Source organism: Bordetella genomosp. 6 (assembly GCF_002119705.1).
Classification (GTDB): Bacteria; Pseudomonadota; Gammaproteobacteria; order Burkholderiales; family Burkholderiaceae_B; genus Bordetella; species Bordetella bronchiseptica_F.
Genome location: NZ_CP021107.1, coordinates 1012762 through 1066980, shown reverse-complemented (window position 1 = coordinate 1066980; position 54219 = coordinate 1012762). Strand labels below are relative to the sequence as shown.

The 54219-nt window shown below is 68.7% G+C and carries 56 protein-coding genes, 2 tRNA genes and 1 riboswitch (2 of these 59 cut by a window edge); of the genes, 37 read left to right on the top strand and 21 right to left on the bottom strand.

From position 1 onward, the window contains the following. From CAL11_RS05110 to CAL11_RS05060, 11 genes are all read left to right on the top strand, one after another. Positions 1-740, top strand: the 3' portion of a protein-coding gene (locus CAL11_RS05110; RefSeq protein ID WP_086092333.1) for a sulfite exporter TauE/SafE family protein. Its footprint begins 7 nt before the window's first position; the window shows 740 of its 747 coding nt (coding positions 8-747); its start codon lies off the left edge, out of view; the stop codon is at positions 738-740. 86 nt (positions 741-826) lie between these two features. Then, positions 827-1642 (top strand): MerR family transcriptional regulator, encoded by an 816-nt coding sequence (locus CAL11_RS05105; protein ID WP_068926967.1) that lies wholly within the window; start codon positions 827-829, stop codon positions 1640-1642. 132 nt (positions 1643-1774) lie between these two features. Continuing rightward, positions 1775-3214 carry an FAD-dependent oxidoreductase gene (locus CAL11_RS05100; RefSeq protein WP_086092332.1) on the top strand — a complete coding sequence of 480 codons (1440 nt, stop codon included), beginning with the start codon at positions 1775-1777 and terminating at the stop codon, positions 3212-3214. A 13-nt stretch (positions 3215-3227) separates the two neighbouring features. Then, positions 3228-3569 carry a cupin domain-containing protein gene (locus tag CAL11_RS05095; RefSeq protein WP_086092331.1) on the top strand — a complete coding sequence of 114 codons (342 nt, stop codon included), beginning with the start codon at positions 3228-3230 and terminating at the stop codon, positions 3567-3569. Between the two features lie 53 nt (positions 3570-3622). Further along, the gene (locus CAL11_RS05090) at positions 3623-5380 is read left to right on the top strand and encodes a gamma-glutamyltransferase family protein (protein WP_086092330.1); all 1758 of its coding nucleotides are present in this window, start codon (positions 3623-3625) and stop codon (positions 5378-5380) included. A gap of 51 nt (positions 5381-5431) precedes the next feature. Next, positions 5432-6442, top strand: a complete 1011-nt coding sequence (locus CAL11_RS05085) for a tripartite tricarboxylate transporter substrate binding protein (RefSeq protein ID WP_086092329.1) — start codon at positions 5432-5434, stop codon at positions 6440-6442. Positions 6443-6517: 75 nt separating this feature from the next. Further along, positions 6518-7126, top strand: a complete 609-nt coding sequence (locus tag CAL11_RS05080; protein WP_068926971.1) for a LysE family translocator — start codon at positions 6518-6520, stop codon at positions 7124-7126. 118 nt (positions 7127-7244) lie between these two features. Continuing rightward, positions 7245-7320 (top strand) — tRNA-Gly (locus CAL11_RS05075). Positions 7321-7380: 60 nt separating this feature from the next. After that, positions 7381-7454, top strand: a tRNA-Cys gene (locus CAL11_RS05070). A 119-nt stretch (positions 7455-7573) separates the two neighbouring features. Beyond that, the gene (locus CAL11_RS05065) at positions 7574-7957 is read left to right on the top strand and encodes a hypothetical protein (RefSeq protein ID WP_086092328.1); all 384 of its coding nucleotides are present in this window, start codon (positions 7574-7576) and stop codon (positions 7955-7957) included. 57 nt (positions 7958-8014) lie between these two features. Further along, positions 8015-8617, top strand: coding sequence for a DUF2946 family protein (locus CAL11_RS05060; protein WP_086092327.1), 603 nt, complete (start codon positions 8015-8017; stop codon positions 8615-8617). 18 nt (positions 8618-8635) lie between these two features. Here CAL11_RS05060 and CAL11_RS05055 read toward each other — a convergent pair whose 3' ends face one another. Continuing rightward, positions 8636-9037, bottom strand: a complete 402-nt coding sequence (locus CAL11_RS05055; RefSeq protein ID WP_033461181.1) for a DoxX family protein — start codon at positions 9035-9037, stop codon at positions 8636-8638. A 115-nt stretch (positions 9038-9152) separates the two neighbouring features. Between CAL11_RS05055 and CAL11_RS05050 the strand changes: the two genes are divergently transcribed. The 5 genes from CAL11_RS05050 to CAL11_RS05030 are packed head-to-tail and all read left to right on the top strand — an operon-like array spanning position 9153 to position 13275. Beyond that, entirely contained in the window at positions 9153-10064 is a 912-nt protein-coding gene (locus tag CAL11_RS05050) for a LysR family transcriptional regulator (RefSeq protein WP_033461183.1), read from the top strand. Further along, positions 10061-10642 carry an NUDIX hydrolase gene (locus CAL11_RS05045; protein WP_033461186.1) on the top strand — a complete coding sequence of 194 codons (582 nt, stop codon included), beginning with the start codon at positions 10061-10063 and terminating at the stop codon, positions 10640-10642. The genes CAL11_RS05050 and CAL11_RS05045 overlap by 4 nt, the downstream gene beginning before the upstream one ends. A 4-nt stretch (positions 10643-10646) precedes the next feature. After that, positions 10647-11423 carry a leucyl/phenylalanyl-tRNA--protein transferase gene (aat, locus tag CAL11_RS05040; RefSeq protein WP_033461189.1) on the top strand — a complete coding sequence of 259 codons (777 nt, stop codon included), beginning with the start codon at positions 10647-10649 and terminating at the stop codon, positions 11421-11423. Between the two features lie 27 nt (positions 11424-11450). Then, entirely contained in the window at positions 11451-12185 is a 735-nt protein-coding gene (locus CAL11_RS05035) for an arginyltransferase (protein ID WP_080699651.1), read from the top strand. A gap of 40 nt (positions 12186-12225) precedes the next feature. Further along, entirely contained in the window at positions 12226-13275 is a 1050-nt protein-coding gene (locus tag CAL11_RS05030) for a quinone-dependent dihydroorotate dehydrogenase (protein ID WP_086092326.1), read from the top strand. Between the two features lie 193 nt (positions 13276-13468). Here CAL11_RS05030 and phaP read toward each other — a convergent pair whose 3' ends face one another. Beyond that, complete coding sequence (gene phaP, locus CAL11_RS05025) at positions 13469-14047, bottom strand: TIGR01841 family phasin (protein WP_086092325.1); 579 nt, start codon at positions 14045-14047, stop codon at positions 13469-13471. Between the two features lie 384 nt (positions 14048-14431). Between phaP and CAL11_RS05020 the strand changes: the two genes are divergently transcribed. After that, positions 14432-15409, top strand: a complete 978-nt coding sequence (locus CAL11_RS05020; protein ID WP_003814174.1) for a tripartite tricarboxylate transporter substrate binding protein BugD — start codon at positions 14432-14434, stop codon at positions 15407-15409. A gap of 63 nt (positions 15410-15472) precedes the next feature. Here CAL11_RS05020 and CAL11_RS05015 read toward each other — a convergent pair whose 3' ends face one another. The 3 genes from CAL11_RS05015 to CAL11_RS05005 form a co-directional block, all read right to left on the bottom strand. Continuing rightward, complete coding sequence (locus CAL11_RS05015) at positions 15473-16321, bottom strand: IclR family transcriptional regulator (protein WP_086092324.1); 849 nt, start codon at positions 16319-16321, stop codon at positions 15473-15475. A gap of 158 nt (positions 16322-16479) precedes the next feature. Then, positions 16480-17292, bottom strand: a complete 813-nt coding sequence (locus tag CAL11_RS05010; RefSeq protein ID WP_033461204.1) for a competence/damage-inducible protein A — start codon at positions 17290-17292, stop codon at positions 16480-16482. 52 nt (positions 17293-17344) lie between these two features. Continuing rightward, positions 17345-18145, bottom strand: coding sequence for an EI24 domain-containing protein (locus tag CAL11_RS05005; protein WP_033461207.1), 801 nt, complete (start codon positions 18143-18145; stop codon positions 17345-17347). 61 nt (positions 18146-18206) lie between these two features. Here CAL11_RS05005 and CAL11_RS05000 point away from each other — a divergent pair, with 61 nt between their 5' ends. Beyond that, entirely contained in the window at positions 18207-18590 is a 384-nt protein-coding gene (locus tag CAL11_RS05000) for a thioredoxin family protein (protein WP_033461210.1), read from the top strand. 10 nt (positions 18591-18600) lie between these two features. Here the strand turns inward: CAL11_RS05000 and CAL11_RS04995 are convergent, their stop codons facing one another. The 3 genes from CAL11_RS04995 to CAL11_RS04985 form a co-directional block, all read right to left on the bottom strand. Then, complete coding sequence (locus CAL11_RS04995) at positions 18601-20034, bottom strand: DEAD/DEAH box helicase (protein WP_086092323.1); 1434 nt, start codon at positions 20032-20034, stop codon at positions 18601-18603. Positions 20035-20388: 354 nt separating this feature from the next. After that, positions 20389-20718, bottom strand: coding sequence for an AzlD domain-containing protein (locus tag CAL11_RS04990; protein ID WP_033461214.1), 330 nt, complete (start codon positions 20716-20718; stop codon positions 20389-20391). A 2-nt stretch (positions 20719-20720) separates the two neighbouring features. After that, positions 20721-21470, bottom strand: a complete 750-nt coding sequence (locus CAL11_RS04985) for an AzlC family ABC transporter permease (protein ID WP_033461216.1) — start codon at positions 21468-21470, stop codon at positions 20721-20723. Positions 21471-21652: 182 nt separating this feature from the next. Here CAL11_RS04985 and CAL11_RS04980 point away from each other — a divergent pair, with 182 nt between their 5' ends. The 4 genes from CAL11_RS04980 to CAL11_RS04965 are packed head-to-tail and all read left to right on the top strand — an operon-like array spanning position 21653 to position 24394. Continuing rightward, a complete protein-coding gene (locus tag CAL11_RS04980; RefSeq protein WP_033461217.1) occupies positions 21653-22573 on the top strand; it encodes a branched-chain amino acid transaminase in 921 nt (306 codons plus the stop codon). A 46-nt stretch (positions 22574-22619) separates the two neighbouring features. Then, entirely contained in the window at positions 22620-22832 is a 213-nt protein-coding gene (locus CAL11_RS04975; protein WP_086092322.1) for a zinc-finger domain-containing protein, read from the top strand. Between the two features lie 22 nt (positions 22833-22854). Then, complete coding sequence (locus tag CAL11_RS04970; RefSeq protein ID WP_033461218.1) at positions 22855-23277, top strand: YybH family protein; 423 nt, start codon at positions 22855-22857, stop codon at positions 23275-23277. Between the two features lie 16 nt (positions 23278-23293). Beyond that, positions 23294-24394, top strand: coding sequence for a YheT family hydrolase (locus CAL11_RS04965; protein ID WP_086092321.1), 1101 nt, complete (start codon positions 23294-23296; stop codon positions 24392-24394). A gap of 10 nt (positions 24395-24404) precedes the next feature. On the opposite strand, the gene CAL11_RS04960 is transcribed toward CAL11_RS04965, so the two are convergent. Together CAL11_RS04960 and CAL11_RS04955 are read right to left on the bottom strand one after the other, a co-directional pair. Continuing rightward, on the bottom strand, positions 24405-24968 hold the full coding sequence (locus CAL11_RS04960) for a GNAT family N-acetyltransferase (protein ID WP_086092320.1): 564 nt from the start codon (positions 24966-24968) through the stop codon (positions 24405-24407). 11 nt (positions 24969-24979) lie between these two features. Beyond that, positions 24980-26497: a M48 family metalloprotease gene (locus CAL11_RS04955; RefSeq protein ID WP_086092319.1), complete on the bottom strand. Its 1518-nt coding sequence runs from the start codon at positions 26495-26497 to the stop codon at positions 24980-24982. A gap of 77 nt (positions 26498-26574) precedes the next feature. Between CAL11_RS04955 and galU the strand changes: the two genes are divergently transcribed. Then, positions 26575-27414 carry a UTP--glucose-1-phosphate uridylyltransferase GalU gene (gene galU, locus CAL11_RS04950; protein ID WP_003814203.1) on the top strand — a complete coding sequence of 280 codons (840 nt, stop codon included), beginning with the start codon at positions 26575-26577 and terminating at the stop codon, positions 27412-27414. Between the two features lie 21 nt (positions 27415-27435). Here the strand turns inward: galU and CAL11_RS04945 are convergent, their stop codons facing one another. The 4 genes from CAL11_RS04945 to CAL11_RS04930 form a co-directional block, all read right to left on the bottom strand. Then, positions 27436-28317: a cytochrome c oxidase assembly protein gene (locus CAL11_RS04945; protein WP_086092318.1), complete on the bottom strand. Its 882-nt coding sequence runs from the start codon at positions 28315-28317 to the stop codon at positions 27436-27438. Between the two features lie 81 nt (positions 28318-28398). Next, positions 28399-29493 carry a porin gene (locus CAL11_RS04940; RefSeq protein WP_086092317.1) on the bottom strand — a complete coding sequence of 365 codons (1095 nt, stop codon included), beginning with the start codon at positions 29491-29493 and terminating at the stop codon, positions 28399-28401. A gap of 242 nt (positions 29494-29735) precedes the next feature. Further along, a complete protein-coding gene (locus CAL11_RS04935; protein WP_033461223.1) occupies positions 29736-30095 on the bottom strand; it encodes a hypothetical protein in 360 nt (119 codons plus the stop codon). 381 nt (positions 30096-30476) lie between these two features. Then, on the bottom strand, positions 30477-31484 hold the full coding sequence (locus CAL11_RS04930) for a sodium:calcium antiporter (RefSeq protein ID WP_033461224.1): 1008 nt from the start codon (positions 31482-31484) through the stop codon (positions 30477-30479). A gap of 87 nt (positions 31485-31571) precedes the next feature. Continuing rightward, positions 31572-31723, bottom strand: a riboswitch (yybP-ykoY riboswitch). Positions 31724-31802: 79 nt separating this feature from the next. Here CAL11_RS04930 and CAL11_RS04925 point away from each other — a divergent pair. Then, positions 31803-33143, top strand: coding sequence for an aminopeptidase P N-terminal domain-containing protein (locus CAL11_RS04925; RefSeq protein ID WP_086092316.1), 1341 nt, complete (start codon positions 31803-31805; stop codon positions 33141-33143). A gap of 9 nt (positions 33144-33152) precedes the next feature. On the opposite strand, the gene CAL11_RS04920 is transcribed toward CAL11_RS04925, so the two are convergent. Further along, positions 33153-33605, bottom strand: coding sequence for a TM2 domain-containing protein (locus tag CAL11_RS04920; protein ID WP_033461228.1), 453 nt, complete (start codon positions 33603-33605; stop codon positions 33153-33155). Positions 33606-33701: 96 nt separating this feature from the next. Between CAL11_RS04920 and CAL11_RS04915 the strand changes: the two genes are divergently transcribed. The 6 genes from CAL11_RS04915 to ruvA all read left to right on the top strand — a co-directional run bounded on the left by CAL11_RS04915 (position 33702) and on the right by ruvA (position 39114). Next, a complete protein-coding gene (locus CAL11_RS04915) occupies positions 33702-34883 on the top strand; it encodes a UbiH/UbiF/VisC/COQ6 family ubiquinone biosynthesis hydroxylase (protein ID WP_086092315.1) in 1182 nt (393 codons plus the stop codon). A gap of 65 nt (positions 34884-34948) precedes the next feature. After that, complete coding sequence (gene dusB, locus CAL11_RS04910) at positions 34949-35974, top strand: tRNA dihydrouridine synthase DusB (RefSeq protein WP_033461230.1); 1026 nt, start codon at positions 34949-34951, stop codon at positions 35972-35974. A 40-nt stretch (positions 35975-36014) separates the two neighbouring features. After that, complete coding sequence (locus CAL11_RS04905; RefSeq protein ID WP_003814221.1) at positions 36015-36254, top strand: helix-turn-helix domain-containing protein; 240 nt, start codon at positions 36015-36017, stop codon at positions 36252-36254. A 69-nt stretch (positions 36255-36323) separates the two neighbouring features. Continuing rightward, the gene (gene purH, locus CAL11_RS04900; RefSeq protein ID WP_086092314.1) at positions 36324-37913 is read left to right on the top strand and encodes a bifunctional phosphoribosylaminoimidazolecarboxamide formyltransferase/IMP cyclohydrolase; all 1590 of its coding nucleotides are present in this window, start codon (positions 36324-36326) and stop codon (positions 37911-37913) included. Then, positions 37913-38461: a crossover junction endodeoxyribonuclease RuvC gene (gene ruvC, locus CAL11_RS04895; protein WP_086092313.1), complete on the top strand. Its 549-nt coding sequence runs from the start codon at positions 37913-37915 to the stop codon at positions 38459-38461. Before purH ends, ruvC begins: the two co-directional genes overlap by 1 nt. An 80-nt stretch (positions 38462-38541) precedes the next feature. After that, positions 38542-39114 carry a Holliday junction branch migration protein RuvA gene (gene ruvA, locus CAL11_RS04890; RefSeq protein WP_086092312.1) on the top strand — a complete coding sequence of 191 codons (573 nt, stop codon included), beginning with the start codon at positions 38542-38544 and terminating at the stop codon, positions 39112-39114. Between the two features lie 18 nt (positions 39115-39132). Here ruvA and CAL11_RS04885 read toward each other — a convergent pair whose 3' ends face one another. Together CAL11_RS04885 and CAL11_RS04880 are read right to left on the bottom strand one after the other, a co-directional pair. Continuing rightward, positions 39133-40044, bottom strand: a complete 912-nt coding sequence (locus tag CAL11_RS04885) for a complex I NDUFA9 subunit family protein (RefSeq protein ID WP_086092311.1) — start codon at positions 40042-40044, stop codon at positions 39133-39135. A 75-nt stretch (positions 40045-40119) separates the two neighbouring features. Continuing rightward, positions 40120-41088: a threo-3-hydroxy-L-aspartate ammonia-lyase gene (locus CAL11_RS04880; RefSeq protein ID WP_068927828.1), complete on the bottom strand. Its 969-nt coding sequence runs from the start codon at positions 41086-41088 to the stop codon at positions 40120-40122. A gap of 121 nt (positions 41089-41209) precedes the next feature. Between CAL11_RS04880 and ruvB the strand changes: the two genes are divergently transcribed. After that, positions 41210-42283, top strand: a complete 1074-nt coding sequence (gene ruvB, locus CAL11_RS04875) for a Holliday junction branch migration DNA helicase RuvB (protein ID WP_033461247.1) — start codon at positions 41210-41212, stop codon at positions 42281-42283. A 6-nt stretch (positions 42284-42289) separates the two neighbouring features. Here ruvB and recQ read toward each other — a convergent pair whose 3' ends face one another. Together recQ and CAL11_RS04865 are read right to left on the bottom strand one after the other, a co-directional pair. Then, the gene (gene recQ, locus CAL11_RS04870) at positions 42290-44110 is read right to left on the bottom strand and encodes a DNA helicase RecQ (RefSeq protein ID WP_033461249.1); all 1821 of its coding nucleotides are present in this window, start codon (positions 44108-44110) and stop codon (positions 42290-42292) included. 75 nt (positions 44111-44185) lie between these two features. Further along, positions 44186-45631 carry a fimbrial protein gene (locus CAL11_RS04865; RefSeq protein ID WP_086092310.1) on the bottom strand — a complete coding sequence of 482 codons (1446 nt, stop codon included), beginning with the start codon at positions 45629-45631 and terminating at the stop codon, positions 44186-44188. 157 nt (positions 45632-45788) lie between these two features. On the opposite strand from CAL11_RS04865, the gene CAL11_RS04860 reads away from it, so the two are divergent. Together CAL11_RS04860 and CAL11_RS04855 are read left to right on the top strand one after the other, a co-directional pair. After that, positions 45789-46490: a response regulator gene (locus CAL11_RS04860; RefSeq protein ID WP_003814239.1), complete on the top strand. Its 702-nt coding sequence runs from the start codon at positions 45789-45791 to the stop codon at positions 46488-46490. Further along, positions 46490-47914: a sensor histidine kinase gene (locus tag CAL11_RS04855; RefSeq protein ID WP_033461258.1), complete on the top strand. Its 1425-nt coding sequence runs from the start codon at positions 46490-46492 to the stop codon at positions 47912-47914. The genes CAL11_RS04860 and CAL11_RS04855 overlap by 1 nt, the downstream gene beginning before the upstream one ends. 21 nt (positions 47915-47935) lie before the next feature. On the opposite strand, the gene CAL11_RS04850 is transcribed toward CAL11_RS04855, so the two are convergent. Further along, positions 47936-48991, bottom strand: a complete 1056-nt coding sequence (locus CAL11_RS04850; RefSeq protein ID WP_003814243.1) for a cytochrome d ubiquinol oxidase subunit II — start codon at positions 48989-48991, stop codon at positions 47936-47938. After that, a complete protein-coding gene (locus CAL11_RS04845; RefSeq protein ID WP_086092309.1) occupies positions 48988-50328 on the bottom strand; it encodes a cytochrome ubiquinol oxidase subunit I in 1341 nt (446 codons plus the stop codon). Before CAL11_RS04845 ends, CAL11_RS04850 begins: the two co-directional genes overlap by 4 nt. A 115-nt stretch (positions 50329-50443) precedes the next feature. Here CAL11_RS04845 and CAL11_RS04840 point away from each other — a divergent pair, with 115 nt between their 5' ends. The 4 genes from CAL11_RS04840 to minE all read left to right on the top strand — a co-directional run. After that, the gene (locus CAL11_RS04840) at positions 50444-52207 is read left to right on the top strand and encodes a glutamine--tRNA ligase/YqeY domain fusion protein (protein WP_086092308.1); all 1764 of its coding nucleotides are present in this window, start codon (positions 50444-50446) and stop codon (positions 52205-52207) included. A gap of 112 nt (positions 52208-52319) precedes the next feature. Further along, positions 52320-53198: a septum site-determining protein MinC gene (gene minC / locus CAL11_RS04835; protein ID WP_033461263.1), complete on the top strand. Its 879-nt coding sequence runs from the start codon at positions 52320-52322 to the stop codon at positions 53196-53198. 111 nt (positions 53199-53309) lie between these two features. Continuing rightward, the gene (gene minD, locus CAL11_RS04830; protein WP_003814250.1) at positions 53310-54125 is read left to right on the top strand and encodes a septum site-determining protein MinD; all 816 of its coding nucleotides are present in this window, start codon (positions 53310-53312) and stop codon (positions 54123-54125) included. A 3-nt stretch (positions 54126-54128) separates the two neighbouring features. Beyond that, positions 54129-54219: the start of a cell division topological specificity factor MinE gene (gene minE, locus CAL11_RS04825; RefSeq protein WP_003814252.1), read on the top strand. 161 nt of this gene lie beyond the right edge of the window; the window shows 91 of its 252 coding nt (coding positions 1-91); it begins with the start codon at positions 54129-54131; the stop codon falls past the right edge of the window.

Below are 54219 nucleotides of genomic sequence, written 5' to 3'. Positions count from 1 at the left end.
TGGCATTGGTCTTGGGCGCGGCATTCTTTGCCGGCATCCTCAATGCGGCGGCGGGAGGCGGCAGCTTCCTGACGCTGCCGGCCCTGGTGGCGGTGGGCGTGCCGCCCGTCATGGCCAATGCAACCGGCACGCTGGCCCTGTTGCCTGGCTATTTCGCCGGGGCCTGGGCCATGCGGCGCGATCTCTTCATCGAGCCGCATCGCGTGCCGCTGTGGCGCACCACGCTGATCGCCGCGGTCGGCGGCGCCGTCGGCGCGCTGCTGCTGCTCTGGATCGACCAGAAAGCCTTCCGCCACCTGGTGCCCTGGCTGCTGCTGGCCGCCACGCTGATTTTCTGGTGCGCGCCCGCCATGCTCAAGCGCACGCAGCGGGCCGGCGCAGCGGCCGGCAATTGGCGCGGCCAGGCCGGGCTGGCGGCGGTCAGCGTCTATGGCGGCTTCTTCAATGGCGGCATCGGCATCATGCTGCTCGCGTTGTTCAGCGCCTCGGGCTATCAAAGCCTGAACACCATGAACGCGCTGAAGAACCTGCTTTCGGGCGTGCTGACCTGCATCGCCGTCGTCGTCTATGTGGCCGGCGCCTTGATCGACTGGCAATACGCCCTGCTGATGCTGGGCGCGGCGCTCGCCGGCGGCTACGTCGGCGGCAGGCTGGCGCGCCGCATCCCGCGCGGCGCCCTGCGCGCGGGCATTATCGCGATCGGGCTGGCCATGACCGCTTTCATGTTCATGCGCGCCTGACCGGCGCGGCGGGCCGGCGTCCCCGGTCGATTACAATTTCCCGCGCCGCGTCGCCGGGCGCCGTGCACAACCCATCCCGTAGCAACATGCCGGAATTCGGAATCACCCAAGCCGCGCAACTGACCGGCACCAACCCCTCCACGCTGCGCCTGTGGGAACAGCACGGGCTGCTGTCGCCGCTGCGCAGCCCGACCGGGCAGCGCATCTACGGCGAACACGATCTGGGCCTGATCCGCACCGTCCTGCGCCTGCGCAAGGTCGAAGGCCTGAACATCTCGGCCATCAAGCGCGCGCTGGCCGGCACCACGCCGGCGCAACAGGACCCGGCGCGGCCGAAGCGTTCGGCCAACACCCAACAGCTGGGCCGGCAGTTTCGGGTGGCCCGGCAGAAACACGGCATGTCGCTCCAGGAGGCGGCCGACGCCACCGGACTGCCGGTCTCGTTCATCTCGACCTTCGAGCGCACCGGCCAGGGAGCCGCGGTCGCCAGCCTGCAACGCCTGGCGGCCTGCTATGGCACCACCGTCACCGAACTCTCGGCGCCGCCGGCCAGGTCCGCCGACAGCAGCGCCCACGTCGTGCGCGACGGCAAGGCGCGGCAAGCGCCCAGCTTCGGCGCCGGCATCCAGATCTTCCAGCTGGCCGAGACCCTGGAATCGCTGGACTGCCAGCGCTGGGTACTGCAACCGGGCGCCCAGAGCGACGGCGCCTATGCGCATGACGGCGAAGAATTCATCCATGTGCTGCATGGCCGCTTCCATATCAGCGTGCAAGGGCTGAAGACCTGGGAGCTGGTCGCCGGCGACAGCATTTCCTTCGACAGCCGCCTGCTGCACTCCTGGTCCGCCGCCGGCGACGAGCCGACCGTCCTGCTCTGGGTGAACACGCCACGCAGCTTCTGAGCCGCGGCGCGCGGCCTTTGGCGGCGGAAAATCCGCCTTACCTACAGAAAATATATATGCCTACAGAAAACATATAGGTATAATTCGGCCATTCCCGCTGCCACCCCGGCAGCCCGCATTCAGAGAGAGGCCATGCGCGCGTCAACGAATCAGACCTTGCAGCTAGACCGGCGCGCCGCCCTGCCCGCATTGGCGCGCAGCTACTGGTTCAGGCAAGCGATGCCGCAGGAGCCCCGTCCGCAAGGCCTGCTTGGCCGCCACAGCGCGGACATCGCGATCATCGGCGGCGGATTCGTCGGCCTGTGGACGGCCCTGGCGGCCAAGGCCTTGCAGCCATCGGCCCGCATCATGGTGCTGGAGCGCGATCTGTGCGGCGGCGGCGCGTCCGGGCGCAACGGCGGCTTCGCCATGTCGTGGTGGCCCAAGCTGTCCACCCTGCTGTCCATGGCTGGCCGCGACGAGGCGCTGCGGCTGGCGCTGGCCTCCGAGCGCGCGATCGGCGAACTCGAGCGGTTCTGCCTGGCGCGCGGAGTCGATGCGCATTTCGTGCGGGGCGGCTGGTTCTGGACAGCCACCACCGAGGCCCAGCGCGGGGCCTGGGCCAGCACCCTGCAAGCCTGCCAGCGCGTCGGGCGCCAGCCTTTCACGGCCGTGGCGCCGGACGAACTGGCACGCCGCACCGGCTCGCCGGTACACCTGGAAGGCATCTTCGATACGGCCACGGCCACCGTCCAGCCCGCCCTGCTGGCGCGCGGCCTGCGGCAGGCTGCGCTGGACGAAGGCATCGAGGTGTACGAGGGCAGCGCGGTGCGTACGCTGCACACCGGCGCTCCCGCCGTGCTCGGCCTGGACGAGGCCGAAGTGCGGGCCGACACGGTCGTGCTGGCCAACAACGTGTGGGCGGCCGCGGTGCCCGAGCTGGCGCCCCTGATCACGCCCGTCAACAGCGCGCTGGTGGTCACCGAACCCATCGGCGAGCGCCTGGAGGGCCTGGGCTGGCGCGGCAACGAAGCCATCACGGATTCGCAGTTGCTGGTGGGGTACTACCGCAAGACGCGCGACGGACGTCTGGTCTTCGGCAAAGGCACCGGCGCGCTCTCGAGCGGCGGGCGCATCGGCCAGGTATTCAGCCGCGACCCCGCCACCGAGGCCCTGACCGAAGCGGATTTCCGGCGCACCTATCCCGAACTGCGCGATGTCGCGATCGCGCAGGCCTGGGCCGGCCCCATCGACCGCACCTACGACAGCCTGCCGGTGCTCGGCCGCCTGCGCGGCGCCGACCACATCTGCTACGGCATCGGCTGGAGCGGCAACGGCGTGGCGCCGAGCTGGGTGGGCGGACAGATCCTGGCCTCGCTGGCACTGGGCCGCAGGAACGAATGGAGCGAGTCCGCCCTGGTCGGGCGGGAATGCAGGAAGTTCCCGCCCGAGCCCATACGCTTCATGGGCGGTACGCTGGTACGCAACGCGGTATTGCGCAAGGAGCGCGACGAAGCGCTCGGGCGCAAGCCCGCGTGGCTGGACACCCGCCTCGCCACCCTGGCGCCGGCGGGCCTGGAAGACAAATCCTGATAGAGGCCATGACATGAAAAAACCCGTCGTCATCAATGCCGCGCCGTCGGGCGCCTTCACCCCCAAGACGGAGGTGCCGGGCAAGCCGGTCGCCGCCGACCGCAGCACCGATGTCGGGCTGGCGCAGCAGGAAGGGGTGACCGCCGGCATCTGGGAATGCCAGCCGGGCCATTTCCGCCGCACCATCATGCAGCGCGAGTTCTCGCACTTCATCGCCGGGCATTGCTACTTCACCCCTGACGGCGGCGAACCCGTCGAAATCCGCGCCGGCGACGCCGTGTATTTCCCGGCCGACTGCCATGGCGTCTGGGACGTGCGCGAGACGCTGCGCAAGAGCTACCTGATCATCGACTAAGCCGAACCAGGGCCCGCCCCGCCGGGGCGGCCCGCATTCCGGAGGAGACCACCATGTCCGTCGACGCGTTCGCTACCGGCCAATCCGCCACCAGCACCTATACCGCGCACCGGCCCGTCATCGCGGCGAATCGTCATGCGGTGTCCAGCGGCCACTACCTCGCCTCGCACGCCGCGTTCCAGATTCTCGAATCGGGCGGCAACGCCGTGGACGCCGGCGTGGCGGCCGGCCTGGTGCTGGGCGTGGTGCACAGCGACCAGGTCAACATCGCGGGCGTCGCGCCCATGATGATCTACCTGGCCGCGGAAGACCGGGTCATCACCATCGACGGACTCGGCAGCTGGCCGGCCGCGGCCTCGTGCGAACGGTTCGAACGCGAATTCGGCGGCGTGGTGCCGGAAGGCCTGCTGCGCACGGTCATTCCGGCCGCGCCCGGGGCCTGGATCACCGCCCTGCAGCGCTACGGCACGCGCAGTTTCGCCGAGGTCGCGCAATACGCGATCCGCTTCGCGCGCGAAGGCTTCATCATGTATCCGTTCCTGGCGGACCGCCTGCAGGAAGCCGAGGCCAAGTACCGCCGCTGGCCGTCCAACGCCGCCATCTACCTGCCGGGCGGACGGCCCCCGCGCGTGGGCGAGCGCTTCGTGCAAAGCGATCTGGCCGCCAGCCTGCAGTACATGGCGGACCAGGAGACCGCGACCGCCGGCTCGCGCATACGCAAGCTGCAGGCCGCCCGAGATGCGTTCTACCAGGGCGACATCGCCGGCAAGATCGTCGCGTTCCACCAGGAGAACGGCGGCCTGCTCACGGCCGCCGACCTGGCCGGCTACGCGCCGACCATCGAGGCCCCGCTCAGCACGCGCTACGGCGACATGGACGTCTATGCGTGCAATTTCTGGTGCCAGGGCCCGGCCCTGCTGCAGGCCCTGAACATCCTGAAGTCGTTCGACCTCAAGGAAATGGGCCACAACAGCACGCGCTATATCCATCACGTGGCCGAAGCGCTGAAGCTGACTTTCGCCGATCGCGAGCACTATTACGCCGATCCGCGCTTCATCGACGTGCCCGCGCAAACGCTGCTGTCGGACGCCTACGCGCGGCAGCGCGCGCAACTGGTGCGCGCCGATCGTGCCTGGCCCGAAATGCCGCCGTGCGGCGAGATCGCGGGCTACGAAACGCTGCGCGCCATCCACGGCAATATTTCGCGCGAGATCGATCCCCCGCTCGATACCTCGTACGTGTGCGTGGTCGACCGCCACGGCAACGCCTTCTCGGCCACGCCCAGCGATGTGTCGAGCGACACGATCGTGATACCCGGCACCGGGCTGTGCCCATCCTCGCGCGGGTCCCAGTCGCGCGCCGACTCCAGCCATCCGGCCAGCCTGGCCCCCGGCAAACGTCCGCGGCTCACGCCCAACCCCGCCATGGCCATCCAGCGCGGCAAGCGCATCCTGCCGCTGGGCAGCCCCGGCGGCGACAGCCAGGTGCAGGCCATGCTGCAGGTGCTGCTGAACATCACGCTGTTCGACATGGACCCGCAAACGGCGATCGAGGCGCCGCGTTTCATTTCCTATAGCCATCCCGACTCGTTCGCGCCGCACGCCTACTACCCCGGCCGCCTGAGCGTGGAAGGACGCATCCCCGCGCAGACCGAGCAAACCCTGGCCGCGCTCGGACACGACATGCAGCGCTGGCCCGATTGGCTGTGGCGCGCCGGTGGCGTCTGCGCCATCGACGCCGATCTCGAACAAGGCATCTACCAGGCCGGCGCCGACCCGCGGCGCGCCGCCGCCTACGCGCTGGGCTGGTAGGCGCCGCTCCCGTCACAAGACACCCCTCGCATACAACGATAAGGAGACTCCATGACTATCATTTCCCGCTGCCTGCTCGGCGCGCTCGGCCGCAAAGCCCGCCTGGCCTGCGCCTCGGCCATGCTCGGGGCGGCCCTGCTGCCCGCCGGCGCCGCCAGCGCCGACACCTATCCGTCCAAGCCGGTGCGGCTGATCGTGCCCTACACGCCGGGCGGCGCGACCGACATGGTGGCGCGCATCGTCGCCCAGCACCTGGGAACGCGCCTGGGCCAATCGGTGATCGTCGAGAACAAGCCCGGCGCGGGCGGCAACATCGGCTCGCAGATGGTCGCCTCGGCGGCTCCCGATGGCTATACGCTGCTGTTCTCGACCACCGCCAACGCCATCAACGAGAGCCTGTACAAGGACTTGCCGTTCGACTTCAAGCAAGCCTTCGAGCCGGTGACCCAGCTGGTGGAACTGCCCAACGTCGTCATCACCGGCCCGGACGTGCCGGTCGACTCGATCGCCGAGGTCATCGCGCTGGCGAAGAAAGACCCCAAGGCGCTGACCTACGCCTCGGCGGGCACGGGCACCTCCACCCACCTGGCCACCGAACTGTTCAAGACCATGGCGGGCGTCAACATCCTGCACGTTCCCTACAAGGGCAGCGCGCCTGCGATGACCGACCTGCGCGGCGGCCGCGTGCAACTGATGTTCGACAACATCCCCTCGGCCCTGCCGCAGGTGCAGGGCGGCGCGGTGCGCGCGCTGGCCGTCACCAGCAGCCGCCGCAGCCCGGTGCTGCCGGACGTGCCGACCGTGGCCGAGGCCGGCGTGCCCGGCTACGAGGCGGTGGCGTGGCACGGCATTTCGGTGCCGGCCCGCACGCCCGCCCCCGTCGTGGAACGGCTCAGCACCGAGATCGCCCAAGTCCTCAAGCAGCCCGAGGTCGTCAAGCAGCTGACCGCCATCGGCGCCACGCCGGTGGGCAGCACGCCGGCGCAGTTCCAGGCGCACATCGACAAGGAACTCGCCAAATGGCAGAAAGTCGTCGCTGAATCGGGAGCAACGCTCAACTAGGCCCGGCGCGCGGGCGGCAGGGCTACACTGTGAACGGCCGATACCCGGCCTGTTCACCTGCCGCCGCCTCCACCCATGTCACTGCATACCTGGCTGCTTTACCTGATCGCCGTCACCGGGCTGTCCCTGACGCCCGGCCCCAACACGCTGCTGGCCCTCACGCACGGCGCCATGCACGGCCACCGCAAGGCGCTTTGCACCATTACCGGCGGCGCGTTCGGCTTCACGCTCGTGATCGGCCTGTCCATGCTGGGCATCAGCGCCCTGCTCAAGGCCTGGTCGCCCGCGCTGATCCTGCTGAAATGGGCAGGCGGCGCCTACCTCGTCTACCTCGGCATTCAATTGTGGCGCGCACCGGCCGTGCAATTGCTGCCGCCGGCCGGATCGCCGTCGGCGCGCGGCGCGCGGCTGTTCGGCCAGGGCCTGCTGGCCGCCATCTCCAATCCCAAGGCCCTGCTTTTCTTCGGCGCGTTCCTGCCGCAGTTCATCGACCCGGCGCGCAGCCTGGCCACCCAGTTCGCCGTCATGGCCGCCACCTTCGCCGCCATGGAGTTCGTGGTCGAGTACGGCCTGGCGCGCGCGGCCCACAAGGTCCGCCCCTTCCTGCAGCGGGCCGGCCGGCGTTTCAACAAGGCCTGCGGCGGGATGTTCGCGGCCATGGGCATCGCCCTGCCCGGAACGTGACCGCCCGCGACTTGAACCCGACAGCCTAAATCGTGTATAATTTTTTTCTTCGTTGAGCAGCTTGTGGGAATTTTCCAGACAGGATCTTTCCACCTTGCTTGACCCAAGCAGTACCCATGCGGGAATAGCTCAGTTGGTAGAGCGCAACCTTGCCAAGGTTGAGGTCGCGAGTTCGAGACTCGTTTCCCGCTCCAAACACCAAAAAGGGAAGCTAGCGGTTACCTGCCGTGCTTCCTTTTTTCTTGTAGTCTGCCGGCGCAATGGCAGAGTGGTTATGCAGCGGATTGCAAATCCGTGTACGTCGGTTCGATTCCGGCTTGCGCCTCCAAACACTTCAAGGCCCGCCGCGCTGCGGGCCTTTTTGTTTCAGGACGCGCGGCGGGGCCTTGCGTCCTGCGCATCTGGTTACCCTTCCCTACCTCTACGTACCCCAGGCGTGCGCGCGCATTGCTAACGTGTGGCCGTCGCAATTACGTCCGCACGACTATGGCCACCCTTCACTTCCCCCGTCCGTCGGCGCGCCACGGCGCGCGCCTGCTGCTGGCGCTGATTGCGCTGACCCTGGCCTGCGCGCCCATGATGGCGCGCGCCGACGACGATGACGACGATGACGATTACCGCCCGCGCCGCGAATACAAGGAAAAATACTGGGACGGCGCGTGCAAGGTCGAACGCAAGTGGAAACGCAACGGCGAGTACCGCGAAAAGCGCAAATGCCCGGGCTACCGGTCCGGCTATGACTATGGCTATGCGCAACCGGCCATGGTGCCGGTGATTCCCGCCAACCCTGCCATCATCATCAGCGCGCCGCCTATCGTGATCCGGCCGTAACGCGGCCCGGCGCGCGCGCTTGCCTATAATGGCGGCCGGAATCTGTTGCGTGGCGCCATGGATCAACTGGTAAAAGACGCTTTGGCCCGCTGGCCCGACGTGCCGGCGGTATATGGCTGGCTGTCGCTGGATGCGCGCGGCCGCTGGCACCTGCATCCGCAAGGCGACGCGGCGCGCGGCGCCGCGGGCGAGTCCATCACCAGCCCGCAGATCCTGGCCTTCATCGGCCGCAACTACGAAAGCGATGCGCAGGGCAACTGGTTTTTCCAGAACGGCCCGCAGCGGGTCTATGTGCGCCTGGACGCGGCGCCGCTGATCCTGCGCCGCGCCGACGAGCTCCCCGGCCTGCAGACCCATACCGGCCAGGCCGTCACCGCCGTGCGGCAGTGGTGGCTCGATGACGAGGGACGCCTGTACGCATCCACGGCAGCGGGCCCCGGGCTGGTCGAAGACCGCGAACTGGCGCCGCTGCTGGCGCAGTTGCACGTGGACGGCCAGGCGCTGGCCGACGTGCTGGAATCAGGCTGGCCCGAACCGGGCCAGCCGCCCCTCCTGGTGTCGCACCCTGCCTGGCCCGAGGCCGCGCCGCTGCATGGCGTGGCCAGCGGCGATGTCGCGCGCCGCCTGGGTTTCGTGGCCAACCCGGGCAAGCCGGCCTAGGATCCGCCGCGCGCGCCCTCAGGCGCGCCCACGCGGCACGAGCGCCGCCTTGCCGTTGCCCAGCAGCGCCAGCGCGGCGGCCGCGACCGCCAGGAAAACCGGATACTCCCAGCCCCCGCCCGGATTGCCGAACGCCCAGCCGTTGCCCGCATGCACCGTGGCGGCAGCCAGCAATTGCACGGCGGCGACGGCCGCGACCCAGCGCGGGTAGATGCCCAGGATCAGCAGCACCCCGCCGATGATCTCGAAATACGTCACGGGATAGGCCAGCCAGCCGGCAAACCCTGCCTTGGCGAAGAATTGGGCGGTGCCGGGCAGCGTGAACACGAGCAGCTTGGTCAGGCCGTGGGCCAGGTACATCACACCCAGCGCCAGCCTCAGCAACAGGGCGGCATAGGGAGCCGTGCGGGAATCGATCATGTTTTCTCCAATGGGCGCGCCGGAGGGTGCGCCAGGTCCGGGCATTGTCTCGATTCCCCAATTGAAGATAAACATGCAGAATGGCAAATTATTGTTGTCAAAACAGGAACAATAAATGGACACGCACACCGCCATGCAGACCTTCGCCCGGGTGGTGGAGCTCGGCTCGTTCGCCGCGGCCGCCGACAAGACGGACCAGGCACGCTCGGTCGTGACGCGCCAGATCGCCTTCCTCGAGCAGAAGTACGGCGTGCGGCTGCTCAACCGCACCACGCGCAAACTGAGCCTGACCGACGCAGGGCGGGCGTTCTACGACCGCATCCGGCCGGTGCTGGCCGAATTGGCCGAGCTCGACCTGGCCTTGCAGGCCCAGGGCAGCCAGCCTGCCGGACGGCTGCGCATCAGCGCGCCGGTATCGTTCGGGGTACTGCACCTGGGTCCGGCCATCGCCGACTATCTGCTGCGCTACCCCGAAGTGGTCATCGACCTGGATCTCAACGACCGGGTCGTCGACCTGGTGGAGGAAGGCTACGACGTGGCGGTGCGCATCGGCCCGCTGGTCGACTCCTCGCTGGTGGCCCGGCCGCTGGCGCCGCAGCAGCTGGTGGCCTGCGCCGCCCCCGCCTATCTCGAACGGTACGGGGCGCCTGCGCACCCCGAGGATCTGCGCCGCCATCGCTGCCTGCACTATGCCTACGCCAGCACCGGCAACGACTGGCACTTCGAAAAGGACGGCCAGACCCATGTGGTGCGCGTCAACGCCACCTTCCGCGCCAATAACGGCGATGTGCTGCGCACCGCCGCGCTGGCCGGCCACGGCATCATCCTGCAGCCCGAGTTCCTGGTAGGCGAAGACCTGCGCGCCGGCCGCCTGACGGCGCTGCTGACCGACTATCGCCATTCGCTCATCACGATGATGGCCGTCTACCCCCATCGGCGTTTCCTGTCGCCCAAGGTGCGCTCGTTCGTCGAGCATCTGGAAAAGCGCTTCGGCGGCGCGCGCCAACCGTTAGAATCGCGTTCATGAGCGCCCAACAGTCCCTCCAGTATTTTCCTGCGCCGCGCCGCGCGCGCTTTTGCAGCCAATGCGGTTCGCCGGTCGCCCACCGCGTGCCGGAGGGCGACAACCGCGCCCGCGACATCTGCGACCATTGCGGCGCCATTCATTACCAGAACCCCCGCATGGTGGTGGGCACCGTGCCGGTCTGGGAGAACCGCATCCTGCTGTGCCGGCGCGCCATCGAGCCGCGCTACGACACCTGGACGCTGCCGGCGGGGTTCATGGAGCTGGGCGAAAGCACCGCCCAGGGCGCCGAACGCGAAACCCTCGAGGAATCGGGCGCCCGCATCCGGCTGGGCCAGCTGTACACGGTGATCGACGTGCCGCAGGTCGAGCAGGTGCACTTCTTCTACCTGGCCGAGGCGCTCGGACCGGGCCTGGACCCCGGGCCGGAAAGCCTGGAAGCGCGCTATTTCGACGAGGCGGAAATCCCCTGGGACGATCTGTCGTTCCGCACCGTGGTCACCACGCTCAGGCGCTACCTGGAAGACCGGCGCAAGGGCGAATTCCCCACCCACCACTACAGCCTCGAATCGCACCGCTGAGCCCGTGAAACTGCCCTGGCTGGCCGCCGACACGCCGTTTCCCCCGGTTGAACACGCGCTGCGCGATCCCGACGGATTGCTGGCGGCGGGCGCCGACCTGTCGCCCGAACGGCTGGCCCAGGCCTATGCGCACGGCATTTTCCCCTGGTACGCGGAGGGCGAGCCCATCCTGTGGTGGAGCCCGGATCCGCGCATGGTGCTGGCGTGCGCCGACTTCGCGCCCTCGCACTCGCTGCGCAAGCGCCTGCGCGCGCTGGCCCGCACCGAGCACGACCCCGCCGCGCGCCTGCAGGTGCGCGTCGACACGGCCTTCGCCAGGGTCCTGCACGAGTGCGCCGCGCCGCGCCACGGCCAGCCCGGCACCTGGATCAGCCCGGCCGTCCAGCAAGCCTATCGCAGCTGGCATGCGTCGGGATTCGTCCACAGCATCGAAACCTGGATCGACGGAGAGCTGGCCGGCGGCCTGTACGGCGTCAGCCTGGGGCGCATGTTCTATGGCGAATCGATGTTCGCGCGCGCCACCGACGCCTCCAAGATCGCCCTGGCGCACCTGGTGGCCTTCCTGCGCCGCCACCAGGTGGCCTGGATCGATTGCCAGCAGCAAACCGGCCACCTGGCGCGCCTGGGCGCGCGCCCGGTGCCGCGCGCGCGCTTTGTCGAACACATCGCCCATGCCGTCGCGCAACCCGGCCTGCCCTGGCGCAGCGGCCGGCTCGACAGCGCCGGCACGCTGCATCCGCTGCCCGCGGTCGCGCCGCCGGCCAACGGCGTTATGATGTAAGCCACATGCCGGCGACCAGACGCCGGCCTGCCCGACATGAGCCAGCTAAAAGAACTCCCCTTCTCCACGCTGCAGTTTTATGCCACTGCTCCCTACCCCTGCAGCTACCTGCCAGGCAGGCAGGCGCGTTCGCAGGTGGCGGCGCCCGGGCACCTGATCAACGCGGGCACGTACTCGCAACTGGTGGAACAGGGCTTTCGCCGCAGCGGCCTGTTCACCTACCGGCCCCACTGCGACAATTGCCATGCCTGTGTACCGGTGCGCATCGATGCGGCACGCTTCGAGCCCAACCGCACGCAACGCCGCGCCTGGCGCAGCCACCAGGCGCTGCGCGCCTTCGTGGCCGAACTGGCCTGGTCGCCCGAGCACTACGATCTGTACACCCGCTACCAGCAAGGCCGCCATCCCGGCGGCGGCATGGACGAAGACAGCCGCACCCAATATGCGCAGTTCCTGCTGACCACGCGCGTCAATACGCGCCTGGTGGAGTTCCGCACGCCGCAGGGCCAGTTGGCCATGATCTCCATCATCGACGTGCTCGACGACGGCCTGTCGTCGGTCTACACCTTCTACGATCCCGACATGGCGGGCAGCCTGGGCACCTACAGCATCCTGTGGCAGATCGACCAGTGCCGCACGCTGGACCTGCCCTGGCTGTACCTGGGCTACTGGATCGCCGACAGCCGCAAGATGGCCTACAAGGCCAATTTCCGGCCGCTGCAAATGCACGTGGACGGCGCCTGGCGCGAAACGCCGGCCTGAGCACGCGCGGGGCGGCAAAGTCGATCTACAATTCCGCCCCATGTCTATCCTCTTCCACGCCTACCCCCTGGCCCGCCCGGCGCTGTTCGCCATGGACGCGGAAACCGCGCACGAAGTCACGCTTGCCCAGCTGCAGCGCGCCTACGACTGCGGCCTGACCCGCAAGCTGCTGCACGCCCAGCCCGAGGCGCCCGCCACGCTGATGGGCCTGCCGCTGCGCAACCCGGTGGGGCTGGCGGCCGGCCTGGACAAGAACGGCGCCCACATCGATGCGCTGGGCAACCTGGGATTCGGCTTCGTGGAAGTGGGCACCGTCACGCCGCGCGCCCAACCCGGCAATCCCAAGCCGCGCATGTTCCGGCTGCCGCGCGCCAACGCGCTGATCAACCGCCTCGGCTTCAACAACCAGGGGCTGGACGCCTTCATCGCCAACGTGCAGCGCAGCCAGTGGCGCTCGCAAGGCGGAATCCTGGGCCTGAACATCGGCAAGAATGCCGATACGCCGATCGAACGCGCGGCCGACGACTACCTGATCGGCCTGGCCGGCGTCTACCCGCACGCCGACTACGTGACGGTGAACATCTCGTCCCCCAATACCAAGAACCTGCGCGCGCTGCAGGGCGGCGACGAACTGTCGGCGCTGCTGGGGCAATTGCAGGAGCGGCGTCTAGCGCTGGCCGACCAGCACCAGCGCCACGTGCCGCTGGCGGTCAAGATCGCCCCCGACCTGAGCGACGACCAGGTCGACGCCATCGCCGAGATCCTGCCGCGCCATGGCATCGATGGCGTCATCGCCACCAACACCACGCTGGCGCGCGATGCCGTGCAAGGCCTGCCGCACGCCGAGGAAGCCGGCGGCGTCTCGGGCGCACCGGTGCATGAACTGTCGCTGCGCGTCATCGAGCGGCTGCGCAGCCGCCTGGGCGACGCGGTGGCCATCATCGGTGTGGGAGGCATTCTCTCGGGCCGCCAGGCCAGCGAGAAAATGGCCGCCGGCGCCCAGGCGGTGCAGCTGTATACGGGCCTGATCTACCGCGGGCCGGCGCTGGTCGGCGAATGCGTGCGGGCCGTGGCCCAGGGCAGCCGCTAAGGCGGCATCCGGCCCGGCAAGGGCAAAGGCGAGACAGGAACACAGGGCTGGAAAACCCGCGCCGCGGGCGCTTCTTGCCTTGGAAGGGCCCGAGGCAAAAAAAGAGGCCACCCGAAGGTGGCCCGAATTCCAGCTCTGCTCTGTCACTCAACAGTACTACAGTATGGGCTGTCGCAACAGCCCCCTGGCACGATCAGGCAGCGCGGCGATTGCGGCCGGCGGCCTTGGTCGCGACCTCGGCGGCGTCGCTGGCAGCCTTGAAAGAGGCATTGGCGGCGGCGGTCAGGTTGCTTTCGGCGACCTCGGCGGCCTGCTTGGCGGCCTTGGTCAGCGAGTCGTAGGCGCTGTTGGCGGTCGCCAGCGACGACTTGATCAGGGCCACGGCGCTTTCCGAGCCGGTGGGCGCGTTCTTGGAGAACTGCTCGACCGCTTCGGTCAGTTGCTGTTGGCCTTCGGCGATCTGGGCTTCGGCCAGTTGGGCCAGTTCGGCTTGCACGCCGGCCACGATGTCGTACACATGCTTGCCATAGGCCAGCGCCTTTTCGGCGCCCGGCTGCACCAGGCCGCTGGTGAACGAGGCAACTTCTTGCGGGTCTTTCAGTTCAGCGGCTTGCTGCGACTTCTGGGCCACTTCGTCCAGCGTGGCGCGCACGACCTTCAGGTTCAGGTCGACCAGCTTTTCGAAACCGGCGAACATGGCCGATTGCGCGGCGACCAGCGAGTTGACGGTGGCTTTCTGGCGAGCCAGAACTTGTTGGGGGATGGCGCTCATAGGTATCTCCTGTCAGGGTCCGGCCGGGCCGGAAAATTTCACGACGGTCTGTGACGACAAAACGTGCGCGGATCTGGTAGGAAAATTCACCGCCGGCGCGTTTGCTGCATTGCACAATTGCCATTCTACGGACCTAAAAAGTCTTGTCAAGCACTTTTTGTGCGTCGCAACAATTGCTTGCCGGATCCCCCGGGCGCTGTCCGCGTCCCTGTTTTCCGCGGCCAGGATTAATACCGTTGGGGGATACCCGGAATGACGTTGTTTCGATTGTTTTCTACACTGCTGGCAGCCTGATGGCATTACCCGGATCGACCATCAGACATAACAAGAAAGGCCAACCCGGCCCGAATCAACCGCAGCCATACCAACTGCATTGGAGACCTCATGCCCCCCATTTCCCGTAAGCTCTCGGCCCTGTTCGCCGCCGTCGCCCTGACCGGCGCGGGCACTGCCCTGGCGGAGTACCCCGAGCGCCCCGTGAACATGGTCGTGCCGTTCGCGGCAGGCGGTCCTACCGACAACGTGGCCCGCTCATTGGCCGAATCCATGCGGCCGACCCTGGGCGAAACCGTCGTGGTCGAGAACAAGGGCGGCGCCGGCGGCACCATCGGCACCACCCAGGTGGCGCGCGCCCAGCCCGACGGCTACTCGATCCTGCTCATGCACGCCGGCTTCTCGACCGCGCCCTCGCTGTACAAGAACCCCGGCTACGAGCCCTACACCAGCTTCGAGCCCATCGGCCTGGTGGTGGACGTGCCAATGACCATCATCGCCCGCGGCGATTTCCCGCCCAACAACATCAAGGAACTGGCCGAGTACGTCAAGAAGAACGCCGACAAGATTTCGCTGGCCAATGCCGGCATCGGCGCCGCCAGCCACCTGTGCGGCACCATGCTCGTCGAGGCGCTGGGCGTCAACCTGCTGACCATTCCCTACAAGGGCACGGCGCCGGCCATGAACGACCTGCTGGGCAAACAGGTCGACCTGATGTGCGACCAGACCACCAATACCACGCAGCAGATCACCAGCGGCAAGGTGAAGGCCTACGCGGTCACCAGCCTCAAGCGCGTGCCTACCCTGCCCGACCTGCCCACCATGGACGAGTCCGGCTACAAGGGTTTCGAAGTGGGTATCTGGCACGGCATGTGGGCCCCCAAGGGCACGCCCAAGCCGGTGGTCGACAAGCTGGTCAAGAGCCTGCAGGCCGGCCTGGCCGATCCCAAGTTCCAGGAGCGCATGAAGCAGCTGGGCGCCGAGGTGCTGACCAACGAGGCCAACCCCGAGGCGCTGCAAGCCAAGGTCAAGCAGCAGGTGCCGCAATGGGCCGAGCTGTTCAAGAAAGCGGGCGTGGAAAAGCAATAACCCCCGCCTGAACCGCCACGCAAAAGCGCCCCGTCCGGGGCGCTTTTGCTATTCGCCGGCCGGTCAGGCAGCCGCCGGCGCGTGCATCCCGTTGACGCCGGGCTCGTAGCCGAGCGCCTCGGAAATGCTGGCGGCGGCATCGACCAGCAGGCGTATCCATTCGTCCTGCAGGCGCTCGGCCGGCGCCGATATGGACAGGCCCGCGACCAGCTTGCCGGTGTCGTCGTAGATGCCGGCGGCGATGCAGCGCACGCCCAGTTCCAGCTCTTCGTTGTCGCGCGCGTAGCCGTGCCGGCGCACCAGGGCCAGTTCGCGCTCGAGGCGGTCGAGCTCGGTCAGGCTGTTGCGGGTGTGCCCGGCCAGGCCGGTACGCAGCGCGTAGGCGCGCACCAGCCGGGTATCGTAGGTGGACAGGAACAGCTTGCCGGTGGAGGTCAGGTGCAGGGGCGCCCGCCCGCCGATGGCGCGCACCACCTGCATGCCGGAGCGCTCGCTCCAGGCCCGGTCGATATAGACGATTTCGTCGCCTTGCTGGACCGACAGGTTGATCGTCTGCCCGGTCTGCTTGTGCAGCGAACGCATGGCGCCAATGGCCGCCTCGCGCACGTTCAGCCGCCCCTTCACCAGCGAGCCGAGCTCCAGCAGGCGCATGCCCAGTTGGTACAGGCCGTTGTCGACCCGTTCGACATAGCGCCCCACCACCAGGTCATTGAGAATGCGGTGCGCGGTCGAGGCATGCAGGCCGGTGGTGGCCGACAGCTCCTTGAGCGTGACGGGTTCGGGCTGGGCCGCGAGCGCATCGAGCAGGCGCATGGCGCGGTCTATCACCTGGATAGCGATGGGATGCTGGCCGGCGCCGTCGTTGGAGTGAGACCCCGGCCCCCTGGCTGTAGCATTCGGAATACGGGACATAGTGGTTACGGATAGGTTCCGCCCCGGGGCGGCGCCGATGCGGCACCGCAACAAGAGACGAATTTATCGTATTGTGAAATCTATAAAGCCGTTTGGCAACCGCTATTTTTCCCGCTCCCTATTTTTCAGGGCAATGTCAGCTGAAAGTCAACCTATCGTCAGTTTTGGGCTGGCGGGGCCAGCTTTCCCCCCAGGCGCAACACCTCGGCGCGCAGAAAGGCCAAGGCTTGCGCCGCCGCCTCCGGCTCGCCCTTGACGCCCAGGTCGATATGCGAAGGCCCGCCCGTCTCGCCCACGCTGGGCAGGCTGAAAGCGCGCACGCCCGGCCAGCGCTGCTCGATTTCCACCATGGCCGGCGTGATGCGCGACTCTGGCATGTTGAACACCAGGAACGAATGCTCGGCATGCTGGACCTGGTGGTGCAACGCGCGGTAGCGGGTGTCCAGGGTCCATTCCAGCATGGGCCAGGCCATCACGGGAAAGCCTGGCACGAAGGTGTGGTCGCGCACGAAGAAGCCAGGAATGCGGTTGTAGGGGTTGGGCACGATCTCGCAGCCTTGCGGAAACATCCCCATCTGCAGGCGTTGCTGGTTTTCCGGCGTGCCCATGTCGGCCGTACCCTGCCCCTTGGCGGCCATTTCGGCCGCGCGCAGCGCGATCGCCTGTTCGGCCTCCGGATGCAGGGCCAGCGGCAGGCCCAGCGCTTCGGCCGCCGCCTGGCGCGTGTGGTCGTCGGGCGTGCCGCCGATGCCGCCACACGAGAAGACGATATCGCCGCTGGCGAAGCTGCGCCGCAAGGCGGCCGCCAGCGTGGCGCGATCATCCGGCAGCAGTTCGGCCCAGGACAGTTTCAGGCCGCGCGCGCCCAGCAGTTCGACGACCTTGGAAAAATGCTTGTCCTGGCGACGGCCGGAGAGGATTTCGTCGCCTACGATGATGAGCCCGATGCGGCGGGCGGATTCGGCAGCCATGTCTGGTTTCCGGAAAAAGTGAAGACCCCGGGGGGGCATGCGGAGCAATGCGCTAGACGTCGATCGTGCGTTCCTGGCGCAGCCGCTGCAAGGCGTCAAGGCCATAGTGCGCATACACCAGCCCCGAAAAGACGGGCAGGATGATCCAGGCTGGCGGCAACAGGTTGAGCAGCGAACAGATCAGGCCGATCAGCCAGAACCCGCTGTTGTGGCGCTTGATCAGGATGGCGCGTTCGGCCGGGCTGGCGTGCTCGACGATGGCGTCCAGGCGCAGCATGCGCGTGAAGGCGAACGCCCACCAGAACACCGACAGGATTACCGCCATGGGCGGGATCAGCCAGAATGGCAGCGTCAGCAACCAACCGGCGCCGAACGCCAGGCTGACCCACAACGCGTTCCAGACGCTGACCGCCGTGGCGTTCCTGCCCTGGCGGGCCAGGCCGGCATATTCCCGGCCGCCGACATGCCGCAGCACCAGCGGCATGACGAACACCGCCGCGATGGCCAGGCCCAGGATGCCGGAAATCGGCAGCAGGATCGCCGCCGCGATGACGGGCACCAGGTAGATCTTGAGCGAGAACAACCCCGCCGCGACCATCCAGTCGTCGACCTGGTTGATGGTCTGCCATTGCGATGCCTCGAAGCGCAGCCATTCGTTCAGGGGCGTCCAGAACAGCCACAGCAACAGAATGGCGCCGAGCAGCGCGATCAGGAACGGCAGCAGGACCGCGAACAGCATGTTGGGATGGCACTGCGACACCAGCGCCCGCTTGAAGGCCCGCGCAATGCCGGCGGCGCCCGTGGCGGCATTGCCGGCGGGCGGGATGATCGATTCGGGACGGGGTACAGTCATGGCGCGGCCGGAGAACGGATATGCCGGCTATGATAGTCAAACACGCTGCGATTTGCCCACAATGCCGCTACACGTACCTGGTTCCGATATCCCCGCCCTGCGCGCCGCCCTGGCGCGCTCCGACGCCTGGCTGGTTGCCTGCTTCTGCGCCGCCTGGTGCGATACCTGCCAGCAGTACCGGCCCAAGCTGCTGGAGCTGGCGCGGGCCCGGCCGGGGCATACATTTGCGTGGATCGACATCGAGGACCACCCGGACCTGCTGGGCGAGGAAGACGTCGAGAACTTCCCGACGCTGCTGGTGCAGGCGCATGGCAAGGTGCTGTTCTACGGCCCCATGCTGCCGCATATCGGCCATCTGGAGCGCCTGCTCGACAGCCTGGATCCGCAAGGCAGGCCCGTGGCAACCGGCCTGCCCGACGTGGCGCGGCTGCTGGCCGCGGCCTGACGCGCGCCGCTCAGCCCTTGCGGCTGCCGCCCAGCAGCACTGCCAGCTGGCGCTTGGGCGCGCTGCCGCGCCCTTCCTGCGTGGGCGCCTCGGGCGCCGCCGCCTGGCCGTTTGTCGGCTCGTAAGGCTTGTAGAAGAAATCGTCGACCGGCTGGCGCGGCGCAGCCGCGCCCGAAGTGCGGCGCTCGCCGCGATGGCGGTCGGCGCCGCGCTCGCGCGGGGCGTCGCGATCGCGGCCATGGCTGCGCGCGACCAGGTCGGCCGGCAGCTCCAGCTTGCCGCGCGGCACCTGGCGCTTGATCAGCTTCTCGATGTCGTGCAGATAGCGTTCTTCGTCGGCGGTGAACAGGGCGATCGCCTCGCCCGACGCGCCGGCCCGGCCGGTACGGCCGATCCGGTGGACATAGTCTTCGGCGTTGTACGGCAGGTCGTAGTTGATGACGCAGGGTACGCCAGCCACGTCCAGGCCGCGCGCCGCGACGTCGGTGGCCACCAGCACCTCCAGATCGCCGGCCTTGAACGCCTCGAGCGCCTTCATGCGGTCGGCCTGGGTCTTGTCGCCGTGGATCGACTCGGCCTTCACGCCGTCGCGCTCGAGCTGGCGCGCCAGCCTCGCGGTGCCGATCTTGGTGTTGGAGAACACGATGACCTGCTTCAGGCCGCGCGACTTGACCAGGTGCACCACCGCCGCCCGCTTGGTATCGCCGTGCATCTGGTAGGCGATCTGGGTAACGGTGTCGGCCGTGGCGTTGCGCGCGGCGACTTCGATCTCCACCGGGTGGTTCAGGTACGAACGGCCCAGCTTGCGGATTTCATTGCTGAAGGTGGCCGAGAACAGCAGCCCCTGGCGCTGCGCCGGCAACAGGCGGATGATGCGTTCGAGATCCGGCAGAAAGCCCATGTCGAGCATGCGGTCGGCCTCGTCGAGCACCAGGATGCCGACCTGGCTGAGGTTGACGTTCTTCTGCTCGACGTGATCGAGCAGGCGTCCCGGCGTGGCCACCAGGATTTCGCAACCGCGCCGCAGGGCTTCTTTCTGCGGGCCGATGTCCACGCCGCCGAACACCACTGCGCTGCGCAGCGGTGTATGCAGACTGTAGCGCTTGACGCTTTCGTAGACCTGGTCGGCCAGTTCCCGCGTAGGCGTGAGGATGAGGGCCCGCACCGGGTGGCGCGCCGGCGACGCGCTGGTGTTGGCCAGCGGCATCAGGCGGTGCAGGATCGGCAGCGTGAATGCCGCGGTCTTGCCCGTGCCGGTCTGGGCGGCGCCCATCACATCGCGGCCTTCCACCACGACCGGAATCGCCTGCGCCTGGATCGGCGTGGGATTCGTATAGCCTGTGTCGGCGATCGACTTGAGCAGTAGCGGATGCAGGCCGAAGTCTGCGAAAGTGCGCGTAGGCGCGTCGGTAACAGGCGCGTCGGAGGAGGTAGATTCAGTCATTAAAATGGGCAGATGCCGGGGGCTGCAAAAAGAACAAGAACGGACGTACGGCCAGGCCCGGATTGCTTGTGGATAACTTATTTTAGCGCACCAGCGGCCCGGGGCGTCCACGCCCGCTTTTTTGCCGCCGGGCCGCCCCAAAGCAAAAGCCCCCTCGGGGGGCAGCAAGCCCGCGCAGCGGGCGCAGCGTGGGGGCCCCTTTTGCCGCCGGGCCGCCCCAAGGCAAAAGGCCCCCTCGGGGGGCAGCAAGCCCGCACAGCGGGCGCAGCGTGGGGGCCCCTTTTACCGCCGGGCCGCCCCACCCAAAAGCCCCCTCGGGGGGCAGCAAGCCCGCGCAGCGTGGGTTTTTTTCCCTCAGCCGGCCAGCCAGCGCAGGCCCCACAGGGCCACCATCCCGACCACGATGACCAGCACCGCGCTGCGCGTGCGCAGGAACGCCATGATGGCAAGGACGCCGGCCACCAGCTTGTAGTCGAACGCCGGCCCAAGGCCGGCCTTCCAGGGCAACAGGTCCGGCACGATGATAGCCGTCAAGGCCGCCGCCGGCGCGTAGCGCAAGGCCCGCCGGACGCCGTCGGGCAAGGGGATGTAGTCGCCGAACAGCATGAAGCCGGCCCGCGTCAGCACGCTGCACAGCGTCAGCAGCAGGATGGCGCCGTAGACGTAGAGGTCTCTGTCCGACATGATCAAGCGCGCCCCTTGAAGAAGCGTTCGGCCCAGATGCCGGCCACGATGCCCGCCACCACGGCCGCCGCCAGGCCCAGCCGCAATGGCAGCAGCTGGCCCACCCAGGCCACCATGCCCGCCGCCAGCATCGACACCAGCATGGGCTTGGAATTGGCCAGGGGCACCGTAATGGCGAGCAAGGCCAGCACCGCGGCGAAATCGAGCGACCAGGCTTCCGGCACCAGCGTCCCCAGGTAGATGCCGATGATCGAGGTCACCTGCCAGACCAGCCAGCCGGGCGCCACCGTGCCCATGAAGAACCACAGCTGCTCGCGGGTGCCGCGCTCGGCGGCGTCGCCAAAGCGCGGCATGAACAGCACGAAGCCCATGTCGGTGGTGAAATAGCCCAGCCCCAGACGCCGTGGCCAGGACATGTGGCGAAAATACGGGTGCAAGGCCGCGCCGAAGATGAGAAAGCGCAGATTGACGACGAAGCCGGCGGCGAAAACCAGCCACAGCGGCGCGCCGGTGGCGATCAGCGGCAGCGAGGTCAGCTGCGCCGACCCGGCGTACATCAGCAGCGTCATGGCCAGCGCCATGGATTCGGTCAGCCCGGACTTGACCATGGCCACGCCCGTGACCATGCCCCAGGTGCCGGTGGCGATCAGGGCGGGGGTAATGGCGCGTACGCCGGCGCGAAAGGCGTCCACGCGTTCCTGCCGGGCCTGGCGGGCGTCTTCGAGCGCGGAAGCGGCAGGATCAGAAGCCAAGGCGCAGCCCCTGGCGATACGGACAGGACGACATGGGACTCACAGGAGAAACGAAACGCGCGACCGGCCGGGCAGACGCCAGGCGGCGCGCAAACCGCGCGACGGGCGGCCAGGCCGCCAGCACGACATCATTGTAACCTCGCTGCTTGATACAATACGCGCCTCTATAGAGGGAGAACATCATGTCGATGTCGGACCGCGACGGCTTCATCTGGTATGACGGCAAGCTGGTGCCTTGGCGCGAGGCCACCACGCACGTGCTGACCCACTCCCTCCACTACGGTCTGTCCGTCTTCGAAGGCGTGCGCGCCTACGAAACCGCGGCTGGCACCGCCATCTTCCGGCTGCAGGACCACACCAACCGCCTGTTCAATTCGGCCCACATCTACCAGATCCCGCTGCCGTACGACCGCGACACCCTCAACGAGGCCCAGCGCGAAGTGGTGCGCGCCAACGGCCTGGCATCGTGCTACCTGCGCCCGCTGGCCTTCTATGGCTCGGAAAAAATGGGGGTCTCGCCCAAGGGCGCCCAGGTGCATGTGGCCATCGCCGCCTGGCCCTGGGGCGCCTATCTGGGCGAGACCGCCCTGGCGCAGGGTATCCGCGTCAAGGTGTCCTCGTTCGCGCGCCAGCACGTCAATGTCACCATGCCGCGCGCCAAGGTGGCCACCACGTACGCCAATTCCATCATCGCCAACGCCGAAGCGCTGCAGGATGGCTATGACGAGGCCCTGCTGCTCGATACCGAGGGCTTCGTGGCCGAAGGCGCCGGCGAGAACATTTTCATCGTCAAGGACGGCGTGCTGTGCGAGCCCGAGATCGCCTCGGCGCTGACGGGCATCACCCGCTCCACCATCCACGCGCTGGCCGCCGACCTCGGCCTGCGCGTCGTCACCAGGCGCCTGACGCGCGATGACGTCTACATCGCCGACGAAGCCTTCTTCACCGGCACCGCGGCCGAGGTCACGCCGATCCGCGAGGTCGACAACCGGCAGATCGGCGCCGGCCGCCGCGGCCCGGTCACCGAGAAGCTGCAGCAGGCCTTCTTCGACCTGGTCAACGGCCGCAATCCCAAATACCAGCATTGGCTGACCCCGGTATGACCGCCAGCCACGCTGCCCACGCTGTCCATTTTTTCAGGAATCACTCATGACCGCCGCCGCCCAAGCCGCCGTCCCCGCCCACGACGCCATCGAAGTCGGGGCCGAGGACCTGCCCGTGTACTGCCCGGGCCCGAAAGCGCCCCTGTGGAGCATGCATCCGCGCGTCTTCCTCGACGTCACCCATACCGGCCAGGCCAACTGCCCGTACTGTGGCGCCGCATACCGCCTCAAGCCCGGCACGGTCGTCCACGGCCACTGACTTCCCTAACGCCATCGCCACCATGTTTGCCACGCCTGACGAAGCCGAACACGCGTTCTACGAAGCACTGGAACATGCCGACCTGGATCGTCTGATGCAGGTCTGGTCCGACGACGAGGAAATCGCCTGCATCCATCCAGGCGGCCTGCGCATCGTCGGGCATACGGCCGTCCATGAATCGTGGCAGCAAGTCCTGGCCAACGGCCCGCTGCATCTGCGGCCACTGCGGCCGCTGGTCATGCAGAGCATGATGTGCGCCGTGCATGTGCTGGTCGAACAGGTAACGGTGATGACGCGCGAAGGCGCGCAGTTCGCCAATTGCTACGCCACCAACGTCTATCACAAGGGGCCGGCCGGCTGGCGCATGGTGCTGCACCATGCCTCGCAGGCGCCAGCCGAGGCCGGGGTGCTCGACCTGCACGACGTCCCCGACCGTCTCCACTAAGGGCGGGTGGATCGCGTTGGCTGCCTCCAGAATCGACCTGACGCCCTGCCCCGTCCCGCCCTGGCTGCCCGATCGGCATAGCCAGACGGTGTACGCGGCGGTGCTGGCCCAATACCACCGCATCGCTTTCGTGCGCGAGCGGGTCGACACCCCCGATACCGATTTCGTCGACTTCGACTGGACCGGCCCCGGGCTGTTCCCGCACAAGACAGCCGAAGGCGCCGCGCCCGCGGGCCCGGCGCCGCAAGGCAATGGCCGTATCGCGGCGGCGCGCTGGATCACCCCGACCGACTGGGCGTCGCTGCCGCAAACGCCCGACACCCCGGCGCTGATCCTCTTCCATGGCCTGGAAGGCGGCAGCGCCAGCCGCTACGCGCAGTCGATCGCCCATTATTTCCGGGCGCGCGGCTGGATCGTCGTCATCGCCCATTTCCGCGGCTGCTCCGGGGTGCCCAACCGGCTGGCGCGCGCCTATTATTCGGGCGACTCGGCCGAAGTCGGCTTCATGCTGGACACCGTGCGCGCGCGCATCCCGCACGCGCGCTGGCACGCGGTTGGCGTTTCGCTGGGCGGCAACGCCCTGCTCAAGTACCTGGGCGAGCACAGCGACGAGGCCAGCTGGCTGGCCGCCGCGGCCGGCGTGTCGGTGCCCCTGGATCTGGTGGCCGGCGGCAAGGCCCTGTGCACCGGTTTCATCGCACGACGCATCTACACCGCGTACTTCCTGAAAACCATGCGGCGCAAGGTGCTGGAGAAAGCCAAGCGCTTTCCGGGCGCCATCGACGTCATACGCATCGCCCACGCGCGCGACCTGCGCGACTTCGACGATGCCTATACGGCGCGCATGCATGGCTACCGCAATGCGCTGGATTACTGGACGCGCGCCTCCAGCAAGCCCTGGCTGGCCCATATCAGGACGCCCACGCTGGTGCTCAATGCGCGCAACGATCCATTCCTGCCCGAAAGCGCCCTACCCATCCCGGCCGAGTGCTCGGACAGCGTGCTGCTGCACCAGCCGGCCGAAGGCGGCCACGCGGGATTCCCTACCGGGCCGTTCCCCGCGCACCTGAACTGGCTGCCGCAGCGGCTGGGACGCTTCTTCGAGATGGGCAGCTGAGGCCCGAGCCTCAGCGATCGTCCCCCGCTACCCGGGCATACAGCCAGAAATCGCGCGGCTGGCCGCGCACGCGCCGGTAGCCGCGCAGCAGGCCTTCGTTGACATAGGCGCAGCGTTCCAGCACCCGCCGCGAAGCCAGGTTGGTATCCAGCACGGTCGCCTGGATGCGATGCCAGCCCTGCGCCAGCGCCCAATCGGTCAGGGCGGCGCAGGCCCGGCGCGCGATGCCGCGCCCCCGCCAACGCGGATCGAGGTCATAGGCGATCTCCGCGCGGGCATGCGGCGCGCAGATTTCGTTCAGGCCCAGGGTGCCGGCCAGCTGGCCGGACGCCGCATCGACCAGCGCGTAGCGCGTGGCCGACGGCGTGGCCGATGGCGCCAGGTAGCCCGCGATCAACGCCTCGATATCGGCCGGACCGCGCAGCGCCCAGCTGGTATGCCGCGTCGTTTCCGGCAGGGCCAGGTAGGCATGCCAGGCCGCCGCATCGGCGATCTCGATGGGCCGCAGGCGCAGGCCGTCGGTGCCGCTGTCCGGCAGGGGCGCATCCAGGCGCGGAGGGCGGCCGGCATCCATGCTCGCCCGCCTCAACCCGACTTGAAGCGTTCCAGCAGTTGCCGCTCGTCGGCCAGCTTCTGCTTGATTTCGCGGATCGAGACGTCGATCTGCGACTGCTCGTAGAAATCATTCGACAGGCCACGCGCCTGCTGCAGCTGCGACTCGGCCGAGGCATAGGCGCCGGTCAGGTCGTAGTAGCGCGCCATGTTGCGGCGCGCCTCCACCGGATGGCCGGTGCGCTCTTCGCTTTGCGCAAGCAACTGGTACAGGCTGGGTTCGTCGCCGCCCCACTGTTTGGCGCGCTCGCGCAAATAGGCCTGCGCGTCGGCGTGCCGGCCGGCGGCCTGCAGCGCCTGGGCGTAGGCAATGCCCAGCGCCTTGCGATCCGGCCAGCGCTTGACGGCGGCCTGCGCCAGCGCCAGTGCCTGGTCGTTGTCCTTGGCGGCCACGGCGACATCGATCGCCAGGCGGGCCATCTGGGGCGAGGAACGGCCACCCGCGCCCGCCTGCTCCAGGAAGGTGCGCGCCTGCGCCAGGTCGTTGCGCTGGAACGCGTACAAGGCCAACCCGTAGAAAGCAGCCGCCTGCCGCACGCCCGACAGCGCGCGCGACTCGTCCTGCAGCTGCTGCTGCGCGGTGCGCAGGCTGAGCGCATCGCGGCCCTGCGCCACCCGCATCTTGGCGCGAATAAACCAGAAATCGTCGCTGTCCACATGGCGCGAGCCCGGCAGGCCGCGAATGCGGTTCTGCACGTCGGACATCCGATCGATCGACAAGGGGTGGGTGCTGGCCCATGCGCCGCCGCCCATGCCTTCGTTCAGGCGCGACGCATTCATCAGGCGCGAGAACATCCGGGCCATGCCGTCGGGGTCGTAGCCGGCCTTGGCAAGCATCTGCAACCCGGTGCGGTCGGCTTCGCGCTCGGCATCGCGCGAGAAGCCCAGCTGGCGATTGATCGCCGCCGCCTGGCCGAACGCGGCCACTCCCATGGCCAGGTTGCCCCCGCCGCCGGCCAGCGCCGCCAGCAAGGCGCCGGCCAGGCTGGCCAGCATCACCATGCTGTTCTGGTTCTGCTGCGTCATCCCCCGGGCGATATGGCGCTGGGCAACGTGGCCGATTTCGTGCGCCAGCACCGCCGCCAGTTCCGATTCGCTCGCCGAGGACACGATGAGGCCGGTATTGACGCCGATGTACCCGCCCGGCATCGCGAAAGCGTTGATTTCCGGATCGCGCACGCCGAACATCTCGACGTGCGGCGCGGCGCCCGGGGCGAACGAAGCCAGCTTGCGCCCCATGGAGGTCAGGTACTGGCGCAGTTCGGGATCGTTGACATAGGTGGGGTCCCGCCGGCCCTGGGCCATGATGGCGTCGCCCAGCTGGCGCTCCAGCATGGGCGAAAGCTCCGAGGCGGACGCCGCGCCCATCGAGGGCAGGCCGGAAGGCTGCCCCACCGCCGGCGCGACCGGCAAGGCCAGCGCCAGGCTCAGCGCCGCGGCAAGCGCGCTCCTGCCCAGCGATGGCGAGAATATCGTGTTCCAGCGGTTCATGGCACTATGATAGCCAGAGGCGGTAAAAAGTTTGCCGCTTCGACAAATTTTCCCGCATTTTCCCCCCTGGAGTTTTCATGCAAGTCGTCCGCAAAGCCGTCTTTCCCGTGGCCGGTATGGGCACCCGTTTTCTGCCCGCCACCAAGGCCATGCCCAAGGAAATGCTGCCGGTCGTGGACAAGCCCCTGATCCAGTACGCCGTCGAAGAGGCCGTCGCCGCGGGGATCACCGACCTCATCTTCGTCACGGGCCGCAACAAGCGGGCCATCGAAGACCATTTCGATGCCGCCCCCGAGCTGGAAACCGACCTGGAAGCAAAGGGCAAGCACGAACTGCTGGCGCTGGTACGCGATATCCTGCCGGCGCACGTGAACTGCCTGTACATCCGGCAATCGGCGCCGCTGGGCCTGGGCCACGCCGTGCTGACGGCCGCGCCGGCGGTGGGCAACGAACCCTTCGCGGTGCTGCTGGCCGATGACCTGATCGATGCCGACACGCCGGTGCTCAAGCAGCTGATCGACGTGGCGGTGGCGCGCCAGGGCAGCGTGCTGGGCGTACAGGAGGTGCCGCGCGAAGACACGCGCAAATACGGTATCGTGGCCAGCCAGCCAGTCGATGCGCGCACCGAGCGCGTCACCCACATCGTCGAGAAACCCGCCCCCGAACAAGCCCCCACCACCCTGGCGGTCGTCGGCCGCTACGTGCTGGAGGCAGCCATCTTCGACCATCTGCGCGCCACCACGGTCGGGGCCGGTAATGAAATCCAGCTGACGGATGGCATCGCCGCGCTGCTGCGCGAACGCGACGTCTATGCGCACCGCTATGACGGCAAGCGCTACGACTGCGGCAGCAAGGCGGGCATGTTCCAGGCCACCGTGGCCCTGGGCCGCAAATATCACGGCCTGATTCCGGAATAAGGCCCGCTATCGAACCTGGCCTCAGGCGGCCGGGCTGGTCGGATTCCCGGCGGCCCGCTGCCGGGCCCGCGCCGCACGGTCCTGCGGCCGCAGGCGGCCCTTGCCCGACAGGCGCATCAGGGTGCCCAGCGCCACCAGCAAGCCCACCACCTCGACCAGCGCCGCCGGTATCCACATGGTCAGCCCGCCTATGGTCTGATCGGTCTGCGCCGACATGGCGATGGCCCGGCCGCACAGTTCGAACAAGGGGTACAGGTCGCGCTCGGTAAAGGCGATGACCGCGCCAGCCACCATTTGCGGCGCCATGGTGAGCGCCGGCGACAGCACGCGCCCGCCCGGCGTCATGGCCGCGGGCGGACTGGGACGGCGATCAAGGATGAGGTTCCAGTACATGAAGCCGCTGATGACCACGGACCAGTTCATCAATCGGTAGAGGCGCCAGTCGAGCATGGAATAGAACTGGACTGACGGCAGCAGCCACACCAGCACCAGGAAGACGAACAGCGTGGGTACGAATACCTTGTGGGTCAGCACCGCCACCAGCGCGCGCCCCGCGCCGGTGCGCAGGAAGTCGCGCAGGCGCACGCGCCACGCCATGGGCAGGCCGGCGCGCATCACCAAACCGGGAAAAGCCGCCATCACCAGCAAGGGTCCCAGATGGTGCAGCACCAAGTGCTGGGCGCGGTGGATGAAGAACATGCGCTCGGCGTAATAGTCCAGCCGCGTGTGCATCGACAGGTACAGCAGCACCATGCCCGACCAGAACAGCCATTGGCGTGCCGCAGTCACGTGATGCACGCGCTGCCCACGCACGAACAACACAATGGCGACGACAAATGCCGCCACCAGCGTAGGCGAAAACTCCCAAGGTATGAGCCACTCTAGCCAATCCATGCGCGTCATCCGAAAACAGCCAGCAGGTGGCGAGGCGCGAAGCCTCGCCGCCTGATTGTAGTTGACGATGCGCTGAAAGGCCGGGGATGCTCAAAAGCGCTGGGTCATCCCCACGCCAAACCGCGTAGCGCGGCCCACGTCGGAGGCGAAGGGGTCTTCCGGATCGTAGCCTTTCATATACCCGCCATAGGCATAAAGGCTGGTGCGCGCGGAAAGATCCTGGCGATAGCCCAGCGTCACGACATAGGCCTTGCTTGCCTGCTGGCCATTGGCCCAATGCCAGTCGGGGCGAGCCATGGACCCCTGCATCAGCCATGCGCCATTGCCCTGTACGGGCACTTCCAGGCCCAGCAGCCATGCATTGATGGCGCCGCCATGGGCGAACGGCTCCGGGCCCAGGCCGATCTGGCCGCCACCGTTCAGGCCCACGAAGCCGTTGCGCTGGCGCGACCAGGCAAGCGCCATCTTGAGCGCCTCGAAGTCATACGTGAAACCGGCCTGCAAGGCTTGCGGCGAGCGGCCGCCGGTAGCGGACGTATCGTGGAGATTGAGCTTGTCCCAGGTGACGGTGGCCAGCAGCGGACCGGCCTCGTACTTGAGGCCGGTGCTGAAGGCCGGGCTGCGGTCGAACCGCTGCGTCGCGCCGCTTTCGACGTCGAAGGCGTAGCCCACGCCCCATTGCCAGCCGGAGAACGCCGGCGACAGGTAGTTGACCAGGTTGTTGACGCGATAGTTGTCGGACGCCTTGAACAGCGCCCCCATGCCCATGTCGCGCCACGATGCGATTTCGAGCTGGCCGCCGTATTGCAGGCCGATGGACTGCTGACGGCCCAGGCTCAATTCGCCAACGCCGGCGTGGCCCAGGCCGACCCAGGTGCCGTAGTCGAACAGCCGGGCGTCGTCGTTGCGGGTACCGTTGGCGGCGTCGAAACCGCTTTCCAGGCCGAACGAGGCGCGCCAGCCGCCATCCAGTTCCTCGGTGCCGCGCAGGCCCCAGAGGTTGTCGGTCTGCCCCCCACCCAGCACCTGCTGGCGCGTGCCCAGCCCGGACACGCGCGTGGTGGCCAGCCCCACGTCCACCACGCCATACAGCTCGAGCTGGCTGGCAGCCCTGGCTGGCGCGACGGGCCAGAAAACACCGGAAGAACCGGCCGCCACGGCGGCCACGACGAGAAGACGACGCATGCCTGAAACTCCCGAATCACGACTGAAAACAGTGCTCAGCCTAGCGTGCCGCGCCGTACCCGGAGGTTAGACAAGTGGAAAAACAGACTGGTCCGATGCCAAAGCCCGCAGACGTTCACCTGTCCAGGAGCCAAACCGCACGCGGAGGTACAAGAATGAAAGCAAAGCGCCGCGCGGCCGCCGATGTGGCGCCGGCCGCGCGGCGCGGCTGGGAGGGAGGAAGCGCGCGTGGCCCGCGCCGTTCAGGCCACGGCCCCGGCACAGGCGCGCGCGCCGGCCGGATCGGCGGCGCCGAAGCGCAGCTGCTGTACCGCCGGGTTGGCGCTGAGGCGGCGCGCCTGCGACATCAGCTCGGCGCGCAGCTCGGGCGGGCAGCTGACGGTAATGCAGGCCGACGCCAGCCCGGCGTCGCGGCCGCTGTCGACCTGGAACTGGGCCACGCTCAGGCCGGCGGCCGAGAAGTCCAGGCAGATCTGCTTGCGCACGGCGCCCAGCGCATCGCGCTGGCAGACGAAGGTAAGGCGGGAGGTGCCGCGACGCTGGCTGAGCGCATGGGTGCGATCAACCCCGGCGCGGCGCAGGAACAAGTCAAAGAAACGCATGTCGACCTCCGTTACTGAGCGGAATCGGACTGCGGATACGCGCGCACGCGACAACCACGCAGCATAGGCGGCGCACGACAATACGCGCGCGGGCTTACGCTGGCGGCAAGCGGCGGTTCTGGCGGATTTGGCGGGAAGGGCCGGCGCGCTGCGCGTCGGACATACCGCACCCTGCATGACAGGATGCGGCAGATGGGTGCTCTGCTTGCGTCCTGTCAGGCAATAGCGTCGATGCAAGATCGACTACTGTCGCCGGAATCGGTATTCACAGAACAACTCCAGGGGATATAAACAGGTCGATTCTACTCGGGTTTCTACTAATAAACAACACTTTTTGGCCGCCGCCGCGCTGAAACGGCCGTCACGGCGGCAGCGTCCGGCTCAGGCGTAGAAATGCCAGCCCAGGTATCCCGCGAACAGCGCGTACAGGCCGCCCACCGCCGACAGCGCCGGCACGCTCATGGCAGCGCGCCGGAAACGCAGCCACAGCAGCATGATCGCCGCCAGCGTGAAGCCGCCGGCCGCCAGCAAGGGGGCGTCGAGCAGCCACGGCGTCAGGAAAATGCCCAGCGCGCTGGGAATGGTGGCCTGGATCATCATGGCGCCGGAAATGTTGGCGAGGGCCAGGCGCTCCTTGCCTTGCCGCACCCAGATCAGGGCGTTCATGATTTCCGGCAGCTCCGTGGCCACCGGCGCAAGCAGCAGCGCCGCCACGTGCGGCGAGGCGCCCATGGCCAGGCCCAGCAGCTCGATCTGGCGCACGAACACGTGCGACGCCAGCGCGATCACGGCCAGCGCCAGCAGCGTCTGCGTACAGGCCCAGAACAGGCTGGGGCTGGGGTCGCGCGGACGCAGCTTGAGCGGTTCGAGGTCTTCGCAGTCCAGGCACTCTTCCTCGCGCGTCAGTTCGCGCTTGACGTACAGCCCGTAGACGGCCAGGAACAGCAAGCCCAGCCAGGGCTTCCAGGCGAACGCCAGCAGGCCCAGCGCCACCTTGAACACGAACACGCCCATGAACCAGGCCTGGTCGCGCGCCAGGCGCCGCTGGTCGGCGTTGATGGCGGCCTCGACCTTGCTGGAGCCGGCGCGGCGCGTGCGCGCCAGCGTCAGTCCCACCACGGCATAGGCCAGCGTCGCCAGCACCAGCGGCCCGCCCATCGCGGCGCCCACGCCGATGTCCTTCTGCTCGGGCGTGGTGCCGAACACCACGGCCATGAACGTGACGGCGCTTTCCGGCAGCGCCGTGCCGAAGGCCGCCAGGACGGTGCCGGTCGCGGTGGCCCCGAGGTTGAAGCGGTGGCCTACCCATTCGACGCCATTGACGAAGAATTCGCACGCGAAATAGATGATCGCGGCCGAAAGGAAGAACAGCAGCAGGGTGATGAACATGATGACGCAGCCGGACGAGCAGATCCCGATGGCACGACGACGCGGCTCGCCCGGCAGGGTGAACGCATCGCGGCCAAAGGTCTCGCCGGGCTGCTGCGCGCGCGGATGATCCGTGCATGCAGGCCGTCAGCGCCATGGGGTACGAGACCACCAAGTGTGTTGACGCTGACTCTCTGGAACCGGCCCCTGTTCGGAGGCGGATCCGGGGATAGAGATGGCTACTCCCCAATGACAGTGCGCGGATTGTAGCAGGCAATTTGCCAGGCCGGCGCGCCGGCGCGGTAAAGTAAAAGGCCTTGCACCCGAGCGCGCCACGCAATGAGCCTGCCTCCCGACGACATCGCCCCGTTTGCCGCGCGCCGCCAGCGCCTGATGGATCACATGCGCGCCGCGGGCGGCGGCATCGCCATCCTGCCCACCGCGCCACAGGCCCCGCGCAATCGCGACGCCGAGTACCCGTACCGGCACGACAGCGACTTCTTCTACCTGAGCGGGTTCACCGAGCCCGAGGCCTGGCTGGTGCTGGTCGCCGGCGCCACCGATCGCGCCCTGCTGTTCTGCCGCGACAAGCATCCCGAGCACGAGATCTGGGAAGGATTCCGCTTCGGCCCCGAGGCGGCCGCGGCGCGCTTCGGTTTCGACGACGCCCACGGAATCGGCGCGCTGGACGAACTGGTGCCCGCCCTGCTGCTGGACCAGCCCGCCCTGTGGACGCCCTTGGCCGCCAGCACGGCGCTCGACGAACGGGTGCGCGGCTGGCTGGCCGCGGCGCGCGAACAGGGCCGCGGCGGCCGCCTGGCGCCGGCCGTGCTGCGCGACCCCGCCCCCGTGCTGGCCGGCATGCGGCTGGTCAAGGACGCCGCCGAGATCGCCGCCATGCGCCGCGCCGCCAAGATTTCGGCCGCCGCGCACCAGCGCGCGATGCGCGCGGCCCGCCCCGGCATGCGCGAGTATGAGCTGGAAGCCGAGCTGCTGTACGAATTCCGCCGCCAGGGCGCGCAATCGGTGGCGTACAACAGCATCGTTGCCGCCGGCGCCAATGCCTGTGTGCTGCACTATCCCGCCGGCGACGCCGAGCTGCGCGACGGCGACCTGGTACTGATCGACGCCGGCTGCGAATACGACAGCTACGCCGCCGACATCACCCGCACTTTCCCGGTCAACGGCCGGTTCAGCGGGCCGCAGCGCGCGCTGTACGACCTGGTGGCGCAGGCCCAGGAGGCGGCGGTGGCAGCCACCGGCCCGGGCCGCAGCTGGAACGACGGGCACGAAGCGGCGGTACGCGTGCTGGCCCAGGGCATGCTGGACGAAAAGCTGCTGACGGGGTCGCTGGACGGCGTGCTGGAATCGGGCGCGTACAGCCGCTTCTACATGCATCGCACCGGGCACTGGCTGGGCCTGGACGTGCATGACGTGGGCGATTACCGCGGCGCCGGACCGGCCGGCGCGCAGCGCCCGTGGCGCCTGCTCGAGCCGGGCATGATGCTGACGGTGGAACCGGGCATCTATGTGCGCGCCGCCGACGACGTGCCGGCCCGCTTCTGGGATATCGGCATCCGGATCGAGGACGACGCCCTGGTCACCGAGGAAGGCTGCGAACTCATCACCCGCGGCGTGCCGGTGCAGGCGCGCGAGATCGAAGCCCTGATGCGCGAATAGCCGCGCGGCCTAGAACACGTAGCCGTCGAGCCAGCCCATGGCGATCCAGGTGTAGACCACGACCATCGCGACGGCGAACATCGACGCAATGGCGCCCACCAGCACCCCGAATATCGCCACCAGCACCGGCCCCCAGCCGGTGCGCGAGACTTGCCCGAGCCCGGGGTTGTAGAGGCGATCGAATTTCTCGTCGGGCATGAGGCTGAACACCACCCCTTCGATGAACCCGTCGATCATGGGAATGAACAGCAGGAAGAACGCCGGATTGTCGTACCAGACCGGAAACCACCGGGTCGCCGCCAGGCACAGGATGGCCGCCAGGGTGACCATCCAGGCGCGGCGGCGCCCCAAATACCACCAGTGCGCGCCGATCCATCCCAATGCGCAGGCCAGCAGGCCCAGGACGATCTTGCTGCGCGGCCGGCGGGCGGCGCCGGGAACGGAAAGGTGTGCCTGCGTCATGTCGGACTGTGAGGAAATCGGGAAAGCGGCGCGTGCCGGACACGGGCATTTTAGGGGCTGGCGCGGCCAAGGGAAGCCCCATGGGGAACGGGTAGAATGCGCTGCATGACTCTGCCCGCCTACGACATCGCCATCCTGGGCGCCGGCCCGGTCGGCCGCGTGCTGGCCCTGCTGCTGGCGCGCCTGACGCCGCAGCCGCGGCGCATTGCCCTGCTGCAGGGCGGCGCGGGCCTGCCTCCGACGCCGGCGGGCACGGTCGGCCCGGCCGCCGACCCGCGCGTGCTGGCGCTGAACCACGGCAGCCGGGTGCTGCTCGAATCGCTGCGCGCCTGGCCGGCCCATGCCGCCGAGATCCGCCATATCCACGTTTCGCAGCGCGGCCGCCTCGGCCGCACGGTCATCGACCGCGAGGACTTCGACGTGCCGCAACTGGGCAACGTGGTCGCCTACGCGGCCCTGCATGCGCAACTGGAACAGGCGGTGCAGGACTGCGGCGTCACGGTGTTGTCCGGCCCGCCCGCCCGCGTCGACGGCCAGGACGCCGAGGGCCTGACGGTGCGCCAGGGCGACGCCGCGCTGCATTGCCGGCTGGCCGTCCAGTGCGATGGCGCCGGGGGCAGCGACGTGCGGCGCGACTATGCCCAGCACGCGGTATTGACCAGCGCCCACGCCACGCTGCCGCGGCCCGGCTGGGCCTGGGAGCGCTTTACCAACGAAGGCCCGCTGGCCATGCTGCCGCACCCGCAGACGCCGGATGCCTACTCGGTCGTATGGTGTTGCGCGCCGCCGCGCGCCCAGCGGCTGGCCGGCCTGGACGACGACGCGTTCTCGCGCGAACTGACCGAGGCGTTCGGCACCCGGCTGGGACGCCTGCGCAGCGCGGCGCCGCGCCACGTTTTCCCGCTGGAGCTCAAGGCGCGCCACGCGCAGGCGCACGGCCGCCTCGCCACGATAGGCAACGCCGCCCAGACCCTGCACCCGGTAGCCGGCCAGGGCCTCAACCTGGGGCTGCGCGACGCCGCGCAATTGGCCCACGCCCTGCCCGATTGGCTGGCCGCCCCGCAGGCCGACCCATCCCCCCTGCTGGCCGCCTTTGCCCGCACCCGGCTGGCCGATCGCTGGGTGACCGCCGGCCTGACCGACCTGATGCCGCGCATTTTCGCCACCGGCCTGGCCCCGGTCGAACACGCCTGCGGACTGGCCTTGCTGGGGCTGGATATCGCCGCGCCATTGCGCGCGCCGCTGGCTCGCCACCTGTTGCAAGGCCTCAGGGTCTGACCCTGGAACAGGGGCCGCGCGACCCGGAAAAATGGGGATGGACGCAAGGCGGTTAAAATGTGCGCATGCGCATCGGCCCTTGGTCCCTTCCCAACAACGTTCTGGTCGCCCCCATGGCCGGGGTGACGGATCGTCCCTACCGCCAGCTCTGCAAGCGGCTGGGGGCGGGCTATGCCGTCTCGGAAATGGCCGCCAGCAACCCGCGGCTGTGGGACAGCGTCAAGACCTCGCGCCGCTTGAACCATGAAGGCGAGATAGACCCCATTTCGGTGCAGATCGCCGGCGCTGACCCCACGATGATGGCAGAAGCCGCCGCCTTCAATGTCGCCAGGGGCGCCCGCATCATCGACATCAACATGGGCTGCCCGGTGAAGAAGGTGTGCAACGTGGCGTCGGGCTCGGCGCTGCTGCGCCACGAAGACCTGATCGCCCGCATCCTGGAGGCCGTGGTGGCCGCCTGCGCGCCGCTGGGCGTGCCGGTGACGCTCAAGACCCGCACCGGCTGGGACCGCGAGCATCGCAACGCCTTGCGGGTGGGCCGGCTGGCCGAACAGGCGGGCATCGCCGCCCTGACCCTGCATGGCCGCACCCGCGCCGACCTGTACACCGGACAGGCCGAGTACGACACGATACGGGCCGTCAAGGCCGAACTGAAGATTCCCGTCATCGCCAACGGCGATATCGATTCGCCCGAGAAAGCGCGCCAGGTCCTGGATTACACTGGCGCCGACGCCGTCATGATCGGCCGGGCCGCGCAGGGGCGTCCCTGGATATTCCGGGAGATCGACCATTACCTGCGCACCGGCGCCAGGCTGGCGCCGCCGTCTTACGGCGAGATGCGCGACCTGCTGCTCGAACACCTGGACGACCACTACCGCTTCTATGGCGAGCACACCGGCGTACGCACGGCGCGCAAGCATATCGGCTGGTACCTGGACGACCTGCCGGGCGCGGCCGCGTTCTGCGCCCGCATGAACCAGATCGACAACACGCGCGAGCAATGGCGCGCGGTGGCCGACTGGTTCGACACCATTTTGCGCGAAGGCCGCGACCAGCAGGCCTTTGTGGCGCAACCCCTGCTGGCGGCATGACCGCCAGTCACCACCAACATAAAAACACTCTGCACTCAAAATGAGCAAGAAAGATGTCCTGGAAGAATGCGTGCGCGCCAGCCTGGAGCGCTATTTCGAAGACTTGGGCGACTCCGAGCCCCACGACATGTGGGACATGGTGATGCGCTGCGTGGAGCGCCCGGTCCTCGAAGTGGCCCTGGAACGTTCCGGCGGCAACCAGTCGCGGGCATCGGAAATGCTCGGCATCACGCGCAACACCCTGCGCAAGAAGCTGCTGGCGCACAACATCCAGCCGTAGAACATCGCCCTTTTCCCATATCCCGCGCCCTGCTCGCCCGCGACGGCGGCGCCCCACCTGCCTGCTGACATGAAAATCGAAACCGCCCTGCTCTCGGTGTCCGACAAGACCGGCATCGTCGAATTCGCCCGCGCCCTGGCCGCCCGCGGCGTGCGCCTGCTGTCGACCGGAGGAACCGCCCGCCTGCTCTCCGAAGCCGGCCTGGCCGTCACCGAGGTCGCCCAGCACACCGGTTCGCCGGAAATCCTGGAAGGCCGCGTCAAGACGCTGCATCCCAAGATCCACGGCGGCCTGCTGGCGCGGCGCGACAGCGCCGAGCACATGGATACGATCGCCGCCTGCGGCATCGATCGCATCGACATGCTGGTGGTCAACCTGTATCCGTTTCGCGAAACCGTGGCCAAGCCCGACTGCACCTTCGCCGACGCCATCGAGAACATCGACATCGGCGGTCCGGCCATGCTGCGCGCCGCCGCCAAGAACCACGGCACCGACGCCGGCGGGGTGACGGTCGTGATCGATCCGGCCGACTACTCGCGCGTGCTGGCCGAGATGGACCAGTGCGGCAGCACCTCGTACGCGCTGCGCCTGCAGCTGGCGGCCAAGGTCTACAGCCACACCGCCGCGTACGACGGCGCCATCGCCGCCTACCTGACCAGCCTGGCCGAAGCCGCGCCGGCCCAGGACGCGGTGCCCGCGCGCAACGAATGGCCCGGCACCCTGACCATCCAGGTGCGCCAGGAGCAGGCACTGCGCTACGGCGAGAATCCGCACCAGACCGCCGCGTTCTACGTCGACGCGCAGCGTCCGGCCGGCCTGCTGGGCAACTATCGCCAGCTGCAGGGCAAGGAGCTGTCGTACAACAACATCGCCGACGCGGACGCGGCCTGGGAATGCGTGCGCAGCTTCGACAGCACCGCCTGCGTCATCGTCAAGCACGCCAACCCGTGCGGCGTGGCGATCGGCGACAGCGCGCTGCACGCCTACCAGCAGGCGTTCAAGACCGACCCGACCTCGGCCTTCGGCGGCATCATCGCCTTCAACCGCCCGGTCGACGCCGCCACCGCCGAAGCGGTCAGCGGCCAGTTCCTGGAAGTGCTGCTGGCCCCCGCGTACGACGGCGCGGCGCTGGCCATCCTGGCGGCCAAGAAGAACGTGCGCGTGCTGGAAGTGCCGGCCGGCCCGGGCCAGAACGCCTTCGACGTCAAGCGCGTGGGCGGCGGCTGGCTGGTGCAGAGCCCGGACGCCTACAACGTGCCGCGCGACGCGCTGAAAGTGGTCAGCAAGCGCCAGCCCACCGAGCAGGAAATGAACGACCTGGCGTTCGCCTGGAAGGTCGCCAAATACGTCAAGTCCAACGCCATCGTGTTCGTGGGCGGCGGCATGACGCTGGGCGTGGGCGCCGGCCAGATGAGCCGCATCGACTCGGCCCGCATCGCCTCGATCAAGGCCGAGAACGCCGGCCTGACCCTGCGCGGTTCGGCGGTCGCCTCGGATGCCTTCTTCCCCTTCCGCGACGGCCTGGATGTGGTGGTGGCCGCGGGCGCGACCTGCGTCATCCAGCCCGGCGGCAGCGTGCGCGACGACGAAGTGATCGCGGCGGCGGACGAGCATGGCATCGCCATGGTCCTGACCGGCACGCGCCACTTCCGCCACTGATGCGCGTACTCGGCATCGACCCCGGCCTGCGCCGTACCGGCTTTGGCGTCATCGATGCCGAGGGCATGCGCCTGCGCTACGTCGCCAGCGGGACCATCGTGGTTCCGCCGGCGCTGTCGCTGCCCGAACGCCTGAAGGTCATCCTCGACAACCTGCGCGAAGTCGCGCGCGAGACGCGGCCCGACGTGGCCGCGCTGGAAATCGTCTTTCTCAACACCAACCCGGCCTCGACGCTGCTGCTGGGGCAGGCGCGCGGCGCGGCCCTGTGCGCGCTGGCCGACAGCGCGCTGGATGTGCACGAGTACACCGCGCTGCAGATCAAGAAGGCTGTCGTGGGCACCGGCCGCGCGGCCAAGGAACAGGTGCAGATGATGGTGCAGCGCCTGCTGTCGCTGGACGGCACGCCCGCGCCCGACTCGGCCGACGCCCTGGCCTGCGCCATTTGCCATGCCCACGTCGGCCCGCTGCACGACAGGCTGGACCGCCTGGGTACGGCCGCGCAACTGGGCAGCCGCCCGCGCCTGCGCAACGGCCGCCTGGTGAGCTGAACGCGTCGCGGCGGCGCTGCGTATAGAATGCGGGCAAACGCCGCCGCCGTGGCGGCGCCCTCATCCTGGCCTGTCACCCCATGATCGGACGCATTACCGGAACCCTCATCGAGAAGTCGCCTCCCGTCGTCTGTGTCGACGTCAACGGCGTGGGCTATGAAATCGATGTCCCCATGAGCACCCTGTACGCGCTGCCCGAGACCGGCGCGCGGGTCACCCTGTTCACCCACCTGGTGGTGCGCGAGGATGCGCAACTGCTGTACGGGTTTGGCAGCAGCGCAGAGCGCAGCACGTTCCGCGAACTGATCAAGGTGACGGGCATCGGCGCGCGCACCGCGCTGGCGGTCCTGTCGGGGCTTTCGGTGGCCGAGCTGTCGCAGGCCATCACGCTGCAGGAAACCGGGCGTCTCACGCGCGTGCCGGGCATCGGCAAGAAGACCGCGGAGCGCCTGCTGCTGGAGATGCGCGGCAAGCTGGGCGCGGACATCGGCGCCACCCCGCACGCGGCCAGCGGTCACCAGAGCGATATCCTCAACGCGCTGCTGGCGCTGGGCTACTCCGACAAGGAATCCCAGGCGGCGCTCAAGAAGCTGCCCGAGGGAGTGGAGGTGTCGGAAGGCATCCGCCTGGCGCTCAAGGCGCTGGTCCGCTAGGGCCGGCGGGCAGCGCCCCTAGCGCCGCGCCAGGTAGGCCGGCGCGACCGCCTCCAGCGCGGCGGGCGGCGCGGCCAGCCCCGAGGACGCCGCGCCGCTGGCCACGTTGTCGCGTGTCAGCGAATCGAGATTGTCGCGCGAGACCAGCGGGTCGCCCGGCAGGCACTCGAACAACAGCGCCTGGATCCGGCCCAACGCCATGGGCATTTCGCATACCGGCCGCGGATGGCCGCTCCAGAGCGCGCACAAGCGCACGATTTCACCCAGGGTGTAGACCTGCGGGCCGCACAGTTCGTAGATCTTGCCGGCCGTATGGCCGTTGGCCAGCGCCGCCATCATGGCGTCGGCCACGTCGCCTACATAGACCGGCTGCATGCGCGAACGCGCGCCGGCCAGCGGCAGGACGGGAAACAGCCGCGCCAGCCGCGCGAACATCCGGGTGAAGTTGTCGTCGGGGCCGAACACCACCGACGGCCGGAACAGCGTCCAGCCGCCCGTGGCGCCGAACACGCGCTGGATGGCGGCCTCGCCGTCGCCCTTGGAGCGCAGGTACATGCTGGGGCCGCCGCTATCGGCGCCCAGCGCGCTGACGTGCAGCATGCGCGCCACGCCGTTGCGCACGCAGGCCTGGGCAATGCGCTCCGGCAGCAGCACGTGCGCGCGGGCGAAGCCGGCGCCGTAGGGACGGCCGCGGCCGCCATGCAGCACGCCCACCAGGTTGACGACCGCGTCGCACCGGTGCATGAGCCGGTCCAGCTCGGCGTCGTCGTGCACGTCCGCTTCGATCAGGGTGACCGTGGGCAGCACCTGCAGGTCCCGCCCCTTGTTGTAGCGGCGCGTCGGCACCAGGACCTTGTGCTCCTGCGCGGCCAGGCGCGCAACCAGATGACGGCCGATGAAGCCGGTTCCGCCGATGACAAGGATACGCATCGCGCAGCCCCCTGTTGCATCATTGTCGACCGGCCCATTCTGCCCTGCCCCGGTCGCGCCCGCAAGGGCGCGCCCTCAGTCGGCCAGCAGGCGCGCGTAGGCCGGCAGGTCGACGTTGCCGCCGCTGATGATGACGCCGACGCGCTTGCCGGCCGCCGCGGGGACGCGTTTGCGCAACGCGGCGGTGGCGGCCAGGCAGCCGGTGGGCTCGACCACCATTTTCATGCGCTCGGCGAAGAACCGCATGCTTTGCACCAGTTCGGCATCGCTGACGGTCAGGATGTCCGCCACATGCTGCCGGATGACGGCGAAAGTCAGCAGGCCGAGGTGTGTCGTGACCGCACCGTCGGCAATCGACTTGGGCGCGGCGATGGTGACGATCTCGCCCTTGCGCAAGGATTGCTGGCCGTCGTTGCCGGCCTCGGGCTCGACGCCGTAGACGCGGCAGGCCGGGCTGAGGGCCCGCGCCGCCAGGGCCGAGCCCGACAGCAGGCCGCCCCCGCCCAGGCAGACGAACAGGTAATCGAGCTCGCCGACCTCGTCGAACAGCTCCTTGGCCGCGGTCCCCTGCCCGGCGATCACGTCGGCGTGGTCGTAGGGCGGGATCAGCGTGGCGCCGGTTTCTGCCTGCAGCCGGCGCGCGATGGCCTCGCGATCCTCGCTGTAGCGGTCGTAGGTGACGATCCGGCCACCGTAGCCCTCGGTGGCCGCGCGCTTGGCCGCCGGCGCGTCCCGCGGCATGATGATGGTGGCCTGCACGCCCTGCAGGCGCGAGGCCAGGGCGATGGCCTGGGCGTGGTTGCCCGACGAAAATGTCACCACGCCGGCGCGACGCTGCTCGGGCGTCAGGCGGGCGATGGCGTTGTAGCCGCCGCGGAACTTGAACGCCCCCATGCGCTGGAAGTTCTCGCACTTGAAAAAGACCTGCGCGCCGGCGATGGCGTCGGCGGTGGCCGAGGTCAGCACGGGGGTGCGATGCGCCACGCCAGCCAGCGTGGCGGCGGCCTGTTCGACATCGGCATAGGTGGGCAATTGGGGCTGCATGGGGAATCCTCGATGGGCGGACTGCGATTGCCGCATCATATCGCTATCGCCGCCGCCCAGCGGGCGCAAGGCTTGCCCGGGTGGTGTACGATGCCTTTCGCGTACGCCCAGATCCAAAGTTATGGCCATTCAGTCCGATTCGCTCTCCTCCCTGCCCGATTCTCCCCGCATCGTCGCGCCCCAACCGGTGTCGCCCAACGAGGAGTCGATCGAACGCGCCCTGCGGCCCAGGGCGCTGGAAGAATACGTCGGCCAGCAGCGCGCCCGCGAACAGCTGGAGATCTTCATCGCCGCCGCGCGCAAGCGCGGCGAGGCGCTCGACCATGTCCTGCTGTTCGGCCCGCCGGGCCTGGGCAAGACCACCCTGGCGCACATCATCGCGCACGAAATGGGCGTGCAGTTGCGCCAGACCTCCGGCCCCGTGCTGGAGCGCCCGGGCGACCTGGCGGCGCTGCTGACCAACCTGGAACGCAACGACGTCCTGTTCATCGACGAGATCCACCGCCTGTCGCCGGTGGTCGAGGAAATCCTCTATCCCGCGCTGGAAGACTTCCAGATCGACATCCTGATCGGCGAGGGCCCGGCCGCGCGCAGCGTCAAGCTGGACCTGCAGCCCTTCACGCTGGTGGGCGCCACCACCCGCGCCGGCATGCTGACCAATCCGCTGCGCGACCGCTTCGGCATCGTGTCGCGCCTGGAGTTCTACAACACCGACGAACTGGCCCGCATCGTCACGCGCAGCGCCGGCCTGCTCAACGCCGAAATCACCACCGACGGCGCGCACGAAGTGGCGCGCCGCTCGCGCGGCACGCCACGCATCGCCAACCGCCTGCTGCGGCGCGTACGCGACTATGCGCAGGTCAAGGCACACGGCGTGATCGACCAGGACGCGGCGGGCCGCGCGCTGGCCATGCTGGACGTGGACCCGCAAGGCCTGGACGTCATGGACCGCAAGCTGCTCGAAGCCATCGTGCACAAGTTCGACGGCGGCCCGGTCGGCGTGGACAGCCTGGCGGCGGCGATCGGCGAAGAGCGCGACACCATCGAAGACGTCATCGAGCCCTATCTGATCCAGCACGGCTACCTGCAGCGCACGCCGCGCGGCCGCACCGCCACGCTGACGACCTGGCGCCACCTGGGGCTGAGCCCGCCGGCCGCGGCGGGCGGCGGCACGGGCGAGCTGTTCAGCAAGTAGGCGCCGCTACGGGCGCTGCACGCAGCGCAGGATTTCCTCGCCGTAGGCTTGCAGCTTGCGCGCCCCCACGCCGCTGATGTGGCTGAGATCGTCCAGCGACTCCGGCCGGGCCAGCGCGATCTCGCGCAGGGTGGCGTCGTGGAAGATCACATAGGCCGGCACCCCGTTGCTCTTGGCCACCTCGCCGCGCCAGCTGCGCAGCGATTCGAACACCGGCTTGGCCTCGGCCGGCAGGTCGATGGGATCGGGCCGCGCGCGGGCGCCCGCGCGCGAGCCGCGCGGCTTTTTCTCGGCCTCGCGGCGCAGCATGAGCTGATGTTCGCCCTTGAGCACGGCGCGGCTGCCCTCGGTCAGCGCCAGGGTGCCGAAACCTTCGTGGTCGACCGCCAGCAGGCCCTGGGCCAGCAACTGGCGCAGCACGCCGCGCCAGGCATTCTCGGACAGATCGGCACCCACCCCGAATACGCTCAGGGTTTCGTGGCCGTGCTGGCGCGTGCGGTCGGTGCTCTTGCCGCGCAGGATATCGATGATGTGGCCGGCGCCGTAGCGCTGGCCGCGCTCCTTCCACAGGCGGTAGACGGCCGACAGCACTTTCTGCGCGGCGACCGTGCCGTCCCAGGCCTGCGGCGGCTCGAGGCAGACGTCGCAGTTGCCGCAGGCCGTGATGGTCTGCCCGAAGTAGGCCAGCAGGCGCACGCGCCGGCATTCGACCGTTTCGCACAGGCCCAGCATGGCGTCGAGCTGCTGGCCGAGCCGGCGCCGGTAGGCGTCGTCGCCCGGCGACTCGTCGATCATGCGGCGCTGCTGCACCACGTCCTGCAGGCCATAGGCCAGCCAGGCCGAGGCCGGCAGGCCGTCGCGGCCGGCCCGGCCGGTTTCCTGGTAGTAGCCTTCGACCGACTTGGGCAGGTCGATATGCGCCACGAAACGCACGTCGGGCTTGTCGATGCCCATGCCGAAGGCGATGGTGGCCACCATGACGATGCCGTCCTCGCGCAGGAAGCGCGCCTGGTTGGCGGCGCGCACCGCCGGGCTCAGGCCGGCGTGGTAGGGCAAGGCGTTGACGCCATTGGCGCACAGGAAATCGGCGGTCTCCTCGACGCGGGCGCGCGACAGGCCGTACACCACGCCCGATTCGCCTTCGTGCTCGCTGCGGATGAGATCCAGCAGCTGGCGCCGCACTTCGTTCTTCTCGACGATGCGGTAGCGGATATTGGGACGGTCGAAGCTGGCCACGAAGTGGCGGGCCTCGTCCAGGGCCAGGCGCTGTGCGATCTCGCTGCGCGTGGCCGCGGTGGCGGTGGCGGTCAGCGCGATGCGCGGCACCTCCGGCCAGCGCTCGTGCAGCATCGACAGCCCGAGGTATTCGGGGCGGAAATCATGCCCCCATTGCGACACGCAGTGCGCCTCGTCGATGGCGAACAGGGCGATGCGCCCGCGCTCGAGCAATTGCAGGCAGCGGTCGGTCAGCAGGCGTTCCGGCGCCACGTAGAGCAGGTCCAGCTCGCCGGCCAGGAATGCCTGCTCGACTTCGCGCGCCACGCGCCAATCCTGGGTGGAATTGAGAAACGCGGCCCGCACCCCCAGCTCGGTCAGGGCGTCGACCTGGTCCTGCATCAGGGCGATCAGGGGCGAAACCACGATGCCGGTGCCTTCGCGCACCAGCGCGGGCACCTGGTAGCACAGCGACTTGCCGCCGCCGGTAGGCATCAGCACCAGCGCGTCGCCGCCGCCGATGACGTGCTCGACGATGGCTTGCTGGTCGCCGCGGAAGGATTCGTAACCGAAAACGCGCGCAAGCACGCCCAGGGCGCGCGGGTCAGACATGGGTAGCAGGCAGATGCATCATGGCGGGGATTTTAAGCCCCAGCGCCGGCCTGTCCTAATCGCCCCGGCGGCCGGCTAGAAACCCAGCCAGCGCCCGCGCATGAAGGCGTCCACCGGCATGCTGATATTGGCCCGCATTTCGTAGTCGCCGGAAATGACGTCGCGGTCCGCGCCCACCGCGAACTTCACGCTGGGCGCCAGCAGCATGCTGTGCTGCAGGCCGAAGCGCCGTTCGGTGACGCTGTCCGAGCCCAGGCCGCTGGCCTGGTAGGTGCCGCTCAGCGTGCCCCACCCGCTGATCGGCACGCCGGCCGACAGCGTATTGCGCATCTGCCGATGGGCGATGCCGCCGTCCTGGAAGCTGGCCAGGTCGCCGAACCCGGCGCCCACCTCCTCGGTCGCCACGCCCAGCGTGACCGCGTCGTCGGCCAGGTTGACGTTGTAGCCGAACCGGTAGCGCCAGGCGTTGACCGCGTCGAAGGTGCTCTGGGTGGCGCCGACCTGGAAGGTGCCCAGCTCGCCCGCCGCGTAGGTGGTGCCCACGCCGCGCGTGGTGAGCGAGGGCGCCGACTGCATCTGCCCTTCCAGCGTCAGGCTCGGAGTCAGCCCATAGCGGACCATGCCGCTGCCCGCCGAGGCGCCGTAGTCGACCGCGCCCGAGGTGGCGGCCGGATCCATGTTGTTCAGGCGCCCGAACACCGACGAGTATCCCAACTGCCCCTCGGGCAGCAGCCCGCCGGGCGCGAGCCGGTCGCTGAGCTGCACGCCGCCGATCGGCGCCGTGCTGCCCCAGCCCGGCGCCTTGGAAACGAGGTTGCCCATGGCCAGCGAGGGGCCGGTCACGGGCCGGTAGACCCAGCTACGGTCGCCATAGCTGACGGTGGGCACGGCGCTGACGGAGGAAAACCAGGGCCTGCGCGGCTGGGCCACGCCGGTCATGAGGTAGACCGAGCGGTTGCCCGTCAGGTCGTCGGTTTCGAGGCCGAAGGCGTAGTTCGGCTCGGCGGGAGGCACATCGGGGAACAAGTCCTCGCAGCCCGGCGGCATGCTGGCGGGTACGTCGGCGTCGGCAGCCGGCAGCGGCACGGCGGGCTCGTGTCCGACGGCCGGCGCGGCCGCGTGCACCGAGGCGTCGGCACCGGTCTCCGCCGGCAGCATGCGGCAGGGTTCGGGAATGGCGCGCTCCTGCAGCACCGGCGCCGGCGCGACCGGCCGGGAGCTGGCCGGCGCCAGCACGGAGATGCCGTAGCGGGCGACGTCGTCGGCCGCGCGCGCATAGGCCCGCCCGGCGGGCCGGGGGGCCGTCGCCTCGGACGGGGTGGTGTCGGTCGCGGCGGGCTCGGGACCGGCCTGAAGGCCTGCGGGGGCCCTGGATATATCCGGCTGGTCGGGCATGGCGCAGGCCGCCAGCGCCATGTTGCCGGCCAGGGCAGCGGCCACCGCCACGCGCGAGACGCCCCTGTGTTCACGTTCGCAGGCAAGCATCACGCGAACCAGTGTAGAAATTCCCGAGCGAGGCATCTGTAAACTTTCTTGATAAATCGGCACGGGAACTGACCCGGCGCGGCGGCCAATGGGCCTTATTCTACGTCCGCGCCCGCCGGCTTCGCCGGCGCTGTCCGTTTCAGTCGATTTCCCGCCCCTTGCGGCGCCCGAGGCACCGCGTCACTATGCGAACATGGACAATCCTCATACCAAGCTGCTGGTCGTCGACGACGATCCCGCCTTGCGGCAACTGCTGGCCGACTACCTCAACCGGCACGGCTACGACACCCTGCTGGCGCCCGACGCCAGCGACCTCGCCGCGCGCATCACGCGCTACGCCCCCGACCTGCTCGTCCTGGACCGCATGCTGCCGGGCGGCGACGGCGCCGATGCCTGCCGCCGCCTGCGCGACCAGGGCGAAGACATCCCCGTCATCCTGCTGACCGCGCGCGACGAAGCCGTGGACCGCATCATCGGCCTGGAAGCCGGCGCCGACGACTACCTCGGCAAGCCCTTCGATCCGCGCGAGCTGCTGGCGCGCATCGAGGCCGTGCTGCGGCGCAAGCGCGGTCCCTCGGCCCTGACCAAGGACGCCCCGGTCAGTTTCGGCCCCTTCGTCTTCGATCCTGCCACGCGGCAATTGCTGCGCGATGACACGCCGGTCAAGCTGACCGGCGGCGAAATCAACCTGCTCGAAGCGCTGGTGCGCAATGCCGGCAAGCCGTTGTCGCGCGAACGCCTGCTGGCGCTGGCGCGCGACGACGACGGCGGCGAACGCAACGACCGCGCCATCGATATCGCCATCCTGCGGCTGCGGCGCGCCATCGAGGAAGACCCGAAGCAGCCGCGCTGGATCCAGACCGTGTGGGGCATCGGCTACCGGTTTTCGCCCTGATGAAACTGCCCCGCCTGCCGGCGCCGCGCTCGCTGCGCATGCGCCTGATCCTGCTGGTGCTGGGTTCGGTCCTGCTGGCGCAGGCCGCCACGCTGGCCACGGTGTCCTATTTCCGGCACAAGTTCATGGAAGACGTGGCGATCGACTACATCGCCACCACCATCCGCACCTTGCGCGCCTCGCTGTCGCAGGTGCCGACCGACGAGCGCGCGGAGTTCGTGCGCCAGGCCTCCGGCAACCAGTGGCGGCTCTGGTCGCGCTCGCTGCCGGCCGACGCGCGGCTGCAGCGCTGGCATCGCGGCCCCCTGGAAGACGAGGCCGAGCGCGAGCGGATGCGGCGCGAGTACGAACGCCGCCACCCGCCGCCCGACGACATCCGGCGCGACCTGCGCGGCCTGGTCAGCGAACTCAACGAACGCCTCAGCGACGGCACGCGCGTGGCGCTGTCGCGCGGCCCGCGACCGGAAATCTTCATCTCGCTGGCGCCCAGCCCCTCGCCCGACGACGCACCGCCGCTGCGCGAATGGCTGGTGATCCCGCTCGAACGCCTGGACCCGCCCGTCGCCACCCCGTTGATCGCATTCTGGGTCGGCGGCATCGGGCTGGTCCTGCTGCTGGCCGCCTGGTTTTCGTGGCACATCACGCGGCCGCTCACGCGCCTGGCCGATGCCGCGGACCAGCTGGCCGCCGGCCAGCCCCAGCGCGTCGAGCCCTCGGGGCCGCACGAGACACGCGTGCTGGGCGAGCGCTTCAACGCCATGCTGGACGCGCTGGCCGAGTCCGACTCGGTGCGGCGCACGCTGCTGTCAGGACTGCCGCACGACCTGAAAGGGCCGTTGTCGCGCATGTGGCTGCGCATCGAGATGGCCGACGACCCGGCGCTCAAGGAAGGCTTGCGCAAGGACCTGCAGGACATGCAGCACATGGTCGACCAGTTCATCGGCTTCGTGCGCGGCACCGACCCGGCCGCCTACCGCTATGCGCCGCTGGCGCTGGGCGAATGGCTGGCCGAGCGCACAGGCGCATGGCAGGGCGCGGGCACCGACATCCGCCTGCAGGCGCCCGACCATGGCGCGCTGGGCATACAGGGGGACGCGGTGGCGCTGGGCCGCCTGCTGGACAACCTGATCGGCAACGCCCTGCACCATGGCGCGCCCCCGGTCGAGGTCAGCCTGCGGCGCGAGGCGGACATGGCGGTGCTGGAAGTGTCGGACCACGGACCCGGCATCGCACCCGAGCGGCGCACCGAGGCGCTGCGGCCCTTCGCGCGGCTGGACGACGCGCGTACGCGCACCGGCAACGTCGGCCTGGGCCTGGCGCTGGCCGAGGCCATCGCGCGCGCCCACGGCGGCGAGCTGGAATTGCGCCAGGCCCCCTCGGGCGGCCTGCTGGTGCGCATTACCTTGCCGCTCGCGGCCGGCTGAACCCGCTCGCCGGCCGCGCCGTCAGGCGCCCGGCGGCGGCAAGAGCGGCACCGGCCGGCGTTCCTTGCCGAACACGGAACGGTACGCCAGGATGTTGAATACCAGCACCACGGGCACCCCGATCACGGTGCCGGCCAGCACCAGCCGCATCGAATCCAGCGCGCCGCTGCCGTCCCAGATGGTCATGTCGTCGAGGATCAGGTACGGGAAGAAGCTGTAGGCCAGGCCGCACAGCATCAGTACGAACAGCATCACGCACAGGACGAATGGCAGCCAGCTGAACCCGTCGGCCTTGCCCGGCAGCCGCGCCAGCAGCATCTCGGCCGCCACGAAGCCCAGCAGCATGAGGGCCCAGACCATGGCGGCCACGCCCAGGTGGGCCGTATTGCTCCATTTGTAGAAGATGCCGGCGTTGGCCAGCCCCAGCGTCACGGCGATGGCCACCATGCCGGCGGCGGTCCAGCGGATCGAGTGCCGCGCCCAGCCGGCGGCGCGCCGCTGCAGTTCGCCATCGACCCGCATGACCAGCCAGCACGCGCCCAGCAGCGCATACGCCGCCATGGCGCACAGCCCGACGAAGAAGGCGAACCAGCCGTAGCCGGCGTCGGCCTGGTAGTCGGTGGCGATGCGCCCCAACACCATGCCCTGGCCCAGCGCGGTCAGGAGCGACCCCACCCAGAACCCGAAGATCCAGCGCGGCTTGATCTCGGTGCGGGCGCGGATGCGGAACTCGAACGACACGCTGCGCAGCACCATGCCCAGCGCCATCACGGTCAATGGCCCGAACAGCTTGCCCAGCACCACTCCCCAGGCGAACGGGAACGCCGAGACGAACAGCCCCAGCCCCAGCAGCGGCCAGAACTCGTTGGCATCGCGCCAGGGGCTGAGCAGGCCCATCATGCGGCCACGTTCTTCCGAGGGGGCCAGCTGCAGCAGCAGTCCGACGCCGATGTCGAATCCGTCGAGCACGATGCCGGCGGCCATCAGCAGCAGCAACAGTCCGACGAAGACCAGCGGCATCCAGAAGGAGGGGTCGTCGGGGCTCAGGCCCAGCGAGGCGGCCAGGGTCGCGATCATGAGGATCCTCCGGTCTTGCGCACGGGCACCACGCCATAGCGCGCGGCATGGAACAGCATGCCCACGAACGCGGCCAGCAGCACCGCGTACAGCGCGATATGGCCGGCCAGGCTGTAGAGCAGCGCGGGCGTGGTCACCGGCCCCAGCACTTCGGACTGGGTCACGGCGCGGTTGACGGCATACGGCTGCATGCCGGCCAGGTCGTAGCACCAGGTGGCCACGACCCCGAGCGCCCCGGCGAACATCAGCAGCGACAGCACCCGCAGCCACCAGCGCGGCAGGGCCGCCGGATCGAAGCCGCGCCGGCAGGTCAGCGCCAGGGTGGCGCACGAAGCCGCCAGCATCAGCAGGCCCAGCCCCAGCGCCAGCCGCAGGGACCAGAACGTGAACGCCACGGGCGGTTGCATGCCGGAGAACTTGTCCAGGCCCAGGTAGCCGGCCGTAGCGTCGCGGTGCAGCCAGCGTCCGCCCTCCCCGGCCAGCGAGACCGCGGCCAGGTTGGCCTGGGCGCGGGCGCTGGGCCAGCCGAATACCACCAGCTCGGGCTCGGCGCCGCTGTGCCAGAAGCCCGCCGCCGCGGCGGCCTTGGCCGGTTGCAGGCGCGCCGTGACCTCCCCCATGCCGGCGGCCACCGGCCCCAGCAGCAGCGATGCCAGCAGCGCGACCGCCAGACCGGCGCGAAAGGCGTGGCGCTCGCCGTCGTCCAGCGGGCGGCGCAGGGCCTGCATGGCGGTCACGCCCAGCATCAGGAACCCGGCCGTCAGGAAGGCGCCCAGCACGGTCAGGCCCATGCGCCAGCCGAACGACGGATTCAGGACCACCGCGCGCCAGTCATATACCTGGTAGCGGCCGTCGATCAGGACCGCGCCGTCAGGCGTCTGCAGCCAGGAGAACAGGGCCAGCACCCAGCCCACCGCCACCAGTTGCCCGATCGCCACCATCAGCACCGCCAGCGTATGGGCGGCGTCGGAGACCCGGCGCTGGCCAAACAGCATCACGCCCAGGAAGCACGACTTGACGATGAAGATGGACAGCACGCCGTAGCCCAGCAACGGGCCGGCCAGGTTGCCGATCTTGTCCATCAGGCCCGACCAGAGGCTGCCCAGCTGGATCAGCACCGGCACCGTGCAGGCCAGCGCCAGCACGAACGCCAGCGCGAAAATGCGTACCCAGAAGCGGTAGGCGGCCGTCCAGCCGGACTGCCCCGACCAGCGGGCGCGCAGCTTGAAGAACAGCAGCAGCCAGGCCAGCGCCAGCGATATCGCCAGGAACAGCGCCAGGAAGCCCAGACTTGCCGTGAACTGCGCGCGTGCCAGCAGGAGTGGAGGGATATTCATGATGGGCGGTAGTTTAGAGCCTGTTTCCGGCATGTGGGGGACAGCTTGCAACAGTGTTTCCGCGCGAACGTGGCAAAATTGACTCTTTGTCGCTGCTTTTTCCTATTCTTTCAGAATGACCCACGCCCCGACGCCGCCCGCCGCCAGCAACTTTCTACGCCCGATCATCGAAGACGACCTGCAAGCGAACCGCTTCCAGGGCAAACTGTGGGCCGGCAAACCCGGCCCGGCCGCGGTGCAGGCGCAGGGGCAGCCCGACCCGGCGCGCATCCGCACCCGCTTTCCGCCGGAGCCCAACGGCTACCTGCACATCGGCCACGCCAAGAGCATCTGCGTGAACTTCGGGCTGGCGCGCGACTACGGCGGCGTCTGCCACCTGCGCTTCGACGACACCAACCCCGAGAAGGAAGAGCAGGAGTACGTCGACGCCATCATCGAGGCCGTGCATTGGCTGGGTTTCGATTGGCAGGCCGATGGCAATGACAACCTGTATTTCGCCAGCGACTACTTCGAATTCATGTACGACTTCGCCGAGGCGCTGGTGCAGGCTGGCCACGCCTACGTCGACGAGCAAAGCGCCGAAGAGATCCGCGCCAGCCGCGGTACGCTGACCGAGCCGGGCACCAACTCGCCGTGGCGCGACCGCCCGACCGACGAGTCGCTGCTGCGCCTGCGCGAAATGCGCGACGGCAAGCATCCCGACGGCAGCCTGGTGCTGCGCGCCCGGATCGACATGGCCTCGCCCAACATCAACCTGCGCGACCCGGTCATGTACCGCGTGCGCCATGCCACCCACCACCGCACCGGCAACGCATGGTGCATCTACCCGATGTACAGCTGGGCCCATCCGGTGGAAGACGCCCTGGAGGGCATCACCCACAGCATCTGCACGCTGGAGTTCGAAGACCAGCGGCCGTTCTACGACTGGATCCTGGCTCGCCTGGCCGAGCTGGGCAAGCTGGCGCGCCCGCTGCCGCACCAGTACGAGTTCGCCCGGCTGAACCTGACCTATGTGGTCACCAGCAAGCGCAAGCTGCTGCAACTGGTGCGCGAAGGCTACGTGGACGGCTGGGACGACCCGCGCATGCCGACGCTGTTCGGCCTGCGCCGGCGCGGCTACACCCCGTCCTCGATCCGGCTGTTCTGCGACCGCACCGCGGTGTCGAAGTCGGATTCGCGCATCGACTACAGCCTGCTCGAGCAGGCTGTGCGCGACGACCTCGACCCGGTGGCGCCGCGCTCGGTGGCGGTGCTGGACCCGCTCAAGCTGGTGATCACCAATTATCCGGAAGACCGGAGCGAGACCTGCTCGGCCCCGCGCAACCCGCACGATCCGCAGGCCGGCATGCGCGAATTCCCGTTCACGCGCGAGCTGTGGATCGAACAGGACGACTTCCGCGAAGAGCCGCCCAAGAAGTATTTCCGCCTGTTTCCCGGCAACACGGTACGGCTGAAGTACGGCTACGTGGTGCGCTGCACCGGCTTTACCAAGGACGAATCGGGCAAGGTCGTGGAAGTGCAGGCCGAATACCTGCCGGACACCAAGAGCGGCACGCCGGGCGCCGACAGCGTCAAGGTCAAGGGCAACATCACCTGGGTGAGCGCGGCCCACGCCGTACCGGCCCAGGTGCACCTGTACGACCGGCTGTTCGCCGACGCGCATCCCGATGGCGGCGACAAGGACTTCCTCGCCTGCCTGAACCCCAACTCCAAGCAGACCGTGCAGGCCTGGCTGGAACCGGGCACCGAGGCCGTCCCGGGCGCCACGTGGCAGTTCGAGCGGCTGGGCTATTTCACGGTCGACAGCAAGGATTCCCGTCCCGAGGCGCCGGTCCTGAACCGCATCGTGACGCTGCGCGACTCCTGGCAGGCGGCCTGACCGCGCGCCGGGACGCTCCACACGGCGCTGGCCGGGTTATCATGCCCGACAATCCGCTGTCGCCGGCCGCCCTCCCTCTCCGGGCCGGCGGCCGGCGCTTCCATTCCAATCCATGAACACTGAATCCCTCGCCCTGGACTTCAAGAGCGCCACGCTCTATGCCATTCGCGTGGTGCTGCACGACGCCGACACCACCCGCCTGCGCGCCGCGCTGGACAAGCGCATGGCCGACGCCGGCAGTTTCTTCGAGAACGAGCCGGTGGTCATCGATGCCACCCGCGTCGATGCGCCGGTGGACTGGCCCGCCCTGCTGCAGGCCCTGGCCGACCACAATCTGCCGCCCATCGGCGTGGTGGCCGAGGGCGCCAACCTGCAGGCCGCCCGCGCTGCCGGACTGGTGCCGGTCGAACTGTCGACCCCCGTGGCCCGCGCTCCCCAGGTGATCGACACGGCGCCGCCCAATGATGTGGCCACGCCGGTGCCGTCCGTGCCCGAGGCGAGCGCCGAGGCCGTGGCCAAGGCCGGCCCGCAAGAAGACGGCGCGGACGACGGGCAGGCCGATGAAGCGCCCGCGCCCAACCCCGAATCGGTGCCGACCCGCGCGGCGCGCGAAACCACCGAGGCCAACCGCCCTACCGCCACACCGCCGCAGTCGTCGTCGGCGCTGGTCATCACCAAGCCCTTGCGCTCGGGCCAGCGCGTCTATGCGCGCCACACGGACCTGATCGTGATCGGCATGGTCAGCCAGGGCGCCGAAGTCATCGCCGACGGCAATGTGCATGTGTACGGCCCGCTGCGCGGCAAGGCCATGGCCGGCGCGCGCGGCGACACCTCGGCGCGCATCTTCACCACGCAGCTCGATGCCGAACTGCTGGCCGTGGCCGGCGTGTACCGGGTGGTGGAAGACAAGCTGGACCGCGCCTTGCACAACCAGCCGGCCCTGGTGCGGCTGGACGGCGACACCTTGCGCATCGAGGCGCTGAAGGGTTGAAGCGACACCAGCAAACGGCACACGACTGCCTACATCTTGTAAGAAGCCTTCATACGCTTTTTGCTTTACGATAACGCGATTTGTACGCACATAAATAAGGGTTCGATCGTCATGACACGTATTGTTGTGGTGACCTCCGGCAAGGGCGGGGTAGGCAAGACCACCACCAGCGCCAGCTTTTCCGCTGGCCTCGCAATGCGAGGCCACAAGACCGCTGTCATCGACTTCGATGTCGGTTTGCGCAACCTGGACCTCATCATGGGGTGCGAGCGCCGCGTCGTATACGACTTCGTCAACGTGATCCAGGGCGAGGCCTCCCTCAAGCAGGCGCTCATCAAGGACAAGCAACTCGAGAACCTGTTCATCCTGCCCGCGTCGCAGACCCGCGACAAGGACGCGCTGACGCAGGAAGGCGTCGAGAAGGTGATCGACGAGCTCAAGGAAATGGGCTTCGACTACATCGTCTGCGACTCGCCAGCCGGCATCGAGGCGGGCGCGCTGATGGCCGCCTATTTCGCCGACGACGCGCTGGTCGTGACCAACCCCGAAGTATCGTCGGTGCGCGACTCCGACCGCATCCTGGGCATCCTGGCCGCCAAGTCGCGCCGCGCCGTGCAAGGCGACGAGCCGGTCAAGGAATACCTGCTGCTGACCCGCTACAACCCCAAGCGCGTCAACGACGGCGAAATGCTGTCGCTGAGCGACATCGAGGATATCCTGCGCATCAAGCTGATCGGCGTGATCCCGGAATCCGAAGCCGTGCTGCAGGCCTCCAACCAGGGCCTGCCCGCCATCCACCTCAAAGATACCGACGTCTCCGAAGCCTACAAGGACGTCGTGGCGCGCTTCCTGGGCGAAGAACGCTCGCTGCGCTTTACCGACTATGAAAAGCCTGGCTTGTTGAAGCGGCTGTTCGGGGGAAAGTAAGCAATGTCCTTCCTGTCGTTTCTGCTCGGTCAGAAGAAGTCCTCGGCCAGTGTCGCCAAGGAACGTCTGCAGATCATCCTGGCCCACGAGCGCG

Excerpts from the sequence above, each read along its gene's own strand:
- CAL11_RS05105 (WP_068926967.1), top strand. The coding sequence starts at position 827 with ATGCCGGAATTCGGAATCACCCAAGCCGCGCAACTGACCGGCACCAAC.
- CAL11_RS05100 (WP_086092332.1), top strand. The coding sequence starts at position 1,775 with ATGCGCGCGTCAACGAATCAGACCTTGCAGCTAGACCGGCGCGCCGCC.
- CAL11_RS05095 (WP_086092331.1), top strand. The coding sequence starts at position 3,228 with ATGAAAAAACCCGTCGTCATCAATGCCGCGCCGTCGGGCGCCTTCACC.
- CAL11_RS05090 (WP_086092330.1), top strand. The coding sequence starts at position 3,623 with ATGTCCGTCGACGCGTTCGCTACCGGCCAATCCGCCACCAGCACCTAT.
- CAL11_RS05085 (WP_086092329.1), top strand. The coding sequence starts at position 5,432 with ATGACTATCATTTCCCGCTGCCTGCTCGGCGCGCTCGGCCGCAAAGCC.
- CAL11_RS05080 (WP_068926971.1), top strand. The coding sequence starts at position 6,518 with ATGTCACTGCATACCTGGCTGCTTTACCTGATCGCCGTCACCGGGCTG.
- CAL11_RS05060 (WP_086092327.1), top strand. The coding sequence starts at position 8,015 with ATGGATCAACTGGTAAAAGACGCTTTGGCCCGCTGGCCCGACGTGCCG.
- CAL11_RS05055 (WP_033461181.1), bottom strand. The coding sequence starts at position 9,037 with ATGATCGATTCCCGCACGGCTCCCTATGCCGCCCTGTTGCTGAGGCTG.
- CAL11_RS05050 (WP_033461183.1), top strand. The coding sequence starts at position 9,153 with ATGGACACGCACACCGCCATGCAGACCTTCGCCCGGGTGGTGGAGCTC.
- CAL11_RS05045 (WP_033461186.1), top strand. The coding sequence starts at position 10,061 with ATGAGCGCCCAACAGTCCCTCCAGTATTTTCCTGCGCCGCGCCGCGCG.
- CAL11_RS05030 (WP_086092326.1), top strand. The coding sequence starts at position 12,226 with ATGTCTATCCTCTTCCACGCCTACCCCCTGGCCCGCCCGGCGCTGTTC.
- phaP (WP_086092325.1), bottom strand. The coding sequence starts at position 14,047 with ATGAGCGCCATCCCCCAACAAGTTCTGGCTCGCCAGAAAGCCACCGTC.
- CAL11_RS05020 (WP_003814174.1), top strand. The coding sequence starts at position 14,432 with ATGCCCCCCATTTCCCGTAAGCTCTCGGCCCTGTTCGCCGCCGTCGCC.
- CAL11_RS05015 (WP_086092324.1), bottom strand. The coding sequence starts at position 16,321 with ATGTCCCGTATTCCGAATGCTACAGCCAGGGGGCCGGGGTCTCACTCC.
- CAL11_RS05010 (WP_033461204.1), bottom strand. The coding sequence starts at position 17,292 with ATGGCTGCCGAATCCGCCCGCCGCATCGGGCTCATCATCGTAGGCGAC.
- CAL11_RS05005 (WP_033461207.1), bottom strand. The coding sequence starts at position 18,145 with ATGACTGTACCCCGTCCCGAATCGATCATCCCGCCCGCCGGCAATGCC.
- CAL11_RS05000 (WP_033461210.1), top strand. The coding sequence starts at position 18,207 with ATGCCGCTACACGTACCTGGTTCCGATATCCCCGCCCTGCGCGCCGCC.
- CAL11_RS04995 (WP_086092323.1), bottom strand. The coding sequence starts at position 20,034 with ATGACTGAATCTACCTCCTCCGACGCGCCTGTTACCGACGCGCCTACG.
- CAL11_RS04990 (WP_033461214.1), bottom strand. The coding sequence starts at position 20,718 with ATGTCGGACAGAGACCTCTACGTCTACGGCGCCATCCTGCTGCTGACG.
- CAL11_RS04980 (WP_033461217.1), top strand. The coding sequence starts at position 21,653 with ATGTCGATGTCGGACCGCGACGGCTTCATCTGGTATGACGGCAAGCTG.
- CAL11_RS04975 (WP_086092322.1), top strand. The coding sequence starts at position 22,620 with ATGACCGCCGCCGCCCAAGCCGCCGTCCCCGCCCACGACGCCATCGAA.
- CAL11_RS04970 (WP_033461218.1), top strand. The coding sequence starts at position 22,855 with ATGTTTGCCACGCCTGACGAAGCCGAACACGCGTTCTACGAAGCACTG.
- CAL11_RS04960 (WP_086092320.1), bottom strand. The coding sequence starts at position 24,968 with ATGGATGCCGGCCGCCCTCCGCGCCTGGATGCGCCCCTGCCGGACAGC.
- CAL11_RS04955 (WP_086092319.1), bottom strand. The coding sequence starts at position 26,497 with ATGAACCGCTGGAACACGATATTCTCGCCATCGCTGGGCAGGAGCGCG.
- galU (WP_003814203.1), top strand. The coding sequence starts at position 26,575 with ATGCAAGTCGTCCGCAAAGCCGTCTTTCCCGTGGCCGGTATGGGCACC.
- CAL11_RS04945 (WP_086092318.1), bottom strand. The coding sequence starts at position 28,317 with ATGACGCGCATGGATTGGCTAGAGTGGCTCATACCTTGGGAGTTTTCG.
- CAL11_RS04940 (WP_086092317.1), bottom strand. The coding sequence starts at position 29,493 with ATGCGTCGTCTTCTCGTCGTGGCCGCCGTGGCGGCCGGTTCTTCCGGT.
- CAL11_RS04935 (WP_033461223.1), bottom strand. The coding sequence starts at position 30,095 with ATGCGTTTCTTTGACTTGTTCCTGCGCCGCGCCGGGGTTGATCGCACC.
- CAL11_RS04930 (WP_033461224.1), bottom strand. The coding sequence starts at position 31,484 with ATGTTCATCACCCTGCTGCTGTTCTTCCTTTCGGCCGCGATCATCTAT.
- CAL11_RS04925 (WP_086092316.1), top strand. The coding sequence starts at position 31,803 with ATGAGCCTGCCTCCCGACGACATCGCCCCGTTTGCCGCGCGCCGCCAG.
- CAL11_RS04920 (WP_033461228.1), bottom strand. The coding sequence starts at position 33,605 with ATGACGCAGGCACACCTTTCCGTTCCCGGCGCCGCCCGCCGGCCGCGC.
- CAL11_RS04915 (WP_086092315.1), top strand. The coding sequence starts at position 33,702 with ATGCGCTGCATGACTCTGCCCGCCTACGACATCGCCATCCTGGGCGCC.
- dusB (WP_033461230.1), top strand. The coding sequence starts at position 34,949 with ATGCGCATCGGCCCTTGGTCCCTTCCCAACAACGTTCTGGTCGCCCCC.
- CAL11_RS04905 (WP_003814221.1), top strand. The coding sequence starts at position 36,015 with ATGAGCAAGAAAGATGTCCTGGAAGAATGCGTGCGCGCCAGCCTGGAG.
- purH (WP_086092314.1), top strand. The coding sequence starts at position 36,324 with ATGAAAATCGAAACCGCCCTGCTCTCGGTGTCCGACAAGACCGGCATC.
- ruvC (WP_086092313.1), top strand. The coding sequence starts at position 37,913 with ATGCGCGTACTCGGCATCGACCCCGGCCTGCGCCGTACCGGCTTTGGC.
- ruvA (WP_086092312.1), top strand. The coding sequence starts at position 38,542 with ATGATCGGACGCATTACCGGAACCCTCATCGAGAAGTCGCCTCCCGTC.
- CAL11_RS04885 (WP_086092311.1), bottom strand. The coding sequence starts at position 40,044 with ATGCGTATCCTTGTCATCGGCGGAACCGGCTTCATCGGCCGTCATCTG.
- CAL11_RS04880 (WP_068927828.1), bottom strand. The coding sequence starts at position 41,088 with ATGCAGCCCCAATTGCCCACCTATGCCGATGTCGAACAGGCCGCCGCC.
- ruvB (WP_033461247.1), top strand. The coding sequence starts at position 41,210 with ATGGCCATTCAGTCCGATTCGCTCTCCTCCCTGCCCGATTCTCCCCGC.
- recQ (WP_033461249.1), bottom strand. The coding sequence starts at position 44,110 with ATGTCTGACCCGCGCGCCCTGGGCGTGCTTGCGCGCGTTTTCGGTTAC.
- CAL11_RS04865 (WP_086092310.1), bottom strand. The coding sequence starts at position 45,631 with ATGCCTCGCTCGGGAATTTCTACACTGGTTCGCGTGATGCTTGCCTGC.
- CAL11_RS04860 (WP_003814239.1), top strand. The coding sequence starts at position 45,789 with ATGGACAATCCTCATACCAAGCTGCTGGTCGTCGACGACGATCCCGCC.
- CAL11_RS04855 (WP_033461258.1), top strand. The coding sequence starts at position 46,490 with ATGAAACTGCCCCGCCTGCCGGCGCCGCGCTCGCTGCGCATGCGCCTG.
- CAL11_RS04850 (WP_003814243.1), bottom strand. The coding sequence starts at position 48,991 with ATGATCGCGACCCTGGCCGCCTCGCTGGGCCTGAGCCCCGACGACCCC.
- CAL11_RS04845 (WP_086092309.1), bottom strand. The coding sequence starts at position 50,328 with ATGAATATCCCTCCACTCCTGCTGGCACGCGCGCAGTTCACGGCAAGT.
- CAL11_RS04840 (WP_086092308.1), top strand. The coding sequence starts at position 50,444 with ATGACCCACGCCCCGACGCCGCCCGCCGCCAGCAACTTTCTACGCCCG.
- minC (WP_033461263.1), top strand. The coding sequence starts at position 52,320 with ATGAACACTGAATCCCTCGCCCTGGACTTCAAGAGCGCCACGCTCTAT.
- minD (WP_003814250.1), top strand. The coding sequence starts at position 53,310 with ATGACACGTATTGTTGTGGTGACCTCCGGCAAGGGCGGGGTAGGCAAG.